General features: G+C 73.0%; 53 protein-coding genes (2 of these 53 cut by a window edge). 40 read left to right on the top strand and 13 right to left on the bottom strand.

Going from position 1 to position 56,977, the window contains the following annotated elements; genetic code table 11:
* Together AB0472_RS02065 and hemW are read left to right on the top strand one after the other, a co-directional pair.
* Positions 1–271 carry the final stretch of a SpoIIE family protein phosphatase gene (locus AB0472_RS02065; protein WP_366352528.1) on the top strand. Its footprint begins 1,784 nt before the window's first position, so the window shows 271 of its 2,055 coding nt (coding positions 1,785–2,055); the start codon falls outside the window, past its left edge; it ends in the stop codon at positions 269–271.
* Between the two features lie 274 nt (positions 272–545).
* Entirely contained in the window at positions 546–1,778 is a 1,233-nt protein-coding gene (gene hemW / locus AB0472_RS02060) for a radical SAM family heme chaperone HemW (RefSeq protein WP_366352526.1), read from the top strand.
* Between the two features lie 28 nt (positions 1,779–1,806).
* Here hemW and AB0472_RS02055 read toward each other — a convergent pair whose 3' ends face one another.
* Both AB0472_RS02055 and AB0472_RS02050 read right to left on the bottom strand, forming a co-directional pair.
* Positions 1,807–2,622: a DUF3097 domain-containing protein gene (locus tag AB0472_RS02055; protein WP_366352524.1), complete on the bottom strand. Its 816-nt coding sequence runs from the start codon at positions 2,620–2,622 to the stop codon at positions 1,807–1,809.
* Positions 2,623–2,656: 34 nt separating this feature from the next.
* Positions 2,657–3,379 (bottom strand): MBL fold metallo-hydrolase, encoded by a 723-nt coding sequence (locus tag AB0472_RS02050; RefSeq protein WP_366352522.1) that lies wholly within the window; start codon positions 3,377–3,379, stop codon positions 2,657–2,659.
* A gap of 172 nt (positions 3,380–3,551) precedes the next feature.
* Here AB0472_RS02050 and hrcA point away from each other — a divergent pair, with 172 nt between their 5' ends.
* From hrcA to AB0472_RS02000, 10 genes are all read left to right on the top strand, one after another.
* Complete coding sequence (gene hrcA / locus AB0472_RS02045; protein WP_366352520.1) at positions 3,552–4,568, top strand: heat-inducible transcriptional repressor HrcA; 1,017 nt, start codon at positions 3,552–3,554, stop codon at positions 4,566–4,568.
* Positions 4,569–5,705 (top strand): molecular chaperone DnaJ, encoded by a 1,137-nt coding sequence (gene dnaJ, locus AB0472_RS02040; protein WP_366352519.1) that lies wholly within the window; start codon positions 4,569–4,571, stop codon positions 5,703–5,705.
* Between the two features lie 222 nt (positions 5,706–5,927).
* A complete protein-coding gene (locus AB0472_RS02035; protein WP_366352517.1) occupies positions 5,928–7,052 on the top strand; it encodes a nitronate monooxygenase in 1,125 nt (374 codons plus the stop codon).
* A complete protein-coding gene (locus tag AB0472_RS02030) occupies positions 7,049–7,798 on the top strand; it encodes a 16S rRNA (uracil(1498)-N(3))-methyltransferase (protein WP_366352516.1) in 750 nt (249 codons plus the stop codon). The genes AB0472_RS02035 and AB0472_RS02030 overlap by 4 nt, the downstream gene beginning before the upstream one ends.
* 32 nt (positions 7,799–7,830) lie before the next feature.
* Entirely contained in the window at positions 7,831–8,223 is a 393-nt protein-coding gene (locus tag AB0472_RS02025) for a VOC family protein (RefSeq protein WP_366352514.1), read from the top strand.
* A 93-nt stretch (positions 8,224–8,316) separates the two neighbouring features.
* Positions 8,317–8,880: a hypothetical protein gene (locus AB0472_RS02020; protein WP_366352512.1), complete on the top strand. Its 564-nt coding sequence runs from the start codon at positions 8,317–8,319 to the stop codon at positions 8,878–8,880.
* Between the two features lie 46 nt (positions 8,881–8,926).
* Entirely contained in the window at positions 8,927–12,151 is a 3,225-nt protein-coding gene (locus AB0472_RS02015; RefSeq protein ID WP_366352510.1) for a S41 family peptidase, read from the top strand.
* A 91-nt stretch (positions 12,152–12,242) separates the two neighbouring features.
* A complete protein-coding gene (locus AB0472_RS02010) occupies positions 12,243–12,596 on the top strand; it encodes a histidine triad nucleotide-binding protein (protein WP_366352508.1) in 354 nt (117 codons plus the stop codon).
* A 6-nt stretch (positions 12,597–12,602) separates the two neighbouring features.
* Positions 12,603–13,517, top strand: coding sequence for a ribonuclease Z (locus AB0472_RS02005; protein WP_366352506.1), 915 nt, complete (start codon positions 12,603–12,605; stop codon positions 13,515–13,517).
* Positions 13,518–13,537: 20 nt separating this feature from the next.
* Positions 13,538–14,542 carry an adenosine deaminase gene (locus tag AB0472_RS02000; protein ID WP_366352504.1) on the top strand — a complete coding sequence of 335 codons (1,005 nt, stop codon included), beginning with the start codon at positions 13,538–13,540 and terminating at the stop codon, positions 14,540–14,542.
* On the opposite strand, the gene AB0472_RS01995 is transcribed toward AB0472_RS02000, so the two are convergent.
* Both AB0472_RS01995 and AB0472_RS01990 read right to left on the bottom strand, forming a co-directional pair.
* The gene (locus AB0472_RS01995) at positions 14,539–15,762 is read right to left on the bottom strand and encodes an MFS transporter (protein ID WP_366352502.1); all 1,224 of its coding nucleotides are present in this window, start codon (positions 15,760–15,762) and stop codon (positions 14,539–14,541) included. The genes AB0472_RS02000 and AB0472_RS01995 overlap by 4 nt on opposite strands.
* Positions 15,763–16,145: 383 nt before the next feature.
* Complete coding sequence (locus AB0472_RS01990; protein WP_366352500.1) at positions 16,146–16,922, bottom strand: IclR family transcriptional regulator; 777 nt, start codon at positions 16,920–16,922, stop codon at positions 16,146–16,148.
* Positions 16,923–17,029: 107 nt separating this feature from the next.
* On the opposite strand from AB0472_RS01990, the gene AB0472_RS01985 reads away from it, so the two are divergent.
* The 3 genes from AB0472_RS01985 to AB0472_RS01975 all read left to right on the top strand — a co-directional run bounded on the left by AB0472_RS01985 (position 17,030) and on the right by AB0472_RS01975 (position 20,537).
* Entirely contained in the window at positions 17,030–17,980 is a 951-nt protein-coding gene (locus tag AB0472_RS01985; protein WP_366352498.1) for a 5-dehydro-4-deoxyglucarate dehydratase, read from the top strand.
* Positions 17,977–19,266, top strand: a complete 1,290-nt coding sequence (locus tag AB0472_RS01980) for a glucarate dehydratase family protein (protein ID WP_366352496.1) — start codon at positions 17,977–17,979, stop codon at positions 19,264–19,266. The genes AB0472_RS01985 and AB0472_RS01980 overlap by 4 nt, the downstream gene beginning before the upstream one ends.
* A 191-nt stretch (positions 19,267–19,457) precedes the next feature.
* Positions 19,458–20,537: a PfkB family carbohydrate kinase gene (locus tag AB0472_RS01975; protein ID WP_366352708.1), complete on the top strand. Its 1,080-nt coding sequence runs from the start codon at positions 19,458–19,460 to the stop codon at positions 20,535–20,537.
* Positions 20,538–20,776: 239 nt separating this feature from the next.
* On the opposite strand, the gene AB0472_RS01970 is transcribed toward AB0472_RS01975, so the two are convergent.
* The gene (locus AB0472_RS01970) at positions 20,777–21,466 is read right to left on the bottom strand and encodes an FAD binding domain-containing protein (protein WP_366352494.1); all 690 of its coding nucleotides are present in this window, start codon (positions 21,464–21,466) and stop codon (positions 20,777–20,779) included.
* A gap of 250 nt (positions 21,467–21,716) precedes the next feature.
* Between AB0472_RS01970 and AB0472_RS01965 the strand changes: the two genes are divergently transcribed.
* The 8 genes from AB0472_RS01965 (at position 21,717) to AB0472_RS01930 (ending at position 28,988) form a co-directional block, all read left to right on the top strand.
* Positions 21,717–22,784: a PhoH family protein gene (locus AB0472_RS01965; RefSeq protein ID WP_366352492.1), complete on the top strand. Its 1,068-nt coding sequence runs from the start codon at positions 21,717–21,719 to the stop codon at positions 22,782–22,784.
* A 14-nt stretch (positions 22,785–22,798) separates the two neighbouring features.
* On the top strand, positions 22,799–23,296 hold the full coding sequence (ybeY, locus tag AB0472_RS01960; RefSeq protein ID WP_351954969.1) for an rRNA maturation RNase YbeY: 498 nt from the start codon (positions 22,799–22,801) through the stop codon (positions 23,294–23,296).
* Between the two features lie 19 nt (positions 23,297–23,315).
* On the top strand, positions 23,316–24,617 hold the full coding sequence (locus AB0472_RS01955; RefSeq protein ID WP_366352489.1) for a hemolysin family protein: 1,302 nt from the start codon (positions 23,316–23,318) through the stop codon (positions 24,615–24,617).
* Positions 24,614–24,973: an MmcQ/YjbR family DNA-binding protein gene (locus AB0472_RS01950; protein WP_366352487.1), complete on the top strand. Its 360-nt coding sequence runs from the start codon at positions 24,614–24,616 to the stop codon at positions 24,971–24,973. The genes AB0472_RS01955 and AB0472_RS01950 overlap by 4 nt, the downstream gene beginning before the upstream one ends.
* Positions 24,974–25,089: 116 nt before the next feature.
* Positions 25,090–25,440, top strand: coding sequence for a cytidine deaminase (locus AB0472_RS01945; protein ID WP_366352485.1), 351 nt, complete (start codon positions 25,090–25,092; stop codon positions 25,438–25,440).
* 427 nt (positions 25,441–25,867) lie between these two features.
* Complete coding sequence (locus AB0472_RS01940; RefSeq protein ID WP_366352706.1) at positions 25,868–26,341, top strand: hypothetical protein; 474 nt, start codon at positions 25,868–25,870, stop codon at positions 26,339–26,341.
* A gap of 153 nt (positions 26,342–26,494) precedes the next feature.
* Positions 26,495–27,829, top strand: coding sequence for a beta-xylosidase (locus AB0472_RS01935; protein WP_366352483.1), 1,335 nt, complete (start codon positions 26,495–26,497; stop codon positions 27,827–27,829).
* A gap of 94 nt (positions 27,830–27,923) precedes the next feature.
* Positions 27,924–28,988, top strand: coding sequence for a DUF916 domain-containing protein (locus tag AB0472_RS01930; RefSeq protein ID WP_366352481.1), 1,065 nt, complete (start codon positions 27,924–27,926; stop codon positions 28,986–28,988).
* On the opposite strand, the gene AB0472_RS01925 is transcribed toward AB0472_RS01930, so the two are convergent.
* Together AB0472_RS01925 and AB0472_RS01920 are read right to left on the bottom strand one after the other, a co-directional pair.
* Complete coding sequence (locus AB0472_RS01925; RefSeq protein WP_351490554.1) at positions 28,882–29,220, bottom strand: P-II family nitrogen regulator; 339 nt, start codon at positions 29,218–29,220, stop codon at positions 28,882–28,884. The genes AB0472_RS01930 and AB0472_RS01925 overlap by 107 nt on opposite strands.
* Complete coding sequence (locus AB0472_RS01920) at positions 29,217–30,527, bottom strand: ammonium transporter (RefSeq protein WP_366352479.1); 1,311 nt, start codon at positions 30,525–30,527, stop codon at positions 29,217–29,219. Before AB0472_RS01920 ends, AB0472_RS01925 begins: the two co-directional genes overlap by 4 nt.
* 143 nt (positions 30,528–30,670) lie before the next feature.
* Here AB0472_RS01920 and era point away from each other — a divergent pair, with 143 nt between their 5' ends.
* Together era and AB0472_RS01910 are read left to right on the top strand one after the other, a co-directional pair.
* Positions 30,671–31,639: a GTPase Era gene (era, locus tag AB0472_RS01915; protein WP_366352477.1), complete on the top strand. Its 969-nt coding sequence runs from the start codon at positions 30,671–30,673 to the stop codon at positions 31,637–31,639.
* A gap of 159 nt (positions 31,640–31,798) precedes the next feature.
* A complete protein-coding gene (locus tag AB0472_RS01910) occupies positions 31,799–32,305 on the top strand; it encodes a hypothetical protein (RefSeq protein ID WP_366352704.1) in 507 nt (168 codons plus the stop codon).
* Between the two features lie 18 nt (positions 32,306–32,323).
* On the opposite strand, the gene AB0472_RS01905 is transcribed toward AB0472_RS01910, so the two are convergent.
* Entirely contained in the window at positions 32,324–33,172 is an 849-nt protein-coding gene (locus AB0472_RS01905) for a helix-turn-helix transcriptional regulator (RefSeq protein ID WP_366352475.1), read from the bottom strand.
* Between the two features lie 122 nt (positions 33,173–33,294).
* Between AB0472_RS01905 and AB0472_RS01900 the strand changes: the two genes are divergently transcribed.
* Positions 33,295–34,152: an NAD(P)-dependent oxidoreductase gene (locus AB0472_RS01900; RefSeq protein ID WP_366352473.1), complete on the top strand. Its 858-nt coding sequence runs from the start codon at positions 33,295–33,297 to the stop codon at positions 34,150–34,152.
* Between the two features lie 103 nt (positions 34,153–34,255).
* Here the strand turns inward: AB0472_RS01900 and AB0472_RS01895 are convergent, their stop codons facing one another.
* From AB0472_RS01895 to AB0472_RS01880, 4 genes are all read right to left on the bottom strand, one after another.
* Entirely contained in the window at positions 34,256–35,512 is a 1,257-nt protein-coding gene (locus AB0472_RS01895) for an MFS transporter (RefSeq protein ID WP_366352471.1), read from the bottom strand.
* Positions 35,509–36,867, bottom strand: a complete 1,359-nt coding sequence (locus tag AB0472_RS01890) for a GH1 family beta-glucosidase (RefSeq protein WP_366352469.1) — start codon at positions 36,865–36,867, stop codon at positions 35,509–35,511. Before AB0472_RS01890 ends, AB0472_RS01895 begins: the two co-directional genes overlap by 4 nt.
* 71 nt (positions 36,868–36,938) lie before the next feature.
* Complete coding sequence (locus AB0472_RS01885; RefSeq protein WP_366352467.1) at positions 36,939–37,205, bottom strand: protealysin inhibitor emfourin; 267 nt, start codon at positions 37,203–37,205, stop codon at positions 36,939–36,941.
* 52 nt (positions 37,206–37,257) lie between these two features.
* Positions 37,258–38,343 carry a M4 family metallopeptidase gene (locus tag AB0472_RS01880; RefSeq protein WP_366352465.1) on the bottom strand — a complete coding sequence of 362 codons (1,086 nt, stop codon included), beginning with the start codon at positions 38,341–38,343 and terminating at the stop codon, positions 37,258–37,260.
* A gap of 321 nt (positions 38,344–38,664) precedes the next feature.
* Between AB0472_RS01880 and leuA the strand changes: the two genes are divergently transcribed.
* From leuA to AB0472_RS01850, 6 genes are all read left to right on the top strand, one after another.
* The gene (leuA, locus tag AB0472_RS01875) at positions 38,665–40,386 is read left to right on the top strand and encodes a 2-isopropylmalate synthase (protein WP_366352463.1); all 1,722 of its coding nucleotides are present in this window, start codon (positions 38,665–38,667) and stop codon (positions 40,384–40,386) included.
* Between the two features lie 185 nt (positions 40,387–40,571).
* A complete protein-coding gene (locus AB0472_RS01870) occupies positions 40,572–41,267 on the top strand; it encodes a TerB family tellurite resistance protein (protein ID WP_366352461.1) in 696 nt (231 codons plus the stop codon).
* A 298-nt stretch (positions 41,268–41,565) separates the two neighbouring features.
* Entirely contained in the window at positions 41,566–45,525 is a 3,960-nt protein-coding gene (locus AB0472_RS01865; RefSeq protein ID WP_366352459.1) for a tetratricopeptide repeat protein, read from the top strand.
* A 92-nt stretch (positions 45,526–45,617) separates the two neighbouring features.
* Positions 45,618–46,796, top strand: coding sequence for a sialidase family protein (locus AB0472_RS01860; protein ID WP_366352702.1), 1,179 nt, complete (start codon positions 45,618–45,620; stop codon positions 46,794–46,796).
* A 71-nt stretch (positions 46,797–46,867) separates the two neighbouring features.
* Positions 46,868–47,401 (top strand): SigE family RNA polymerase sigma factor, encoded by a 534-nt coding sequence (locus tag AB0472_RS01855; protein ID WP_351954952.1) that lies wholly within the window; start codon positions 46,868–46,870, stop codon positions 47,399–47,401.
* Positions 47,398–48,426: a hypothetical protein gene (locus tag AB0472_RS01850; RefSeq protein WP_366352458.1), complete on the top strand. Its 1,029-nt coding sequence runs from the start codon at positions 47,398–47,400 to the stop codon at positions 48,424–48,426. The genes AB0472_RS01855 and AB0472_RS01850 overlap by 4 nt, the downstream gene beginning before the upstream one ends.
* 7 nt (positions 48,427–48,433) lie before the next feature.
* On the opposite strand, the gene AB0472_RS01845 is transcribed toward AB0472_RS01850, so the two are convergent.
* Positions 48,434–49,042, bottom strand: coding sequence for a TetR/AcrR family transcriptional regulator C-terminal ligand-binding domain-containing protein (locus AB0472_RS01845; RefSeq protein WP_366352456.1), 609 nt, complete (start codon positions 49,040–49,042; stop codon positions 48,434–48,436).
* Between the two features lie 350 nt (positions 49,043–49,392).
* Between AB0472_RS01845 and AB0472_RS01840 the strand changes: the two genes are divergently transcribed.
* The 8 genes from AB0472_RS01840 to recO form a co-directional block, all read left to right on the top strand.
* Positions 49,393–50,997, top strand: a complete 1,605-nt coding sequence (locus AB0472_RS01840) for an ABC transporter substrate-binding protein (protein WP_366352455.1) — start codon at positions 49,393–49,395, stop codon at positions 50,995–50,997.
* A gap of 4 nt (positions 50,998–51,001) precedes the next feature.
* Positions 51,002–51,961: an ABC transporter permease gene (locus AB0472_RS01835; RefSeq protein WP_366352454.1), complete on the top strand. Its 960-nt coding sequence runs from the start codon at positions 51,002–51,004 to the stop codon at positions 51,959–51,961.
* On the top strand, positions 51,958–53,976 hold the full coding sequence (locus AB0472_RS01830) for a dipeptide/oligopeptide/nickel ABC transporter permease/ATP-binding protein (RefSeq protein ID WP_366352452.1): 2,019 nt from the start codon (positions 51,958–51,960) through the stop codon (positions 53,974–53,976). The genes AB0472_RS01835 and AB0472_RS01830 overlap by 4 nt, the downstream gene beginning before the upstream one ends.
* Entirely contained in the window at positions 53,973–54,980 is a 1,008-nt protein-coding gene (locus AB0472_RS01825; RefSeq protein WP_366352450.1) for an ABC transporter ATP-binding protein, read from the top strand. Before AB0472_RS01830 ends, AB0472_RS01825 begins: the two co-directional genes overlap by 4 nt.
* Positions 54,980–55,906: a dihydrodipicolinate synthase family protein gene (locus AB0472_RS01820; RefSeq protein WP_366352449.1), complete on the top strand. Its 927-nt coding sequence runs from the start codon at positions 54,980–54,982 to the stop codon at positions 55,904–55,906. Before AB0472_RS01825 ends, AB0472_RS01820 begins: the two co-directional genes overlap by 1 nt.
* 125 nt (positions 55,907–56,031) lie before the next feature.
* Positions 56,032–56,247 carry a hypothetical protein gene (locus AB0472_RS01815; RefSeq protein ID WP_366352447.1) on the top strand — a complete coding sequence of 72 codons (216 nt, stop codon included), beginning with the start codon at positions 56,032–56,034 and terminating at the stop codon, positions 56,245–56,247.
* 49 nt (positions 56,248–56,296) lie between these two features.
* Positions 56,297–56,446, top strand: a complete 150-nt coding sequence (locus AB0472_RS01810) for a hypothetical protein (RefSeq protein WP_366352724.1) — start codon at positions 56,297–56,299, stop codon at positions 56,444–56,446.
* Positions 56,443–56,977: the 5' portion of a DNA repair protein RecO gene (gene recO / locus AB0472_RS01805; protein ID WP_366352445.1), read on the top strand. 215 nt of this gene lie beyond the right edge of the window; 535 of the gene's 750 nt are visible here — the first part of the coding sequence; the start codon lies at positions 56,443–56,445; the stop codon falls past the right edge of the window. The genes AB0472_RS01810 and recO overlap by 4 nt, the downstream gene beginning before the upstream one ends.

The raw sequence follows: 56,977 nt of genomic DNA, 5'->3' as shown, positions 1-56,977 counted from the left end.
CCTGCTCGGGGTCGTCGAGGACGAGACGTACACCAGCGAGACCATCGAGCTGGCGCCCGGCGACAGCCTGCTGTGCGTGACCGACGGGGTCACCGAGCGGCGTTCCGGCAGCCGCCAGTTCGACGACGGCGACGGGCTCGCGCGGGCGCTGGCCGGCTGCGCGGGGCTGAACGCCGACCTGATCGCCGAACGCATCAGACGGCTCGTCCACGAGTTCGGCGGCGGACAGCCGGAGGACGACCTGGCGCTGCTGGTCCTCCAGGCGGAGTGACCGAGGCCGTACCGGAAAGCCCTGCAGGTACGCCGTACCGGAGAGCCGTACACGAACGCTGCACAGGTACGCCGTACAGGAGAGCCGTACACGAACGCTGCACAGGTACGCCGTACCGGAAAGCCGTACACGAACGCTGCACAGGAACGCCGTACACGAACGCCGTACACGAACGCTGCACAGGAACGCCGTACAGGTACGCAGTACGGGAAATCCGTACGGGAAATCAGTACGGGAAATCCGTACGCGACGTCGGTACGGGACAATGGGGGACATGCCTTCCGCACTCCCCGACGGCGAGCCCGTCCCCGACGACGGCGCGCTCCCCGCGGCCGCGCTCGCCGGTGCCGCCGCCCGCCCCCTCGGGTTCTACCTGCACGTCCCCTACTGCGCGACCCGCTGCGGGTACTGCGACTTCAACACCTACACGGCGACCGAGCTGCGCGGCACCGGCGGTGTGCTGGCCTCCCGCGACAACTACGCGGACACCTTGACCGACGAAGTCAGGCTGGCCAGGAAGGTGCTCGGCGACGATCCGCGCGAGGTGCGGACCGTGTTCGTCGGGGGCGGTACGCCGACGCTGCTGGCCGCCGCCGATCTCGTACGGATGCTGGGCGCGATCCGTGACGAGTTCGGGCTGGCCGCGGACGCGGAGGTCACGACCGAGGCGAACCCGGAGTCCGTCGACCCGGCCTACCTGGCGGCCCTGCGCGAGGGCGGCTTCAACCGGATCTCGTTCGGCATGCAGAGCGCACGGCAGCACGTGCTGCGGGTCCTGGACCGCACCCACACCCCCGGGCGGCCCGAGGCGTGCGTCGCGGAGGCCCGCGCGGCCGGCTTCGAGCACGTCAACCTCGACCTGATCTACGGCACCCCGGGCGAGTCCGACGACGACTGGCGGGCCTCCCTGGACGCGGCGATCGGCGCCGGGCCCGACCACGTGTCGGCGTACGCGCTGATCGTCGAGGAGGGCACCCAGCTGGCCCGCCGGATCCGGCGGGGCGAGGTCCCGCCGACCGACGACGACGTGCACGCCGACCGGTACCTGATCGCCGACTCGGTGCTGGCGGGGGCGGGCTTCGACTGGTACGAGGTGTCCAACTGGGCCACCTCGGAGGCGGGCCGCTGCCTGCACAACGAGCTGTACTGGCGGGGCGCCGACTGGTGGGGCGCGGGGCCGGGGGCGCACTCGCACGTGGGCGGGGTGCGTTGGTGGAACGTCAAGCACCCGGGCGCGTACGCGGCGGCGCTGGCGTCGGGGCGGTCGCCGGGGGCCGGGCGGGAGGTCCTCTCGGACGAGGACCGGCGGGTGGAGCGGATCCTGCTGGAGCTGCGGCTGCGGGAGGGGGTGCCGCTGGCGCTGCTGAAGGAGGAGGGGCTGGCGGCCTCACGGCGGGCGCTGGACGAGGGGCTGCTGGAGGCCGGTCCGTACGACGGGGGGCGGGCCGTGCTGACGTTGCGGGGGCGGTTGCTGGCGGACGCGGTGGTCAGGGACCTGGTGGACTGACCGCCCGGGAGAGCGGGCTACGGGAAGGTCAGGCCCCAGCGCCACCCGTGACGAAGTCGATCAGTTCCTCCACCCGCCCCAGCAGCTCCGGCTCCAGGTCCTTGTAGGAGCCCACGCGCGCGAGGATCGCCTGCCAGACGGCGCCCGTGTTGTCGGTGGGCCAGCCCAGGGCGCGGCAGACGCCCGTCTTCCAGTCCTGGCCGTGCGGGACGCGGGGCCAGGCGTCGATGCCCAGGGACGACGGTTTCACCGCCTCCCAGATGTCGATGTAGGGGTGGCCGACGACCAGGGCGTGGTCGCTGGTGACCGACCGGGCGATGCGCCACTCCTTGGTGCCGGGGAGCAGGTGGTCGACGAGGACGCCGAGACGGGCGTCCGGGCCGGGGGCGAACTCGGCGACGATGGCGGGGAGGTCGTCGACGCCCTCCAGGTACTCCACGACCACGCCCTCGATGCGCAGGTCGTCGCCCCAGACCTTCTCGACCAGCTCCGCGTCGTGGCGGCCCTCCACGTAGATGCGGCCGGCCCGGGCGACACGCGCGCGTGCGCCGGGGACGGCGACGGAGCCGGAGGCGGTGCGGGAGGGACGTGCGGGTCCCCCGGACGTGGGGCGTACGAGGGTGACGACCCGGCCCTCCAGGAGGAAGCCGCGCGGCTCCAGCGGGAAGACGCGGTGCTTGCCGAAGCGGTCCTCCAGGGTGACCGTGCCCGCCTCGCAGCGGATCACCGCGCCGCAGAAACCCGTACCCGGCTCCTCGACCACCAGACCGGGTTCGGCGGCCACCTCGGGCACCGGCTTCGGCTTCTTCCACGGCGGTGTCAGGTCGGCGGAGTACTGGCGCATTCGGATGACGATAGGAGAAGCCGGACCGGCGCGCCTACGACACGCCGAAACGGGCCGCCAGGGCGTCGCGCTGGGCGCGCACGAACGCGGCGTCCACCACCGCTCCGTGACCGGGCACGTACCGGGCGCGGTCGCCGCCCAGGGCGAGGAGGCGGTCCAGGGCGTCGGGCCACCGCGACGGGACCGCGTCGGGACCGGCCTGCGGATCGCCGGACTCCTCGACCAGGTCGCCGCAGAACACCACCTCCGGGTCGCCGGGGACCAGGACGGCGAGGTCGTGGGCGGTGTGCCCGGGGCCCACGTTCGCCAGCAGGGCCTGGCGGCCGTCGCCCAGGTCGAGGGTCCACTCGCCGCAGACCAGCCGGCGCGGCAGGGGAAGGGCGTCGGCCGCCTCCTCGGCCTCCGCGGCCGGCAGGCCGTTGCGGATCGCGTCCAGGCGGAGCTCCTCGCGGCCGTGTCCGAGGACGGTCTCGGTGCCCGCCGCCGCGTACAGGGCCGCGCCCGCGAAGGCGGCCGCGCCGAGGACGTGGTCGAAGTGCGGATGGGTGAGCGCGAGATGGGTCACACGGCGGTCGGCCAGCGCCTGCGCCTCCGTACGCAACCGTGCGCCCTCCGCCAGGCTCGACCCGGCGTCCACCATCAGGGCCGTGCCCGCGCCCAGGACCAGACCCGCCGTGCAGTCCCAGCCCGGCAGCCGGCATCGGCCGACGCCTTCGGCCACCCGCTCCCAGCCCAGCTCTTCCCAAGTCACCGTCATGCCGCGACGCTAGCCGTAGAACGCCATGGGTCCTGACCGGCCTTGCCCAGTCGGTGCCCCACGGCCGTACACTGGGCCGGGGATGCTGGCACTCGCGTTCGCAGAGTGCCAGACGAAAGGCCCGAAGGGACCGAAAGGCCGCGGGGACGACTTTCTGGAGGTGTGGCGCCGGATGCTGAGTGAACGCAGGCTTCAGGTGCTGCGCGCCATCGTCCAGGACTATGTCGGCACCGAGGAACCGGTCGGGTCGAAGGCACTGACCGAACGGCACAACCTCGGGGTCTCCCCGGCGACCGTGCGCAACGACATGGCCGCCCTGGAGGACGAGGGGTTCATCGCCCAGCCGCACACCAGCGCGGGGCGGATCCCCACCGACAAGGGGTACCGGCTGTTCGTCGACAAGCTGGCCGGCGTCAAGCCGATGAGCGCGCCCGAGCGGCGGGCCATCCAGAACTTCCTCGACGGCGCCGTCGACCTCGACGACGTGGTGGCGCGGACCGTGCGGCTGCTGGCCCAGCTGACCCGGCAGGTGGCGGTCGTGCAGTACCCGTCGCTGACCCGGTCGACCGTGCGGCACGTGGAGCTGCTCGCCCTCGCGCCGGCCCGGCTGATGCTGGTGCTGATCACCGACACCGGACGGGTCGAGCAGCGGATGGTCGACTGCCCGGCGCCCTTCGGGGAAACGTCTCTGGCGGACCTGCGGGCGCGGCTGAACAGCCGGGTCGCGGGACGCCGGTTCTCGGACGTGCCCCGGCTGGTGGAGGACCTGCCGGAAGCCTTCGAGGCCGAGGACCGCGGCACGGTCTCGGCGGTGCTCTCCACCCTGCTGGAGACGCTCGTCGAGGAGAACGAGGAGCGGCTGATGATCGGCGGCACCGCCAATCTCACCCGCTTCGGACATGACTTTCCCCTCATGATCCGGCCCGTCCTGGAGGCGCTTGAGGAGCATGTCGTGCTCCTCAAGCTCATGGGCGAGGCGGGGGATTCGGGCATGACCGTACGCATCGGTCACGAGAACGCCTACGAGGGACTCAACTCCACGTCCGTGGTGTCGGTCGGTTACGGTTCGGGCGGCGAGGCACTCGCCAAACTCGGCGTGGTCGGACCGACCCGCATGGATTACCCGGGAACGATGGGAGCGGTACGAGCGGTGGCACGGTACGTCGGACAGATCCTGGCGGAGTCGTAAGTGGCCACGGACTACTACGCCGTTCTCGGCGTGCGCCGCGACGCGTCGCAGGAAGAGATCAAGAAGGCCTTCCGTCGGCTCGCGCGCGAGCTGCACCCGGACGTCAACCCGGACCCGAAGACCCAGGAGCGGTTCAAGGAGATCAACGCCGCCTACGAGGTGCTCTCCGACCCGCAGAAGAAGCAGGTCTACGACCTCGGCGGGGATCCGCTCTCGCAGAGCGGCGGCGCGGGCGCGGGCGGCTTCGGAGCCGGTGGGTTCGGGAACTTCTCGGACATCATGGACGCGTTCTTCGGTACGGCGTCCCAGCGCGGGCCGCGCTCGCGTACCCGGCGCGGCCAGGACGCGATGATCCGGATCGAGGTCGAGCTCGACGAGGCGGCCTTCGGTACGACCAAGGACATCCAGGTCGACACGGCGATCGTCTGCAACACCTGCAACGGTGAGGGCGCGGCGCCGGGCACCTCCGCCCAGACGTGTGACATGTGCCGGGGCCGCGGTGAGGTCTCGCAGGTGACGCGGTCCTTCCTCGGCCAGGTCATGACCTCGCGGCCGTGCCCGCAGTGCCAGGGCTTCGGCACGGTCGTGCCGACGCCGTGCCCCGAGTGCGCCGGCGACGGCCGGGTGCGGTCGCGGCGGACGCTGACCGTGAAGATCCCGGCCGGTGTCGACAACGGCACGCGGATCCAGCTCGCCGGTGAGGGCGAGGTCGGGCCGGGCGGCGGTCCGGCCGGTGACCTGTACGTCGAGATCCACGAGCTGCCGCACTCCACGTTCCAGCGGCGTGGGGACGACCTGCACTGCACGGTGACGATCCCGATGACGGCGGCGTCGCTCGGCACGAAGGTGCCGTTGGAGACGCTGGACGGCCTGGAGGAGGTCGACATCCGGCCGGGCACCCAGTCCGGGCAGTCGATCCCGCTGCACACGCGCGGTGTCACGCACCTGCGCGGCGGCGGCCGCGGCGACCTGATCGTGCACGTCGAGGTCACGACCCCGACCAAGCTCGACCCCGAGCAGGAGCGGCTGCTGCGGGAGCTGGCGAAGCTGCGTGGGGAGGAGCGGCCGCAGGGGCAGTTCCAGCCCGGTCAGCAAGGGCTGTTCAGCCGGCTCAAGGACGCGTTCAACGGGCGGTGACGGGGTGCCGTGAAGGGGCTCCGGCCCTTCGACCCCGCCAGGGGGCTGCGTCCGGCTCCGCCCCCTGGACCGCCGGGACCCGTGTCCCTCCACCACCCGGCTCGGCCTGCTGAAACGCGCCGCGGCCCGTCCGGCTCGCCCCGCCGGGACGTGCGGTTTCCGGCATGTGCCAAAGGGGCGGCCCGATTCGGTCTTGTTCGGAGGACGTGACAACATGCCGTCATGTCCTCCGCACTGACCGATCTCTTCCCTCTTCCGATCGTGCAGGCCCCCATGGCAGGAGGGGTCTCCGTCCCGCAGCTCGCCGCCGCCGTGTCCGATGCGGGCGGGCTGGGGTTCCTCGCCGCCGGGTACAAGACCGCCGACGGGATGTACCAGGAGATCAAGCAGCTGCGGGGGCTGACCGGCCGTCCCTTCGGTGTGAACGTGTTCATGCCCCAGACCGACCACCCCGGTGCGGGTACCGGCTCCACCGGAGCGGCCAACGCGGCGCCCCCTTCCGGGGCCGTGGAGGTCTACGCGCACCAGCTGGCCGGTGAGGCCGCCTGGTACGAGACCGAGCTCGGCGACCCGGACAGTGGCCGGGACGACGGGTACGAGGCCAAGCTGGCCGTGCTGCTGGACAACCCGGTGGCCGCCGTCTCCTTCCACTTCGGTGTGCCGGCGCCGGAGGTGCTGGACTCCCTGCGGCGGGCCGGGACGCTCACGCTGGTCACCGCCACGACCGTCGAGGAGGCCCTCGCCGTCGAGCGGGCCGGGGCCGACGCGGTGATCGCCCAGGGCGTGGAGGCCGGCGGCCACCAGGGCACCCACCGGGACGTGCCGGAGAACGACGGGTCCGGGATCGGGCTGCTGTCGCTGGTCGCCCAGGTGCGCGAGACCGTCCGGATCCCGGTCGTCGCCGCGGGCGGGATCATGCGCGGCGGCCAGATCGCGGCCGTGCTGGCGGCCGGTGCGAGCGCCGCGCAGCTGGGGACCGCCTTCCTCGCCACCCCGGAGTCCGGCGCCGCCGCCCTGCACAAGCAGGCGCTCACCGACCCGCTCTTCACGCGGACCGCGCTGACCCGGGCGTTCTCCGGGCGGCCCGCCCGCGGCCTGGTCAACCGGTTCATGCGCGAGCACGGCCCGTACGCGCCCGCCGCCTACCCGGAGATCCACCACCTCACCTCCCCGCTGCGCAAGGCCGCCGCCCGTTCCGGGGACGCGCAGGGCATGGCCCTGTGGGCCGGACAGGGCCACCGGATGGCCCGCGAGCTGCCCGCCGGACAGCTGGTGGAGACCCTCGCGGAGGAACTCGCCGCCGCGTCGACAGCGTTGTCGGCCAAGGGAGCGGGGGACGGGCGATGACCGCGCCCGTCTTCGTCGTCGAGCACCTCCCCGCGGACGGCGCCGCACAGTACGTCCTCGACGGGCCCGAGGGCCGGCACGCGGTCTCCGTGAAGCGGCTGCAGCCCGGCGAGGAGGTCGTCCTCACCGACGGCGCCGGCCGCTACGCGGTCTGCGACGTGGTCGCCGCCGAGGGCAAGGACCGGCTGGTCGTCCGCATGCCGTCGGTCTCCGAGGAGCCGGCGCCGTCGCCCCGCATCACCGTCGTCCAGGCCCTGCCCAAGGGCGACCGGGGCGAGGTCGCCGTGGAGACCATGACCGAGGTCGGCGTCGACCGGATCGTGCCCTGGCAGGCCGCCCGCTGCATCACCCAGTGGAAGGGCGAGCGGGGCCTCAGGTCGCTGGCGAAGTGGCGGGGCACCGCCCGCGAGGCGGGCAAGCAGTCCCGCCGGGTGCGGTTCCCCGAGGTCGCCGACGCGGCGACGACCAAGCAGGTCGCGGCCCTGCTGGCCGAGGCCGACCTCGCCGCCGTCCTGCACTCCGACTTCGAGCACGGCAGTGAGCCGCTCGCGGCGGCCGAACTGCCCGCCGGGGGCGAGATCGTGCTGGTCGTCGGGCCCGAAGGCGGCGTCGCCCGGGACGAGATCGCGCTGTTCGAGGAGGCGGGCGCGAAGGCGTACACCCTGGGGCCCACCGTGATGCGCACGTCGACCGCCGGGACGGCGGCCGCGGCCCTGCTGCTCGGTCGCACCGGCCGGTGGTCCTGAACCGACCGCACCACACCCTTGGGGGGACAGCCGTGGAACTCGCCCAAGTCCGGCTCCTGGTCACCGACTTCGCCGCCTGCTACCGCTTCTACGCCGAGGTGCTCGGCCTGAGGCCGCAGTCGGGGGCGAGCGAGGGGCCGTACGAGAAGTTCAGCCCGCACGCCGGATCGGCGGGGATCGCCCTGCAGGACCGGGCGATGATGGCCGCGATACTCGGCGAACTGGGGGACGCGGCGACCGGGCACCGCTCGCTGGTGGTGCTGCGCGTCGACGACCTGGACGGCTACTGCGAGCAGATCACCGCACGGGGCGCGGTCCTCGTGCACGGACCCGAGCCGATGACCGAGCGCATGCGGGTGGCCCACCTCAAGGACCCCGAGGGGAACCTGGTGGAACTCCAGGAGTGGCTGCTGCTGCGGACCTGAGGGGCGGCGCACCGGCACGGGTGACCCCTCCGAACACGTGAGTGGCCGTAAGCCCCCTACCGCCACCGGCAGGACGGTGGCAGGCTGCCCTCCATGGGGGCATTGAGGCTGATTTGGGGCCGGCCGCGCGGGACCAGGGCGGCGGCAGCGGCGGTGCTCGCGGTGATCGTCGTGGGTGGTGCGGCGGCCTGCCGGCCGAGCGACCTGAACACCGCGACGGTCGCCTACACCACCGACCGGACCGCCACCGCCGAGCTGAAACGCCAGCACGTCGACGTCGACTGGCTCACCTGCACCGGCAACTACGGGTCGTCGGCGAGGAGCACGACGGGCACGAAGACGCCGTCGGCGACCGCGACCACCGTCGTCTCCGTCGACTGCCGGGGCCGGACCAGGGACGGCCGGGACATCACCGTCACCGGCCGGGTCACCAAGGCCGTCAGCGGCGCCTGCGTGCGCGGGAACCTCGTCGCCAAGGTCGGCGGCAAGGAGTGGTTCCGGGTGAACGGCCTCGGCGACTGCGACGCCACGCCCGGGCCGGCGTACAGCACCTACCGGCCGCCCACCTACGGGCAGCGGCCCGGCCCCACCGTGACCGTCACGAAGACGATCTGGTGCCAGGGCGACCCCAAGTGCTGGCCGGTGCAGGGAAAGTGATCGAAATCGGCCACCGGGAACACACCGCGGTGCATAGGCTGAGCGAGTGACTCAGGGTGCAGCGACAGGACCGCGGTCCTACCTCCGATTTCCCCATGTCCACGGCGACCTGGTCGCCTTCACCGCCGAGGACGACGTGTGGCTCGCGCCCCTGGACGGCGGCCGGGCCTGGCGGGCCAGCGCCGACAACGTCCCCGTGACGCTGCCCCGCATCTCGCCCGACGGCACCACGGTCGCCTGGACGTCCACCCGCGACGGCGCCCCCGAGATCCACCTCGCCCCCGTCGACGGCGGCTCGTCCACCCGCCTGACGTACTGGGGGAGTTCCCGCACCCAGGTACGCGGCTGGACCGCCGACGGACAGGTCCTCGCCGTCTCCACGCACGGCCAGGCCAGCCTCCGGCGCAGCTGGGCCCACACCGTCCCGCTCGACGGCGGCCCGTCCACCGTCCTGCCCTACGGCCCGGTCGGCCATGTCGCCCTCGGCCCGCACACCGTGCTGCTGTCCGCGCCGATGGGGCGGGAGGCGGCGTGGTGGAAGCGGTACCGGGGCGGTACGGCGGGCAAGCTGTGGATCGACCGGGACGCCCAGGGCGGCGAGGGCGCCGGCGAGTTCGTACGGCTGCACGCGGAGCTGGACGGGAACCTGGAGTACCCCGAATGGGTCGGCGACCGGATCGCGTTCCTCTCCGACCACGAGGGCACCGGGGCCCTGTACTCCTCCCTCGCCGACGGCTCCGACCTGCGCCGGCACACCCCCCTCGACGGCTTCTACGCCCGGCACGCGGCGAGCGACGGCACCCGGGTCGTGTACGCCTCGGCCGGTGAACTCTGGCTCCTCGACGACCTGGAGGGCGCCGAGCCGCGCCGCCTGGACATCCGGCTCGGCGGGTCCCGGACCGACCGGCAGCCCTACCCGGTCAACGCGGCCCGCTGGTTCAGCTCCGCCTCGCCCGACCACACCGCACGCGGCAGCGCCGTCCTGGTGCGCGGCGGCGTGCACTGGGTGACCCACCGCTCCGGCCCGGCCCGCGCCCTCGCCGCGCAGCCCGGGGTGCGGGCCCGGCTGCCCGTCACCTTCCGCGCGGACGCCGAGGAATGGGTGGTGTGGGTGACGGACGCCGAGGGCGACGACGCCCTGGAGTTCGCCCCCGCCACCGGGCTCGTGCCCGGCGCCACCCCGCGCCGGATCGCCGCCGGGCAGCTCGGCCGGGTCCTCGACCTCGCCGTCGCCCCCGACGGCGGCCGGGTCGCCGTCGCCGCCCACGACGGCCGGCTGCTCCTCGTCGAACGCGAGACGGGCGAGGTCCGCGAGGTCGACCGCAGCGAGGACGGCGACGTCTCGGGCCTCGCCTTCTCGCCCGACTCCGGCTGGCTCGCCTGGTCCCACCCCGGCACCGGCGGCCTCTGCCAGCTCCGCATCGCGCACACCACCGACCTCACCGTCACCGAGGCGACCCCGCTGCGGTTCCGGGACTACGACCCCGCGTTCACCCGCGACGGCAAGCACCTCGCGTTCCTCTCCACCCGCTCCTTCGACCCGGTCTACGACGAGCACGTCTTCGACCTGGCCTTCGTGGTCGGCGACCGCCCGCACCTGATCACCCTGGCGGCCACCACCCCCTCGCCGTTCGGCCCGCAGCGGCACGGCCGCCCCTTCGAGACCCCCGACAAGGACGAGACCCCGGACGCCGAGGGCACCCCCGCCACCCGCATCGACCTGGAGGGACTCGCCGACCGGATCGTGCCCTTCCCCGTCGAGGCCGGCCGCTACTCCACGCTGCGCGCCGCCAAGGACGGCGTCCTCTGGCTGCGCCACCCGGTCCGGGGCGTCCTCGGCGCCTCCCGCGCCCACCCCGAGGACCCGGCGCCCAAGACCGAGCTGGAACGCTACGACCTCGCCCAGCGGCGCATCGAGTACCTCGCCTCCGACGCCGACCACTTCGAGGTCAGCGGCGACGGCAAACGCGTCCTGCTCTGGGCCGACGGCAAGCTCAAGGTCGTACCCAGCGACCGGCGCGCGTCCAACGACGACGACAGCGACACCAACATCACCGTCGACCTGTCCCGGGTCCGGCAGAGCGTCGACCCGGCCGCAGAGTGGCGGCAGATGTTCGACGAGACCGGCCGCATCATGCGCGACCAGTTCTGGCGTCCCGACCTCGGCGGCGTCGACTGGAACGGCGTCCTGGACCGCTACCGCCCGCTCGTCGACCGGGTCGCCACCCACGACGACCTCGTCGACCTGCTCTGGGAGGTCCAGGGCGAGCTCGGCACCTCGCACGCCTACGTCACCCCGCGCGGCGGCCACGGCGGCGGCGCCCGGCAGGGCCTGCTCGGCGCCGACATCTCCCGGCACGCCGACGGCAGCTGGCGCATCGACCGGATCCTGCCCGCCGAGACCTCCGACCCCGGCGCCCGCTCCCCGCTCGCCGCACCCGGCGCCGCGGTCCGCCCCGGCGACGCGATCGTGGCCGTCGCCGGCCGCCCCGTCGACCCGGTCACCGGCCCCGGCCCGCTCCTGGTCGGCACGGCCGGCAAGGCGGTCGAGCTGACCGTGTCCCCGGCGGGCGGCGGCGAGCTGCGCCACCCGGTCGTCGTCCCGGTCGGCGACGAGGAGCCGCTGCGCTACCACGCGTGGGTCGCCGACCGCCGCGCCCACGTCCACGAACTGTCCGGCGGCCGCCTCGGCTACCTCCACGTCCCCGACATGCAGGCGCCCGGCTGGGCGCAGATCCACCGCGACCTGAACGTGGAGATGGCCCGCGAGGGCATCGTCGTCGACGTCCGCGAGAACCGCGGCGGGCACACCTCCCAGCTCGTGGTGGAGAAGCTGGCCCGGCGGATCGTCGGCTGGGACCTGCCGCGCGGCATGCGGCCGTTCAGCTACCCGAGGGACGCGCCCCGGGGACCGGTCGTGGTCGTCGCCAACGAGTTCTCCGGCTCGGACGGCGACATCGTCAACGCGGCCATCAAGGCGCTGGGCATCGGCCCGGTGGTCGGCACCCGCACCTGGGGCGGCGTGATCGGCATCGACAGCCGCTACCGCCTGGTCGACGACACGCTGGTCACCCAGCCGAAGTACGCGTTCTGGCTGGAGGGCTACGGCTGGGGCGTCGAGAACCACGGCGTCGACCCGGACGTGGAGGTCGTCCAGACCCCGCAGGACTGGGGAGCCGGCCGGGATCCCCAGCTGGACGAGGCCGTCCGGCTCGCACTGGAGGCACTGGAGACCAGCCCCGCGAAGACGCCGCCGGTGCTGCCGACCTGACGGGCGCGGGGAACCGGCGGGCAGCCCCCACCGGCCCGCGGCCGAACCGACTACGATGCCCCCGAAGCTGATCACCTGGCGAGGAGAAAACATGGCGGGGGAACCCCGGGACGACTGCCTGTTCTGCAAGATCGTCGCAGGCCACGTCCCCGCGACGATCGTCCGGGAGACGGACACCACCGTCGCCTTCCGGGACATCAACCCCCAGGCGCCCACCCACGTCCTGGTGATCCCCAAGGTCCACTACCGGAACGCGGCCGAACTCGCCGCAGGCGAACCCGTGATCGCCGCCGACATACTGCGTGAGGCGCAGGCCGTCGCCGACGAGGACAAGCTGGAGAGCTACCGCATCGTCTTCAACACCGGCAGCGGCGCCGGCCAGACCGTCTGGCACGCCCACGCCCACGTCCTCGGCGGCCGCGGCCTGCAGTGGCCGCCCGGATGACCCGCCATGTCCGTACGTGAACTGGTGGTGCTCGGCACCGCCAGTCAGGTCCCCACCCGGCACCGCAACCACAACGGCTACCTGCTGCGCTGGGACGGCGAGGGCATCCTCTTCGACCCCGGCGAGGGCACCCAGCGGCAGATGCTGCGGGCCGGCGTCGCCGCCCACGACCTGAACCGGATCTGCGTCACCCACTTCCACGGCGACCACTGCCTCGGCCTCGCCGGCGTCATCCAGCGCATCAACCTCGACCAGGTCCCGCACCCCGTCACCGCCCACTACCCGGGGTCCGGGCAGCGCTTCTTCGACCGGCTCCGGTACGCCACCGCCTACCGCGAGACCGTCGGCATCACCGAGGCCCCGGTCGACGCGGACGGCGACCTCGCGGCCACCCCCGCCTACACGCTGGAGGCCCGCAGGCTCTCGCACCCCGTCGAGTCGTACGGCTACCGGCTCACCGAGCCCGACGGCCGCCGCATGCTGCCCGAACGGCTCGCCGCGCACGGCATCACCGGCCCCGACGTCGGACGGATCCAGCGCGAGGGCGTCCTCGGGGACGTCTCGCTCGACGAGGTCAGCGAGGTGCGCCGCGGCCAGCGGTTCGCGTTCGTCATGGACACCCGCCTCTGCGAGGGCGTGCACGCCCTCGCAGAGGGCTGCGACCTGCTCGTCATCGAGTCGACGTTCCTCGACGAGGACGCCCGGCTCGCCGCGGACCACGGCCACCTGACCGCGGGACAGGCGGCAGCCGTCGCACGCGACGCGGGCGTACGGCACCTGGTGCTGACCCACTTCAGCCAGCGCTACCCCGAACCGGAGAACCCCGAGAGCTTCGAACGGCAGGCGCGGGCCGCCGGCTACGAGGGCGAGCTGACCGTCGCCCACGACCTGCTCCGAGTGCCGCTCCCGAAGCGCAGGTGAAACGGCCGTACGATGCTCGGATGCCCCTCCCCAAAGCAGAACTGCACCTCCACATCGAAGGCACCCTGGAGCCCGAGCTGGCGTTCCTGCTGGCCGCGCGCAACGGCCTCGAACTGCCCTACGCGGACACCGAAGCGCTCCGCAAGGCCTACCAGTTCGAGGACCTGCAGTCCTTCCTGAACCTCTACTACGAGCTCATGACCGTCCTGCGCACCGAGCAGGACTTCGACGACCTCGCCGACTCCTACCTCTCACGGGCCGCCGCGCAGGGCGTGCGGCACGCCGAGATCTTCTTCGACCCGCAGGCGCACCTCGCGCGGGGCGTGGACATGGGGACGGTCGTCGAGGGCCTGTGGCGGGCGCTCGGCCGCAGCGTCGACAGCCACGGGATCTCCACCCGCCTCATCATGTGCTTCCTGCGCGACGAGTCGGCCGAGTCGGCGATGGCCACCCTGGAGGCGGCCAAGCCCTACCTCGACCGGATCACCGGCATCGGGCTCGACTCCGCCGAGGTCGGGCATCCGCCGGCCAAGTTCCGCGAGGTGTACGAGGCGGCGGCCGGGCTGGGGCTGCGGCGGGTGGCCCACGCGGGTGAGGAGGGGCCGCCGGAGTACATCACCGAGGCGCTGGACGTGCTCGGTGTCGAGCGCGTCGACCACGGGCTGCGCTGCATGGAGGACCCGGCGCTGGTGGAGCGTCTGGTGCGGGAGCGGATCCCGCTGACGCTGTGCCCGCTGTCCAACGTCCGGCTGCGCGCGGTCGACGTGCTCGCCGACCACCCGCTTCCGGCCATGATCGACGCCGGGCTGCTGTGCACGGTCAACTCCGACGACCCGGCCTACTTCGGCGGTTACGTCGCCGACAACTACCACGCCGTGCGCGACGCCCTGGGCCTGTCCAGGGAGCAGATGCGGGAACTGGCCCGCAACTCCTTCCGTGCCTCCTTCCTCGACGACGACGAGGAGCTGCGGGCGCGGTACCTGGCGGAGGTGGAGGCGTTCGAGTTCGGCCCGGCCCACGGCTAGGCCGCGACGTCCAGCCGTACCGGCGTTCCGTCGGTGAGCGCCGGGCCGGTCGCGACGGTGGTGGTCCTGCGCCGCAGCGCCACCGCCGTCAGCGGCACCGCGACGGCCAGCAGCCCCACCGCGAGGACCGTCCCCATCGCCGGGAAACCGGCCCGCGCCGCCAGCAGGCTGCCGGTCATCGGGCCGACGGCCGTCCCCAGCGACGACGCCGACCCGACCAGCACCGCCCAGCGGCCCCGCGGGTCGAGGGCGGCGGCCAGCCCGATGACGTACGACAGGACGACCGGGTAGAGCAGGTTCCAAGCGATCTCGCCGGTCGCGAACGTCGTCAGGTCGGTCGCGGACGCGCTGAGCGCGATACAGCCCGCGATCAGCACGGTGCCCAGGCCGATCGGCAGCGCCCGGCCGAGCCGCGGGCCGAGGGCGCCCGCGCCGACGACGCCGAGCAGGCCGGTGCCGAGCGCGACCGCGAACACCGCGCCGACGGTGGCCTCGCCGAGGTGCGCCTGCGTCAGGCCGATCCGGCCGCTGACCCCCCACAGCGAGTTCTGCGCGGCCGACCAGCACGGCATCGCGGCGGCCAGCAGCAGGCCCGAACGCAGGTGGGGGAGCCGGGGCCCGGCGGCGGCGCGGGGCAGGGCCGGGGTGGTACGGGAGGACAGCCGGGCGGTGAACGGCCAGACCGCGAGCGCCGTGAGCGCCAGCGCGGCGAGGGGCTGCGCGTGGCCGGGGCCGAGCTGCGGGACCGTCAGGTAGACGGCGCCGGCGAGGGCGGAGACGCCGAGCAGGCCGAGGGTGGTGGCGCGGTGCGGGTCCATGCCCCGCGCTCGGACGCCCTCGCGCGGGGGGACCCCCATCGCGGCGATGCCGGTGGCGGCGACCGCGGTGACCGTGCCGGAGCCGAAGCCGCCGACGACCGCGCCGGCGACGACCGCGGGGACGGCGGTGGTCAGGGCGGCGCCGCCGTAGCCGAGGACGGCGAGGACGAGTCCGAGGCGGGCGAGCGGGCGGGGGCCGATGCGGTCGACCCGGGCCGCGAGGAGGAAGCCGGCCGTCGCCGAACTCAGCAGCAGGGCACTGCCGACGGCCCCTGCCTGCGTGGCGGAGAGGGGGAGCCCCGAAGCGAGCCGGCCGACGGTGGTCGGGAGGAGGTAGGGGGCGAGGTACCCGGCCGTGAAAAGGGCGACGAGGGGCCAGGGGGTGGTGCGGGGGGCGGACACGGGCGTTCCCAGGGCATGCGAAAGGAGCGGCTCGAGAAGGGGGTTGGGCGCAGGCCGTCGAGGGACAGGAACGCGCGGGGAATTTGTATCAAGTGCGGAGGGGGAGCAGAAGGGTGGGGGGTGTGATGTGGGGCACGGTGAGGTTTCGGGTGCGGGGGATGGGGTAGCCGCGCCGAGCGCCGCCAGGGGGGGGTCGGTGGAGCGGCGGGTGCAGGTGAGTGGGGCTGGTCGCGCAGTTCCCCGCGCCCCTGTCGGGGCGCTGCCCAGCCGTTTCTCGCAAACCGGAGCGCCGGCTGCGGCGCCCCCTGAGGGGTGCCGGGGGAGGAACTGCGCGATCAGCCCCACGCGCCCGCATCCGGCGACGAACCGGTCCCCCCGGCCTGTCAGCGCCAGCTGACCGTGCCGCCCGTGGTCGCGGATTCGATGCGTGTGCGGGTTTCCCGCATCACCGTGACGATCTCCGCCTCGTGCTCCGGCGTCAGGCGCGCCACCGGTACCGAGCAGCTGATCGCGTCCTGTGCCGGGGTGTCGTAGCGCAGGGCGAAGCCGAAGCCGGTGATGCCGAGGACGCCTTCCTCGCGGTCGACCGAGTAGCCGCGGGCGCGGACCTCGGTCAGGTCGGCGGAGAGCGCCTCCGGGGTGGTGCGGGTGTGGGGGGTGAGGGCCTGGTAGGGGCCCGGGGGAAGGGCGGCGTCCGGGCGTTCCGCCAGCAGTGCCTTGCCGAGCGCACCCGCGTGGGCGGGGAGGCGGCGGCCCACCCTGCTGATCGTGCGCAGGTACTCGTGGGACTCCCGGGTCGCCAGGTACGCCACGTCCGGTCCGTCCAGGCGGGCCAGGTGAATCGTCTCGCCGAGCGCCTCGGAGGCCTCGTCGAGGTAGGGGCGCACGAGACGGACGCGCGGGTCGGAGTCCAGGTAGCTGGTGCCGGTCAGCAGGGTGCGGATGCCGATGCCGTAGAGGGAGCCGGTGGTGTCGGTGCGCACCCAGCCGCGGGTGATCAGCGTCTGGAGGAGGGCGTACATCGAGCTGCGCGGGACGCCGAGGCCGTCCGCCAGTTCCTGGAGGCGGGCCGGGCGGTCGCCGCGGGCGGCGAGGAGCTCCAGCAGCTCCACGGTGCGCGCCGCGGACTTCACCTCGCGGACTCCTGCTGTCTCGGACATGTGCAGATCGTATGGGGGGCGGGGGAGGGGTGCGCCGTTGACGGGGGGCGTTCGCATATCTAGTCTCGGTCTTCATACGTGGATTACGTCTACATGGGGAGACGGAGATGGGTGCGGTGGCCGGACGGCCGGAACAGGTGGCGCGGAGGCTGCGGGCCGGGATGGCGGGCGGGGTGCTGTCGTTCCCGCTCACCTCGTTCCGCGCCGACGGGTCCCTCGACGTGGACGGGTTCCGGGCGTACGTGGCCGGTCGGCTGGCCGCCGGGCCCGGTGCCCTCTTCCCGGCCTGCGGGACCGGGGAGTTCTTCTCGCTGGACGAGGAGGAGTACCGGCAGGTCGTGACGGTGGCGGTCGAGGAGGCCGGCGGGCGGGTGCCGGTGGTCGCCGGGGTGGGGTACGGGTGGGCGCAGGCCGCCCGGTTCGCGCGTGTCGCGGAGGAGGCCGGGGCGGACGCCCTGCTCGTGCTGCCGCACTACCTCGTCGCCGCCCCGCAGGACGGGCTGGTCGCGCAGGTCGAGGCCATCGCGGGCCGGACCGGGCTCCCGCTCGTCGTCTACCAGCGCGGCCAGGTCGCCTACACCGCCGCCTCGTTGGCACGGATCGCCGGCCTCCCCGGCGTGATCGGCCTCAAGGACGGGCACAGCGACCTCGACCGGCTCCAGCGGCTCACCCTCGCCGCCCCCGACGGCTTCCTCTTCTTCAACGGCGCCGCCACCGCCGAGATCCAGGCCCGCGCCTACGCGGCGGTCGGCGTCCCCGCGTACTCCTCCGCCGTGCACGCCTTCGCCCCGGAGATCGCCGACGCCTTCTTCGCCGCCCTCGGGAGCGGTGACCAGGGCACCGTCGACAAGCTGCTGCGCGACTTCTACGTGCCGTTCGTCGAACTGCGCGACCGGGTGCCCGGATACGCGGTGTCGCTGGTGAAGGCGGCGGCCCGGCTGCGCGGCCTGCCCGTGGGCCCCGTACGCGCCCCGCTCACCGACCCGTCCGCCGCGGACCTGGCCGATCTCGGGGCGCTGCTCGACACCGGCCTCGGCCTCGTGGGAGCGTCCCGGTGAACCTCACCGTCACCGACGTCCGCCTCACGCCGGTCCTCGTCGCCGACCCGCCGCTGCTGAACACGCAGGGCGTGCACCAGCCGTACACGCCCCGGCTGATCGTGGAGGTGGAGACCGCGGACGGGGTGGTCGGCGTCGGGGAGACCTACGGGGACACCAAGTACCTGGAGCTGGCCCGGCCGTTCGCGGCGAAGCTGCTCGGGCGGCAGGCCGGTGACCTGAACGGGCTGTCCGCGGTCGCCGACGAGGTCGCCGTGGACGCGGCCCGGGTGGCCGGCCAGGTCGACGTCGGCGGGCTGCGGGGCGTGCAGAGCGCCGAGAAGCTGCGGCTGTCCGTCGTCTCCGGGTTCGAGGTCGCCTGCCTGGACGCCCTCGGCAAGGCGCTCGGGCTGCCGGTGCACGCACTGCTCGGCGGGAAGGTGCGCGACGCGGTCGAGTTCAGCGCCTACCTCTTCTACAAGCGGGGCGCCCACCCGCGGGGGGTGCCCGCGGAACCCGACGACTGGGGAGCCGCGCTCGACCCGGCCGGGGTGGTGGCCCAGGCCCGCCGCTTCACCGAGCGGTACGGGTTCACCTCCTTCAAGCTCAAGGGCGGGGTCTTCCCGCCCGAGGAGGAGATCGCGGCCGTGCGCGCGCTGGCCGAGGCGTTCCCCGGGCATCCGCTGCGGCTGGACCCCAACGGCGCCTGGTCGGTGGCGACCTCGCTGGAGGTCGCGAGGGAACTCGGCGACGTCCTCGAATACCTGGAGGACCCCGCGCTCGGCACCCCGGCGATGGCGGAGGTGGCCGCGGGCACGGACGTGCCGCTCGCGACCAACATGTGCGTGACGACCTTCGGCGAGATCAGGGAGGCGTTCGTGCGGGGCGCGGTCCAGGTCGTCCTCTGCGACCACCACTACTGGGGCGGCCTGCGCAACACCCGGGAACTGGCCGCCGTCTGCCGGACCTTCGGCGTCGGCGTCTCCATGCACTCCAACACCCACCTCGGCATCAGCCTCGCCGCGATGACCCACGTGGCCGCGACCGTCCCGGACCTCCACCACGCCTGCGACTCCCACTACCCCTGGCAGTCCGAGGACGTCCTCACCGAACGCCTCACCTTCCACGGCGGCCGGATCACCGTCCCCGACGCCCCCGGACTGGGCGTCGAACTGGACCGGGAGCAGCTGCGACGGCTGCACCGGCGCTGGCTGGACGACGACGGCACGCTCCGCGACCGCGACGACGCGGCGGCGATGCGGGCCGCCGAGCCGGGCTGGACGGCCCCGGCCGTGCCCCGCTGGTAGCGCCGCCCGATCGGGCGTCCGTACGGCGAGGGCGGCCGCCGCTCCCGTGACATGGTGCACACTGGCCGGATCCGCACCACGTCAGGGAGCACACCGTGACCGCGTCCAACGCGTTCGCCGGAGAGGAACCGGAGTACCTCGACGACGACAGAGGAGCCACCGCACCGCACTGCGCCGCGCAGGTCGACCCGCTGGCCGCCCTGCGCACGCCCGACGATCCGCCCTGGGACGTCTATCTCACCGGCACCGTCTTCCTCGACATCGTCTTCACCGGCCTCGACAGCGCGCCGGTGCGCGGCACCGAGTCCTGGGCCCGCGGCATGGGCTCCAGCCCCGGCGGCGTCGCCAACATGGCCACCGCCCTCGCCCGCCTCGGCCTGAGGACCTCCCTGGCGGCCGCCTTCGGCGACGACCACTACGGCGAGTACTGCTGGGACGCGCTCGCCCAGGGCGAGGGCATCGACCTCTCCCCGTCCCGGACCGTGCCCGGCTGGCACTCGCCGGTCACCGTCTCCATGGCCTACGAGGGGGAGCGGACCATGGTCTCGCACGGGCACGAGCCGCCCGCGGACCTGCTGTTCCGCCAGCAGAACGCGCCCGGCCACCCGGCCCGCGCACGCGCCGCCGTCGCCTCCCTCACGCCCGGCAAACGCAACCCCTGGATCGCCAGGGCGGCCGCCGAGGGCACCAGGATCTTCGCCGACGTCGGCTGGGACGACACCGGTGCGTGGGACCTGGCCGGGCTGGCCGACCTCGAACACTGCGAGGCGTTCCTGCCGAACGCGGAGGAGGCGCGGCGGTACACCGGCGCGGACTGCCCGCGGGCCGCCGCGCACGCCCTCACCGAGTACGTGCCGCTCGCCGTCGTCACCCTCGGGTCGGAGGGCGCCTACGCCGTCGACGGGCGTACCGGCGAGTCCGCGGAGGTCCCGGCGATCGCCGTGGAGGCCCTCGACCCGACCGGCGCGGGGGACGTCTTCGTCGCCGGCTTCGTCACCGGCACCCTCGCCGACTGGCCGCTCGCCGACCGCCTCGCCTTCGCCGGCCTCACGGCGGCCCTGTCCGTCCAGGAGTTCGGCGGCTCGCTGTCCGCTCCCGGATGGTCGGAGATCGGGGCGTGGTGGCGCAAGGTGCAGTCCGTGGCGGGACAGGATCCGGCCGCCCTGCGCCGGTACGCGTTCCTGGAGGGCCTGGTACCGGAGGAGGACCAGGTGAGGCCGTGGCCCCTGCGGAGGGCCGTGCCGACGATCGGGTTCGGGCGGGCGGGATAGGGGCCGGGCCGGGGGTGGGAACGCTTACCGGCGCTGACCGGCTGCCGCTGCGCCCACCCGTGCCGCCCTGCGGCACGCCTGCCCGCAGCCGAGTAGCCGGGACGCTGCCTGCGGCTATGCAGGATGCGGCTGGGCAGCGCCCCGTCAGGGGCCTGGGGGCACCCCCGGCCGAAGGCCGGGGGGTGGAACTGCGCGAGCCACACCCCCACCGACCCGCACCCGACGACGAGACCCCCGGCCTAATCTCCCCGCACCCCGGCAACCTGCCGGCGCACCAGCGACCGCCCCGCCTCCGACACCCCGGACAACGCCCCGGCGAACAGCTCCTCCACCCCGCCCCCGTCGGCCCCCACCGCCCCGCTGCTCACCGCGTACCCCTCCCGCACCGCGACCCGCAGCACACCCTCCGTGTCCACCGCCGCCGCCACGATGGTCGGGACCTCGCCGCCCGCCGGGTCCGCCACCTTCGTGTACGCCCCCTTCACCGGCTCCCGCCAGCGCAGCGAGAGCAGCACCGGCGACTTGGCCTGCACCTCGGCGAGGTCCACCTCGTCCACCCCGTCCGCCGTGAGCACCTCCGCCCACGCGCCCAGCACCAGCGCCGCCGGCAGCAGGTCCCGCAGGGTGGACCCGGCGATGTTCCCGCCGACCGTCGCCGCCCGGCGCACCGCCCCCGTCCCCACGCCCTTCGCGGCCTGCCGCAGCACCTCCGGAACCCGGTCGTCCACCTGGTGCAGCAGCACCGCGCCCCCGAGGACCCCGTTCCCCATCGCGGTCGCCTCCGGTACCTTCCGCAGGGACACCGCCTGTTCCGGGAAGCCGTCCCGCTGCCACGCGGCCCAGACCAGGGTCGCTCCGCCGACGGGTATCGCCCCCTCGGCCAGACAGTCACGGGCCTCGGACACCGACGTGGGCAGTCGCAGCAGCACGGCACCTGCTTTCTGTGCGGACAGGTGGCGTGGAGCGGACGCGGCCCCCCGACCACGTAATGGCAGTGTCGGCCCGATCCTGCCCCGGCGTGCGGGAGCGCATGCAGGGCTCACGGCCGCACCGGGGGCGCCTCTCGCTGTGAAAAGGCCTACGGCGTTGTCAGCCCCGCGTCGTACGCTTGATAACGCGAGGCCGCCCTCAGCTACGCGGCCGTGACGAGGAGGAACCGCAGGCCTTAAGCGCCGGCCCATGACTCAGACACCCACAGCTCACACTGCCGCGCAGCAGCAGGCCAGAGCTCAGTTCGAGGTTCCCGCCCAGCACCCCATGGTCACCGTGCTGGGATCCGGCGACTCCCTGCTGCGCGTGATCGAGAAGGCCTTCCCGGCGGCCGACATCCACGTCCGGGGCAACGAAGTCAGCGCGGTCGGCGATGCTCGTGAAGTCGCCCTCATACAGCGCCTGTTCGACGAGATGATGCTGGTGCTCCGCACCGGGCAGCCGATGACGGAGGACGCAGTGGAACGCTCGATCGCCATGCTGCGGGCGAGCGAGAACGGGGAGGGCCCGGAGGAGACCCCGGCCCAGGTTCTGACACAGAACATCCTGTCCTCGCGCGGCCGCACCATCCGCCCCAAGACCCTCAACCAGAAGCGGTACGTCGACGCGATCGACAAGCACACGATCGTCTTCGGCATCGGGCCTGCGGGCACCGGCAAGACCTACCTGGCCATGGCCAAGGCGGTGCAGGCCCTGCAGTCCAAGCAGGTCAACCGCATCATCCTGACCCGGCCGGCGGTCGAGGCGGGCGAGCGGCTCGGCTTCCTGCCGGGCACGCTCTACGAGAAGATCGACCCGTACCTGCGCCCGCTGTACGACGCGCTGCACGACATGCTCGACCCCGACTCGATCCCGCGCCTGATGGCGGCCGGGACCATCGAGGTCGCGCCGCTGGCGTACATGCGCGGCCGCACGCTCAACGACGCCTTCATCATCCTCGACGAGGCCCAGAACACCTCGCCCGAGCAGATGAAGATGTTCCTCACCCGGCTCGGCTTCGAGTCGAAGATCGTGATCACCGGTGACGTGACGCAGGTCGACCTGCCCAACGGCACCAAGTCCGGTCTGCGCCAGGTGCAGGACATCCTGGACGGCGTGGACGACGTGCACTTCTCCAGGCTGACGTCCCACGATGTCGTACGGCACAAGCTGGTGGGCCGTATCGTCGACGCGTACGAGAAGTACGACAGCACGCACGGCACCGAGAACGGCACGCACAAGGGCGGCCGTCCGAAGTCCGCGCACAAGGGGAAGTAGACAAGCACAGCGCCATGTCGATCGACGTCAACAACGAGTCCGGAACCGAGGTCGACGAGCAGGCGATCCTCGACATCGCCCGCTACGCGCTCGCACGGATGCGCATCCACCCGCTCTCCGAGCTCTCGGTGATCGTCGTGGACGCCGACGCCATGGAGCAGCTGCACATCCAGTGGATGGACCTGCCGGGTCCGACGGATGTCATGTCGTTCCCGATGGACGAGCTGCGGCCGCCGTCGAAGGACGAGGACGAGCCGCCGCAGGGGCTGCTCGGCGACATCGTGCTCTGCCCGGAGGTGGCCGCCAAGCAGGGGGCCGAGGCCGAGACCCAGCACTCCATGGACGAGGAGCTCCAGCTGCTCACCGTCCATGGCGTGCTGCACCTGCTCGGCTACGACCACGAGGAGCCCGACGAGAAGGCCGAGATGTTCGGCCTGCAGGCGGCCATCGTGGACGGCTGGCGCGGGGAGCGGGGCCTGACCGGGCCCTCGCCGGCGCCGACGGTCTCGTAGGCGGGCGGGTCGTCGCCGTATGAGTCCGCAGATCGTCCTCGGCGCGGTCGCGCTGGTCGTCGTAGCCTGGCTGGCCGCCTGTGCCGAGGCCGGTATCGCCCGCGTCTCCAGCTTCCGGGCCGAGGAGGCGGTGAAGTCCGGGCGGCGCGGCAGCGCCAGGCTCGCCGAACTCGCCGCCGACCCCACCCGCTACCTCAACGTGGCGCTGCTGGTCCGCGTCGCCTGCGAGATGGCGGCCGCGGCCATGGTCACCTACGAGTGCCTCCAGGAGATCCCCACCACCTGGCAGGCGCTGCTCGCCGCGATCGGCGTGATGGTGCTCGTGTCGTACGTCGCCGTCGGCGTCTCCCCGCGCACCATCGGCCGCCAGCACCCGCTGAACACGGCGACGGCCGCCGCGTACGTGCTGCTGCCGCTCGCCCGGATCATGGGCCCGATCCCGTATCTCCTCATCCTCATCGGCAACGCGCTCACCCCCGGCAAGGGCTTCCGGCGCGGCCCGTTCGCCTCCGAGGCCGAACTGCGGGCGCTGGTCGACCTCGCCGAGAAGGAGTCGCTGATCGAGGACGACGAGCGCCGCATGGTGCACTCGGTCTTCGAACTCGGCGACACCCTCGTGCGGGAGGTCATGGTCCCGCGCACCGACCTCGTCGTCATCGAGCGGTACAAGACCATCCGTCAGGCCCTGACCCTCGCCCTGCGCTCGGGTTTCTCGCGCATTCCGGTCACCGGGGAGAGCGAGGACGACATCGTCGGCATCGTGTATCTCAAGGACCTGGTCCGCAAGACGCACATCAGCCGGGACGCCGAGTCCGACCTGGTCTCCACCGCGATGCGGCCCGCGTTCTTCGTGCCCGACACCAAGAACGCCGGCGACCTGCTGCGCGAGATGCAGAAGGAACGCAACCACGTCGCCGTCGTCATCGACGAGTACGGCGGCACGGCCGGGATCGTCACCATCGAGGACATCCTGGAGGAGATCGTCGGCGAGATCACCGACGAGTACGACCGTGAGCTCCCGCCGGTCACCGGCCTCGGCGACGACCGCTACCGGGTCACCGCCCGCCTCGACATCACCGACCTCGGCGAGCTGTACGGCCTCGAGGAGTACGACGACGAGGACGTGGAGACCGTCGGCGGCCTGCTCGCGAAGGCCCTCGGCAGGGTGCCCATCGCCGGTGCCTCCGCCCAGGTCGAGCTCCCCGACGGCCGCAGGCTCGCCCTCACCGCCGAGTCGGCCGCCGGCCGCCGCAACAAGATCGTGACGGTACTGGTGGAGCCGGTGCCGGCGCCCGACACCGCGGAGGACGACGCCGAGTGACCCCGGACCGGCTCCGTGCCTTCTGCCTCTCCTTCAACGCGGCCGAGGAGGACTTCCCGTTCAACCCGGACACCTCGGTCTTCAAGGTGCTCGGCCGGATGTTCGCGCTGAGCCGGCTGGACGCCGAACCCCTCACGGTCAACCTCAAGTGCGACCCCGACGACGCGGTACGGCTGCGCACCGACCACGAGGGGCTGATCGCGCCGGGCTACCACATGAACAAGCGGCACTGGAACACCGTGACCGTGGACGGTGATCTTCCCGAGCGACTCGTGGAAGAGCTGATCGAGGACTCGTACGACCTCGTCGTCGCCGGACTGCCGAGGGCGGAACGGCTGCGGCTGGACCGGCCCTGAACGCGGGTGCCCGCGGCCGGGGCGGTACGGAGTCAGACCGTCCGGCACCTCGGCTGACTCCGTCCGGCGGCGGGGGAGGAACGGGGGCCGGCCGGGGTTGTTCGTATGCTCGGGGCATGACCGACAGCAACGCGCTTGGCGCCGAGGACCGCAAGATCGTCACCCTGGCCCGCTCGGCCCGGGCCCGCAACGGGGTGGCCGAGGGGGCGGCCGTGCGCGACACCACGGGCCGTACGTATGTGGCGGGGACCGTGGAGCTGGCCTCGCTGAAGCTGAGCGCGCTGCGGACGGCGGTGGCGATGGCGGTGGCGTCGGGGGCGGAGTCGCTGGAGGCGGCGGCGGTGGTCTCGGGGGCCGAGGGGGTTTCGGCGGAGGACCTGGCGGCGGTACGGGATCTTGGGGGGCCGGGGACGCCGGTGCTGCTCGCGGGGGCGGACGGGGAAGTGCGGCTCACTGTCCCGGCCTGACCCTTCGCCCGCCCCCCGACTCGCCCCGCTGAGAAGCGAGCCCTTCTCTGACTCCGTCGGGGGAGGGGCGAGCTGTGTTGACTCCGGGCCCGGGCGCGAGTGGGCGGGTGCGGCGCCGTCGTGGTTGCCCGCGCAGTTCCCCGCGCGCCTTCGGGGGCGCCCGTGCCGGTCCCACCTCAAGGGGCGCGGGGAACTGCGCGGCCGGCCGCATGCTGCCCGCAGTCGGCCACAGACCTGAGCCACCCCCTCGCCGCCTCCCCCTTGCGCAGTCGGCCAGATTTCAACCTTGTCGGTGTCTGTAGCTCGCGTATCAATGGGACCGTAAGTTCCGACGGACCGTCAGATTCGGCCCCGCGGTGTGTCCGCACCCACCCGGACCGGGGTCGCCATCCCACATGGCATTCCCACGTAACGGGAAGGGAGACCGATCCCCATGAAACGCATAGCCACCGGTGCGGCACTCGCGGCGGGGGCCCTCGCCGCCACGGCGCTGGCCTTCGCACCCACGGCCGCCGCCGTCACCCCGACCACCGCCACCGTCACCGCCAGCTGCGGCATCTTCGGCGGCGGCAGTGCGACCCTCACCGCGACCCAGAGCGGTACCAACGCCACCCTCACCCTCACCTCCAGCGCGATCACCACCCCGCTCGCGCTGTCGGCGAACTCCATCTCCTCCACGCTGACCATGGCCAACTCCACCGGCGCCAGCCGGGTCTTCAGCGGCACCGTGAACCCGGCCATGGCCGCCGGCTCCGCGGTCACCGTCGGCCCGCTCCCCGGCACCGTGGCCTCCGGCGACAGCCTGGACTTCCACGGCGGCTCGCTGAAGATGGTCATCTTCGGCATCACCGTCACCTGTACGTCCAGCGCCGCCCAGTCCCCCGGCCCGTTCGTCTTCTAGCCGGGTGACGGGTTCGTTCCGGATGCCGCAGAAGCTGATGAACCGTCAGGTTTCTGCGGCATCTCCATTGACTTCTCACGCGGCCTCCACATCAATGGCCCCCTGTCGGCGCAGAGGAGCCGCTGCGCCCGCAACCCTCAGGAGGGGGCTTCCATGGGTTCACCCCCAAGATCACGAAGATCCCGACGGTGGCGCTGGATCTCACTGTTCGGGGCGACCGCGCTCGCGGTCACGGCCGGCGGCGCACTGGCCTGTCCGGCCGGTGCCGCCGGGACGAACGTCGACTTCGCCACGCACTGCATCCCGCCCGCGGTCGCGGGCCTCCCGCCGATCGACGGCACCACCACCGCCGCGGTCTCGGTGGACAACACCAGCCCGAAGGTCGGCGACACGGTCACCGTGACCTACACCGTGGTCACGCCCGCCGCCAACAACCCCACCGCCCTCGCCCTGCCGGCCGACATCATGACGCCGACGGGGAAGGTGACGCTCGGCGGCGCGCAGACCGGGGACGTGACGGTCACCGGGCCGAAGAAGAACGATCCGGTACCCGGGTACGGGACCTTCCCGTCGTTCTCCATGACGGGCACGTTCACCGTCACCTCGCCGGGCGCCATCACGCTCTCGCCCGGCGACTACAACATCCACACCAGCTACATCCTGGAGCTGGACACCCCGTGCACGGTCACCAACCCGCCCGCCCCGGTGTCGGAGACCGTCACGGCGACCTCGACCACCCCGGTCAACAACCGTGCCATCAGCCTGGACAAGGCCTCCGGCAACCCCGGTGACAGCGTGACCGTCAGCGGGCAGAACTTCACGCCGGGGGCGACCGTGACCCTGGCCGGACGGTCCGGGAGCAGCCAGACCGCCGACACGGCCACGGCCACCGCGGGCTCCGACGGCTCCTTCAGCGCGCCCCTCGTCGTCAACGACAAGACGACGACCGGGATCGTGGCGTACGAGGGGAGCGCGTGGAGCGCCGACACGGGGGCGGGACCCGCCGCCTACGTCGTCAACGACACCACGCCGGTGCCGCCCGGCAGTCAGAAGCTGACCACCACCGTCAAGGCGGGGACCCTGTCCATGTCCCAGGCCGGGGACTCCGTCGCGCTCTCGGCGGTCGACTTCGGGCAGGGCGGGGCGTCCACGGGCAGCCTGCAGACCGTCACCGTCAAGGACTTCCGTGGCGGGCCGGCCGGCTGGTCGCTCACCGGCAAGGTCACCGACTTCACCGGTCCCGGCGCCAAGATCGACGCCGGGAAGCTGAGCTGGACGCCGGCCTGCGCGACCAAGGCGGGCAGCCCCAGCACCTGTGCGGCCGGTTCCGCGGGCACCGTCGGCAGCTCCGGGGCGACCCTCGCGTCGACCCCGGACGGCACGCTCACCGGCGGTGAGTTCACGGTCGACGCCGGACTCTCCCTCGACGTACCGGCGTTCACCCCTCCGGGGTCGTACTCCGGAGTCCTGACCCTGACGCTCACCTGAGCCGACTCGGTCAACTCCCTGGTGGCGGCCGGGCTTTCATGTCATGAGAGACCCGGTCGCCACCCGTCCCGCTTCCGACCGGGGGTCCGCACCCATGCGTCGCGTCAAGCCGTATGTCCTCCTCCTGAGCCTGATCCTCGGCATCCTGTGCACGGCGGGTCCCGCGCGCGCCGCCGACAACGGAAGCTGGTCCGTCTACCCGGTCGCCTCGAAGATCGCGGCGCGGCCGTACTTCTACCTCTCCCTCGACCCCGGGCAGACGATCACCGACAAGGTGGCCGTCGCCAACAAGACCGGTGCGCCGCTGACCTTCCGGCTGTACGCGGCCGACGCGTACAACACCGCGCGGGACGGCGGCTTCGCCGTCCGGACGGTCAAGGAGCGGATGCGGGGGGTCGGGGCCTGGGCCGAGCTCGGCAGGGCGCGGGTCACCGTCCCCGCGCACAGGACGGTCACCGTGCCGTTCACCCTGCACGTGCCGAAGGGCGCCGAGCCCGGTGACCATCCCGGGGCGATCGTCGCGCTGGACGAGAAGGTCGACCCGGGCTCCGGGTCCCTGGCGCTCGGCGTGCGGCGGGCCGTCGGTGCCCGGGTCTACCTGCGGGTGAGCGGTCCCGCGCTTGCGGCCCTCACCGTCGAGAACGTGCACATCAGCCACCACCAGCCGCTCGTGCCCGGCCTCGGCGCCAGCACGGCGACCATCTCCTACACCCTGCACAACACCGGGAACGTCACCCTGGACCCGAAGGTGCGGCTGCGTGCCGAGGGCCTGTTCGGCCGGACGCTGCTCAGCCGCGACCTCACCGGGATCCCCTCCGAACTGCTGCCGGGGGAGCGGGTCGCGCTCACCGCGCGCTGGCGGGACGCGCCCCAACTCGACTGGGGGAAGGTGACGCTGACGGCCAGCGCGACCGGCACCCGGGAGTCCGCGAGCGCCTCGTTCCTCGCGCTGCCGTGGCTGGTGCTGGCGGTGGTGTTCGCCGCCGGGGCGGCGGGCGGTGCGCTGTTCGCCCGGACGCGCCGCAGGGGCCGGCGGCCGTTCGCCCGGTGGTTCAGAGGGCGTCGGGGCCGCGTTCGCCCGTCCGCACCCGTACGACCGTCTCGACCGGCAGCGCCCACACCTTCCCGTCCCCGATCTTCCCCGTCTGCGCGGCCTTGACGATCGCCTCGATCGCGGGCTCCGCGTCGGCGTCCTCGACGACGACCTCGATCCGGGCCTTGGGGACCAGGTCGACGCGGTACTCGGCGCCCCGGTAGACCTCGGTGTGGCCGTGCTGCCTGCCGTACCCGCTGGCCTCGGTCACGGTCAGGCCGTGCACGCCGAGCTCCTGGAGCGCGGTCTTCACCGCGTCGAGGCGGTAGGGCTTCACGATCGCGGTGATGAGCTTCATGGATTGCTCTTGACCTTCTGGGCGGTGGGGAGGACGGAGTGGGCGACCGGGGCGCCGTGGCCCAGGACCCCGTGATCGTAAGCGGTCTCGGCGTGCACCGTAAGGTCCAGGCCGGTGTGCTCGTGCTCCTCGGCCGCCCGGAAGCCCATCGCCTTGTCGAGCAGCTTGCCGATGCCGTAGGTCACGGCGAACGCGTACGCCGCGACGGCCACGACCGCCACCGCCTGCTTTCCGAGCTGGGCGGGTCCGCCGCCGTAGAAGAGGCCCTCGGCGGAACCGGTCATGGCCTTCTCGGCGAACAGGCCGATCAGCAGGGTGCCGATGATTCCGCCGACCAGGTGAACGCCGACGACGTCGAGGGAGTCGTCGTAGTCCAGCCTGAACTTCCAGCCCACCGCGTACGAGCAGACCACGCCCGCGGCGAGGCCGACGACGAGGGCGCCGAGCAGGGAGACCGAGCCGCAGGACGGGGTGATGGCGACCAGGCCGGCGACGGCGCCGGAGGCCGCGCCGAGGGTGGTGGGGTGGCCGTCGCGCTTCTGCTCGACGAAGAGCCAGCCCAGCAGGCCGGTGCAGCCGGCGGCGAGGGTGTTCAGGAAGACGGCGGCGGCCAGGCCGTTGGCGCCCATCGCCGAGCCCGCGTTGAAACCGAACCAGCCGAACCAGAGCAGACCGGCGCCCAGGATCACCATCGGCAGGTTGTGCGGCCGCATCGCGTCCTTCTTGAAGCCGAGCCGCGGGCCGAGGACCAGGCACAGGGCGAGACCGGAGGCGCCTGAGGTGATCTCGACGGGCAGGCCGCCGGCGAAGTCGAGGGCGCCGAGGTGGTGCGCGATCCAGCCACCCGGGCCCCACACCCAGTGCGCGACCGGAACGTATACGAGCAGCGCCCAGACGGGCACGAAGACCAGCCACGCCCCGAATTTCGCCCGGTCCGCGATCGCCCCGCTGATCAGCGCGGCCGTGATGATCGCGAAGGTGAGCTGGAAGGTGGCGAAGAGGAGGGTGGGGACGCTGCCCTGGACGCTGTCCGGGCCGAGGCCGCTCATGCCCGCGTGCGCCAGGCCGCCGAGCAGCCCGGCCCCGAGGTCGTCGCCGAAGGCGAGCGAGTAGCCGCCCGCCAGCCACACCACCGTCACCAGGGCGATCGACACGAAGCTCATCATCAGCATGTTGAGGACGCTCTTCGTGCGGACCATGCCGCCGTAGAACAGGGCCAGCCCCGGGGTCATCAGCAGGACCAGGGCGGTGGCGGCGAGCAGCCAGGCGGTGTCACCGGTGTCGGCGTGCGCGGTGGCGAGGAACACGGGCGTCTCCAACGTCGGTCGGGGCTCGTCAGAGGGTCACCGGTCCCCGTTTCCGGTTGCCTACGGCGGTGTTTCCGTGACGTTTCGTTGCGTCGGGGTTACCGAAATCTCACGGTGCGGCGGCGCCTCGACGATCAGGGAGAATGGGGGCCATGAGCGTTCGCAGCCAGTCAGCCGAGCCGTCGGAATCGCCGGAGGCCGCCCACCGGGCGGGCTTCGCCTGTTTCGTGGGCCGCCCCAACGCGGGCAAGTCCACCCTCACGAACGCTCTGGTCGGGCAGAAGGTGGCGATCACCGCGAACCAGCCGCAGACCACGCGGCACACGGTACGCGGCATCGTGCACCGGGACGACGCCCAGCTGATCCTGGTCGACACCCCCGGCCTGCACAAACCGCGCACCCTGCTCGGCGAGCGCCTCAACGACGTCGTCCGTACCACCTGGGCCGAGGTGGACGTGATCGGTTTCTGTCTCCCGGCGAACGAGAAGATCGGTCCGGGTGACCGTTTCATCGCCAAGGAGCTGGCCGGGATCCGCAAGACCCCGAAGGTCGCGATCGTCACCAAGACCGACCTGGTCGACTCCAAGACCCTCGCCGAGCAGCTGATCGCCATCGACCAGCTCGGCAAGGAGCTGGGTTTCGAGTGGGCCGAGATCGTGCCGGTCTCGGCGGTCGGCGACAAGCAGGTGAACCTGCTGGCCGACCTCCTCGTCCCGCTCCTGCCCGAGGGCCCGGCGCTCTACCCCGAGGGCGACCTCACCGACGAGCCCGAACAGGTCATGATCGCCGAGCTGATCCGCGAGGCGGCCCTGGAGGGCGTCCGCGACGAGCTGCCGCACTCCATCGCCGTCGTCGTCGAGGAGATGCTCCCGCGCGAGGACCGCCCCGCCGACAAGCCCCTCCTGGACATCCACGCCAACCTTTTCATCGAGCGCACCAGCCAGAAGGGCATCATCATCGGCCCCAAGGGCAAGCGCCTCAAGGAGGTCGGCATCAAGAGCCGCAAGCAGATCGAGGCGCTCCTCGGCACGCCGGTCTTCCTGGACCTGCACGTGAAGGTGGCGAAGGACTGGCAGCGGGACCCGAAGCAGCTGCGGCGGCTGGGGTTCTGAGGAGAGCGGTGCCGGGAGTGATCCCCGTGCCGCGACGGACCGCCCCCCGCGTACAACCTTCCGGACCGCCACCGGTCTGAACAGGTACACACCTGCGCGAACTACCGGGGGGTAGTCATGCGACGCATACGCCGCATAGGTACTGCAGTGGCCGCGATGATGCTGGCGGGCGGTGGCCTGCTGGCCGGCACGGTTCCGGCGGTGGCCGCGCCGACGGCCGCGGACTGTGCCGTGACCTGGGGAAGCCTCGACAAGAGTGGTGACGCCGCCGCCTCCAGGCGGCTGACCGACGTGCGGGCCGGACAGCACGAGTGCTACGACCGGCTGGTCTTCGACGCCCAGGGCACGTCGGCCGACCCGGTCGGCTACCACGTCCACTACGTCGACGTCCTGCACCAGGACCCGTCCGACGTCGTCGTACCGATCAAGGGCGGCGCCGTTCTGGAGATCTCGCTGTTCTCCCCGCGCTACGACCCGGCGACCGGACAGCCCTACCCGGCGCTGCCGTCCGTCGACGTCACCGGGTACCGGACCTTCCGGGAGTTCAAGGTCACGGGCGGCTCCGAGGGGTACACCCAGGCGGGTCTGGGCGTCCGTGCCCGGCTGCCGTTCCGGGTCTTCCAGACGGGCGGCCATCTCGTGGTGGACGTGGCGCACACCTGGTGAGCTCCTGCGGCCGGCCGCTCAGGAGGGGCTCGGGGTCATGTCCTGCAGACCCACCACCCGCAGCAGCTGCAGGCGTTCGTAGGACTCCGTGCCCGGACGGGCCGTGTGGACGACGAGGTGCTGGTGGGTGTCGGTGTTGACGAGGACCTCGCAGTCCAGTTCCAGGAGGCCGACGGCCGGATGGAGGAAGCGCTTCGTCGTCGCGCGGCGCACCGCCACCTCGTGTTCGGCCCACAGGCGCGCGAACTCCTCGCTGCCGGCGAGGAGTTCGGCGACGAGGGCGGCCGGGACCGGGTCGGCGGGGCGGGCCGCGGCCACCGCCCGGAGGTTGGCCACGTGTTCCCGGGCCCGGGCCGGGCGGTCCTCCGGCGGGAAGAGGCCGTGGGCCGACGGATCCAGGAAGTAGCGGCGGAGCATGTTGCGTTCGCGCGGCGGGCGGGCCAGCACGTCGCCGCTCAGCGCCCGGGACAGGGCGTTCTGGGCCAGGACCTCGCCGCAGTCGGTCGCCACCAGCGCCGGGGTGTCGTGCAGCCGGTCCAGGACCAGCAGCAGCCCGGGGCCGACGTGGGTGCCGGTCGCCTCCCGGCGCGGGGGTCCCTCGCCGGCCAGGTGGAACAGGTGGTCGCGTTCGTCGTCCGTCAGGCGCAGCGCGCGGGCCAGCGCCGTCAGCATCTGGCGGGACGGGTGCGGGCCCCGGGACTGTTCGAGGCGCGTGTAGTAGTCGGCGGACATGCCGGCCAGCGACGCCACCTCCTCGCGCCGCAGCCCCGGCGTGCGCCGCCGGGCACCGGGGGGCAGGCCCACGTCGGAGGGGTCCAGGCGGCTGCGGGCGTGCCGCAGGAAGTCGGCCAGTTCGGGGCGGTCCATGCCTCCAGGGTGGCCGCGGACGCCCGGGTTATCCAGGGACTGCCGGTCCCCTGATCCGGAGGTCTCTCCCGGTGGCGGAGGTCCGGGGCGAGGGTGAGGGGACCACAGCGAAGGAGAAGGTCATGATCACTCTTGTCACCGGTACGACCGGGCAGGTCGGGCGGCGGTTCGTGCCGCGGCTGATCCAGCAGGCGCAGGCCGGTGAGCGGGTACGGGTCCTGGTGCGGGACGCGGCCCGTGGGGAGCCGTTCGCGGAGCTCGGCGCCGAGGTCGTCGTCGGCGACCTGCGGGACGAGGAGGCGCTCGGCGGGGCCGTCGCCGGGGTGGACGCCGTCGTGAACGTCGCCGCCGCCTTCCGCGGGGTGCCCGACGAGGAGGCCTGGGCCGTCAACCGGGACGCGGCCGTGGCGCTGGGGCGGGCCGCGCTGAGCGCGGGTGTACGACGGTTCGTGCAGGTCAGCACCGGGAACGTGTACGGATCCGGGCGCGGCCGCCCGCTCACCGAGGACGACGAGAGCCGGCCCGGCGGCGAGATGTGGGGCGCCTACCCCGAGTCCAAGGCGGCCGCCGAGCGGGAGCTGCTCGCCCTGGCGGGCGGCATGGAGGTACGGATCGGGCGGCTGCCGTTCGTCTACGGCGAAGGGGACCCGCACATCGCGAACGCGATGCCCTGGGCCGCGCGCTGGGCCCCCGCGCAGCGGCTCCAGATGGCTCACCACGCGGACGTCGGACAGGGGCTGATGCGGCTCCTGTACGCCCCAGCCGTGAACGGCCCGGTCTACAACATCGCCGACGACGCGCCCGTCACGACCGTGGAGCTGTACCGGCTGGCCGGGGTCGAGCCGCCCGAGGAGCTGTCCACCCGTAGCGACCGCGACCCGTGGTACGGGATCATGTCGAACCGGAAGATCCGCCGGGATCTCGGCTTCCGGCCGATCTACCCGAGCGCCTGGACGGCCTGGGACGCCGGGGCGCTGTAGGCCGCGATGAGCCGTCGGCCGGCTGCGGCGCCGTCGTGGCTGGTCGCGCAGTTCCTCCCCGCCAGCCTTCGGCCGGGGGACCCCCAGCGCCCCTTGCGGGGCGCTAGTCGACCCCTCTGATCCGCACCACCAGCCACGCGCCCGCCAGGCCGATCACCGCCGCCACCAGGTACAGCACCCGGTAGCCGCCCAGGTAGGTGACGATCGGGGCGGCGAGGGCGGGGGCGGCGACCTGGGGGAGGGCGTTGGCGACGTTGATGACGCCGAGGTCCTTGCCGCGGTCGAGGGCCTTCGGCAGGACGTCGGTCATCAGCGCGAAGTCCACGGAGGTGAACACCCCGAAGCCGACGCCCAGCACCGCAGCGGCCACGATCGCCCCGGGCCAGGTCTGCCACACCGCCAGCAGGGTCGTCGCCACCGCCATCAGCATCCCCGACCAGATCACGAACGGCTTGCGGCGGCCCACCCGGTCCGACCAGACCCCGCCGACCACGACCGTCGCCATCAGCGTCACCCCGTTGACGGCGGTCAGGACCAGCACGCCCTGGTCGGGGTCGGCGTGGTGGAGGCGGTCGCGGAGGTAGTAGAGCAGGTAGAGCAGCACCAGCGCGTTGCTGAGGTTGATCAGGAAGCGGGTCAGCCAGGCCCAGCCCAGGTCCGGGTGGCGGCGCGGGCTCAGCCAGAAACCGGCGAGGAAGCCCCGCCAGGACCAGGGCGGCCGGTCCTGCGGCGCCAGCCGCAGGTCCGGGTGGCGCAGCACGTACGGCAGCACGCCCAGCGCCGTGAACACCGCGCACGCCACATAGCCCGCCCCCACGCCCCCGGCGGCCGTCGCGAGCCCGGTGCCGCCGACCACGCCGAGGATCTGCGCGGCCCCCAGCCAGCCGCCCACCGAGCCCCGCTGCAGCCGCGGCACCCGGTCCGGGACCGCCGCCGTGACCGCCGCGAACGCCGCGTTCAGGGTGAGCTGGACCAGGCACCAGCCCAGCACCATCGTCCCCATGCCGCCCGCGCCCGCGAGCAGCAGCAGGGACAGCGCCCCGCCCGCCGTACCGGCGACGATCCACGGGGTACGGCGGCCCCAGCGGGACGTCGTACGGTCCGACAGCGCGCCGAAGACCGGGTTCGCGGCCAGCGACACCACCGCGCCGGCTCCGGTCACCCACGCCAGCATCGTCTCCTTCGACATCCCGGAGCCGGGCGCGAAGTCCTTGGCCTGGGAGGCGAGCAGGATCTGCAGCGGGCCGTACCAGCCCACCCAGATCGCCCCGTTGGCGAGCGACAGCGCCGACGTCCAGCCCCGGCCGACCCGTTCGACCGGCTCCGCCAGGGCGGCCGAGGGTTCCCGGAGCGTCGTCATCTCTGGGCCCGCAGGAGATCCCGGTACCAGGCGTACGACGACTTCGGCGTCCGCTTCTGCGTGGCGTAGTCGACGTGGACCAGGCCGAAGCGGCGCGCGTACCCCTCGGCCCACTCGAAGTTGTCGAGGAGCGACCAGACGAAGTAGCCGCGCACGTCGACGCCGGCCTCGACCGCCCGGTGCAGGGCCCGGACGTGGCCGTCGAGGTAGGTGATGCGGTCCTGGTCGTCGACGCCCTCGTAGGAGCAGCCGTTCTCGGTGATGACGACCGGCGGGAGGCGGTCGCCGTAGCGGTCGCGGAAGCCGGTGAGGAGTTCGGTGAGGCCCTCGGGGACGACCGGCCAGCCGAAGTCCGTCACCGGGACGTCCTCGATGTCCTGGACGGAGAAGGGGAGTTCGGCGGGGAGGGTGAGCCCGCCGAACTCGATCTCGGTGCCCTGCGGGGCGCCGACCTTGGTCGGGGCGTAGTAGTTGATCCCGTACCAGTCGAGCGGTTCGGCGATCACCTTCAGGTCGGCGGCGACGTCGCCGGGCATCAGGTCGCCCATGCCGTCCGGGTACTCGCCGAGCAGGACCGGGTCGGCGAACAGGCGGTTGAGGAGCAGGTCGTAGAAGGCGGCCGCCTCCAGGTCCGGCTGTTCCCGCGAGGCCGGCCAGGTCGGGCCGTGCGAGTTGGCGATGCCGATGTCGGCGGCGCCGGCCGCGCGCAGCGCCCGTACCGCCAGGCCGTGTGCGAGGAGCTGGTGGTGGGCGACCGGGAGGGCGTCGAACATCAGCTGCCTGCCGGGGGCGTGGGCGCCCAGGGCGTAGCCGAACAGGGTCTGCTCGGCGGGCTCGTTGAGGGTGATCCACTTGGTGACCCGGTCGCCGAGCCGGTCGGCGACGGTCGAGACGTGGTCGGCGAAGCGCGCCGCCGTGTCGCGGTCCAGCCAGCCGCCCCCCGCGGCGGAGCCGCTGCCGGACGGAGCCTGCAGCGCCGCCGGCAGGTCCCAGTGGAACAGGGTCGGGACCGGGCGGATCCCCGCCGCGCACAGCTCGTCCACCAGGCGGTCGTAGAAGTCCAGGCCGCCCGCCGAGCGCACCCGCGGCCAGGAGATCGAGAAGCGGTAGGCGTCCACGCCGAGGCCGGCCAGGAGCGCCACGTCCTCGCGGTGGCGGTGGTAGTGGTCGCAGGCCACGGCCGCCGTGGAGCCGTCCTTGATCCGGCCCGGCTCCGCCTCGAACACGTCCCACACGGACGGCTCCCGCAGGTCGGCCGCGCCCTCGATCTGATGGGCCGAGGTCGAGACGCCCCAGAGGAAGCCGTCGGGGAACCGGGGGACGGGGGGCATCGGATGGACCGCGTCTGTCGCCATGGCCGGGATCATCCTTACCCCCGGTAACGTAAGTCAACGCCCGGGCGTGAACTACCCGTTACGGGGTCCGGTCACGCCCCTTCCTTCAACACCCGTGAGATCAGTTCGCGTTGTTCGTCCGACAGTCGCGGGTCGGCCGCGTACACCGTCCGTCCGTCCACCGTGATCTCGTACGCGAACCCGTCCGGCACGCCGGGCGGCGGGGCGCCCCGGCCGGCCGCCAGCGCGCGCTCGGCCAGGGCCTGCCACTCGGGGGCGTCGGGCCGGCCCGAGGTGTCCACCTCGGCCCGGCGCTCGATGCCCGCGAACCCGCCCGTGCGCCTCACCTGAATACGCATGGGTCCCTGTGTAGTACGGAACCGGGCGGTGTGCACCCCCGCCCCCGCACCGTCAGGAGGCCTGCACCCCCACCTGGGCCCAGGCCTTGAGGGCGGCCTCGCTCTCCTCGCCCGCCTGGTAGCGCGCCCTGGCCGCGGCGACCGTGAGCTTCGCGAAGTCGACGAACGTGGCGTCCGTCCGCAGTTCGCCGCCGGTGAGGACGTCGTACCAGATCTGCCCGGCCCGCTCCCAGGCGTTGCCGCCGAGGGCGGTGGCGAGCAGGTAGAAGGCGTGGTTGGGGATGCCGGAGTTGATGTGTACGCCGCCGTTGTCCCGGCTGGTCCGCACGTAGTGCTGCATGGTGGCCGGCTGCGGGTCCTTGCCGAGGCGCGGGTCGTCGTACGCCGTGCCCGGGGCCTTCATCGAGCGCAGCGCCACGCCGTGCACGCCGGGGGCGAGCAGGCCCTCGCCGATCAGCCAGTCGGCCTGGTCGGCGGTCTGGCCGAGGGAGTACTGCTTGATGAGGGAGCCGAAGACGTCGGAGACCGACTCGTTCAGGGCGCCGGACTGGCCGTAGTACTCCAGGTTGGCGGTGTACTGGGTGACGCCGTGCGTGAGCTCGTGGCCGATGACGTCGACGGAGGTGGTGAAGTCGACGAAGATCTCGCCGTCGCCGTCCCCGAACACCATCTGGTCGCCGTTCCAGAAGGCGTTGTCGTAGTTGACGTCGTAGTGGACGCTCGCGTTCAGCAGCAGCCCGTTGCCGTCGATGGAGTCCCGCTCGTACGCCTTCAGGTACAGGTCGAAGGTGGCGCCGAGGCCGGCGTAGGCGCGGTTGACGGTCGCGTCCTGGCCGGGCTCGCTCCCCTCCGCGCGGACCTCGGTGCCGGGCAGGTCGGTGCGGTGCCCGGCGTCGTAGATCGTGCGGTGGTGTGCCGCGGTCGTGGGCGCCGGGGTGGCCACGGCGGCGGTGGTGCGGACCGCGGTGACGCGGCGGCGGGTGCGCTGGGCCGAGTCGTGCTGGAGGGTGCGCAGCGCGGAGTCGGCGAGTGCCCGGTCCTCGTGCTGGGCGAGGTGGTCGAGGATATGCGGCGGCACGATCCCGCAGAAGACGGGCGTGCGGCGGATGACGGGCTCAAAGCCCCCGTTGGTCGTCATGCACCGCACCCTCGCACTGGGTTACTCGACTGTCACTACCCGCAACCATGATTGGTGAAATACCGTGACAATTGACCACCCTCCGTGAGCGGGAGTGGTATAGCGCACTTTCTGTCCCTTTTGTCCTTGCGGTCCCGCATACTGATACGGCCCCCCGCCTCCGAAGGGCCTCGGCTAGCATGCGGAGCATCATGCATTTCGGGCTGCTTCTTCTTAGCTGCCGCGGCGAGGGCCTGTAGTCCAGGTCGACTCCCTCCCCGCGGAGCTTCGCGTTGCGTCGTCGGCCGTCCTCACCGGACACCCACCAGGAGCCCCGCCATCATGGTCAACCGCCAGCAGCCCAGTTCCATGCCGGTCCACAAGTACGGCAAGTACGAGCAGGTCGACATTCCCGACCGCACCTGGCCCGGGAAGCGGATCACCGAAGCCCCCCGCTGGCTCTCCACCGACCTGCGCGACGGCAACCAGGCCCTGATCGACCCGATGTCGCCCGAGCGCAAGCGCCGGATGTTCGACCAGCTGGTCAAGATGGGCTACAAGGAGATCGAGGTCGGCTTCCCGGCCTCCGGCCAGACCGACTTCGACTTCGTGCGCTCGATCATCGAGGAAGAGGGCGCGATCCCGGACGACGTGACGATCTCCGTACTGACCCAGGCCCGTGAGGACCTGATCGAGCGGACCGTCGAGTCGCTGAAGGGCGCCAGGCGGGCCACCGTCCACCTGTACAACGCGACCGCCCCCGTCTTCCGCCGCGTGGTGTTCCGCGGCTCCAAGGACGACATCAGGCAGATCGCTGTCGACGGCACGCGGCTGGTGATGGAGTACGCCGAGAAGCTGCTGGGCCCGGAGACGGAATTCGGCTACCAGTACTCGCCGGAGATCTTCACCGACACCGAGCTGGACTTCGCACTGGAGGTCTGCGAGGCGGTGATGGACGTCTACCAGCCGGGTCCGGGCCGCGAGATCATCCTCAACCTGCCGGCCACCGTGGAGCGTTCCACGCCGTCCACGCACGCGGACCGCTTCGAGTGGATGCACCGCAACCTGTCCCGCCGTGAGCACGTGGTGCTCTCCGTACACCCGCACAACGACCGCGGCACCGCCGTCGCCGCCGCCGAGCTGGCGCTGATGGCCGGCGCCGACCGGGTCGAGGGCTGCCTGTTCGGGCAGGGCGAGCGCACCGGCAACGTCGACCTGGTCACCCTGGGCATGAACCTGTTCTCGCAGGGCGTCGACCCGCAGATCGACTTCTCCGACATCGACGAGATCCGCCGGGTGTGGGAGTACTGCAACCAGATGGAGGTCCACCCGCGCCACCCGTACGTGGGCGACCTGGTCTACACGTCCTTCTCCGGCTCCCACCAGGACGCCATCAAGAAGGGCTTCGACGCCATGGAGGCCGACGCGGCCGCGCAGGGCGTCACCGTCGACGACATCGAGTGGGCCGTGCCGTACCTGCCGATCGACCCGAAGGACGTCGGCCGCTCCTACGAGGCGGTCATCCGGGTCAACTCGCAGTCCGGCAAGGGCGGTATCGCCTACGTCCTGAAGAACGACCACAAGCTGGACCTGCCGCGCCGGATGCAGATCGAGTTCTCCAAGCTCATCCAGGCCAAGACGGACGCCGAGGGCGGCGAGGTCACCGGCGCCGACATCTGGGCGGTCTTCCAGGACGAGTACCTGCCGAACCCGCAGAACCCCTGGGGCCGCATCCAGGTGCGCACGGGCCAGTCGACGACGGACACCGACGGTGTGGACACCCTCACCGTCGAGGCCACCGTCGACGGCGAGGACACCGTGCTGACGGGCTCCGGCAACGGCCCGATCTCCGCGTTCTTCGACGCGCTGCAGAGCCTGGGCATCGACGTACGGCTCCTGGACTACCAGGAGCACACGATGAGCGAGGGTGCCTCCGCGCAGGCCGCCTCCTACATCGAATGCGCGATCGACGGCAAGATCCTGTGGGGTATCGGCATCGACGCGAACACGACGCGTGCGTCGCTGAAGGCGGTCGTCTCGGCCGTCAACCGCGCCACGCGATAACCCCTCTGACCGGCGGTTTCGGGGCCCTGATCAGCTCTCGTGGCGATCAGGGCCCCGTCGTTTCCCGGCCATCTCGATGTGCAGGTCACGGACTGGTCTCGTACGGGGTACTGACTCCGGCTCCTCCATGTGGCTAACATCACGCCAGCGGTGGCGATGTTGCCACGGCGTTACGGAGGTGCGACGTGCTGCCAGTACGGGGACGAGACGGCCGAACCGCCAGGCCTGCCCGCATTCTGGGCACCCGCACCGCCTGGACACCCGTCGGCGACGGGGAGTTCTTCTGCCCCGGCTGCGGCGGTGACCGCAACTACCAGCGGCTCACCGGCCGGCGCCGCTTCACCCTGCTCGGCGTGCCCGTGCTGCCGCGCGGCACCACCGGGCCGGTCGTGGAGTGCGCCGCCTGCCGCCACCACTACGGCACCGACGTCCTCGACCACCCCACCACCTCACGTTTCTCGGCGATGCTCCGCGACGCCGTGCACACCGTCGCCCTGGCCGTCCTGGCGGCCGGCGGCACCTGCGCCCGTGCGGCCCTGGAGGCGGCGGTCGGCGCCGTCCGCGCGGCCGGGTTCGAGGAGGCGACGGAGGACCAGCTGAGCGCGCTGGTCGAGGCCCTTGTCGCGGACACCGGGCGGGTCTTCGAGCAGCCGTACCGGGCGAGCCTGGCGATAGAGCTGCACGAGGCACTCGACCCGCTCGCCCCGCACCTCGCCCCCGCCGGACGGGAGGCGCTGCTCCTCCAGGGCGCCCGGATCGCGCTCGCCGACGGCCCCTACACCAACGCCGAACGCGAGGTCCTCGGCACGGTGGGCGCGGCCCTGACCATCTGCGCCGACGACGTGACCCGCCTCCTGGCAGCAGCGCGCACACCGTCGTGAGCCCGGGGGTCCGGCGCGCGTGCCGTCCCGGGCCGCGGACCCCCGGCGCCGGTCCTTCCCCGGTGACACCCGGCCGTAGGACCCTGCCCGCGCCGAGCGGGCGGGGGTATTTCCGGTACGCACGGGGTGTCTGCGGCACGCGGCCGGGGAATTCCGGTGCATGACGGGGGAGTTCGACATCCGCCGGAGAGACCCGGGGTTCGGCCGGGAGGAGTCCCGCCCGAACCGGCGTGCGCCGGGGAGGCGGTGACACGGCCGCGGGGAGCTTCGGTTCCCGGCGGTGGACAAGGGGGAGCGCATGAGGCCGGGCATGCGCTGGATGCTGGTGGTCGTGCTGAACGTGCTGGCGTTCGGGACGGTGTTCCTGCTCTGCTACGCGGTACGCGTCCCGCTGATGCCGGTCTCCGACGACAACCGGGTCGCGGTGGGGGTGGCCGCGGCGACCGTCGCCGCCACCGTGGGCGGCACCTGGGGCGCCTGGTGGGCGCCCCGCGCCGTCGTCGCCCCGGAACCCGGCGCGGTGCGCCTGGAGCTGCCGCACGCCTCCGTCACCGTCACGGCCCCCGTCCCGGCCGCCGAACCCGTCCGGGTCCGGGTCCGGATGGGCGACCTGCCGCGGGAACCGGTCGGCTTCCAGCCACGCCGCGAACTGCTCGCCGAACTCACCGGCGTCGCCGAACAGCACGAACTCACCGTGGTCCACGCGGTCACCGGCGCCCGGGGCGTCGGCAAGACCCAGCTGGCCGCCGCCTACGCACGGCGCCGGATCGAGGACGGATGGCCCGTCGTCGCATGGATCACCGCGGAGAACAGCGGACAGCTGACCTCGGGCCTGGCGGACCTCGCCGACCAGCTGGGGGTGCGCCGGTCCGGCGACGACACGGTGCGTGCCGCGCAGGCGGCCCTCGCCTGGATCCGCCGCAACCCGGAACACCGCTGCCTGCTGGTGCTGGACAACGCCACCGACCCCGACGAGGTGATCCGCTGGCTGCCCACCGCCGGGCACGCCCAGGTGGTGGTGACGGCCACCTCCCGGGCCTTCGAGTACCTGGCGGCCGCCCGGGTGGATGTCACGGTCTTCACCGAGGAGGAGGCGCTCGCCTTCCTCCGGGAGCGGGTCGGACCCGCCGACGACGGAGCGGCCGAGCTCGCCGCCGAACTGGGGCGGCTGCCGCTGGCCCTGGCCCAGGCCGCCCACGTCATCCGGTCCCGCGGCACCGGGTACCGGACCTATCTGGCGCGGCTGCGGGGCTATCCGCTGGACTCGGTGCTGGAGCGGGTGCCCGGCGAGCGCTATCCGCACCGGCTCGCCGAGGCCGTCCTGATCGCGCTGGACCAGGCCCAGCAGACGGGCCCGCCCGCCGCGGTACGGACCGTGCTGCAGATCCTGTCGGTGCTGTCACCCGCCGGCGTCCCCCGTGAACTGCTGGACGGGGCGGCCCGGGAGGCGGGCGTCGACGATCCCACCGCGGTGGCGGACGCCCTCGGCACCCTGTTCCAGGCCTCCCTCGCCACGGACACCGGCACGGACGCCCCCAGCCTGCACCGGCTGGTGCAGCGGGTGGTGCGCGAACGCGCGGGCGCGGGCCTCGAACCCCTCGTCTCCACGGTCGCCCGGTACCTGAAGGAGGTCCTCGTCCCTGTCGACGAGGCCTGGGAACGCAGGGAGTTCGCGAGCCAGCTCGTCGACCAGATCGACGCCCTCTGGTCCGTCCTGCGAAGCGTGCCCGTCGCGTGGCACCCGGACCTGTGGACCGACCTGGTGCTGCTGCGGCGCTGGGCGGCCGCCGGCCATCTCCGCCACGTCGGCGGCACCACGCGGGCGCTCGGACTGGCCGTCCGGACGCGCGCCGACTGCGAGGCGGTCCTGGGCGAGGCGGCGCCCGCGCTGCGGCACGCCCTGGAGCTGGAGGGCGACCTGTACGCGACCGCCCGCCGCAGCGAACAGGCGGCCGTGGCCTACCTCCGCCGGCTGGAACTCGCCGAGCGCCTGCTCGCCCCGGACGACCCCGACCTGGTCCAGGCCCGCCAGGACCTCGCCGGTGCCTATCTGGACAGCGGGCGCTACGAACTCGCCGTCCCGATGTTCGAGGAGCTGGAGCGGGAGGCGCGGCGCCGCCACGGCCCCGACCACGAGGAGACCCGGGAGGCCCTGGACGGCCTGGCGAACGCCTACACGACGGCCGGGCGGCGCCGCGAGGCGGTGGGGGTCGTCGAACGGCTGCGTGCGGACGTGCTCGGCAGCCCCCGCCCGTCGGCGGCCGGCCGGGACTCGCTGCCGGGTCTCGCGGACGCCTACCAGGCGGTCGACGAGGCGGAAGAGGGGGTGGCGGTACAGCGGCGGTACGTCGAGGAGTGCCGGCTGGCGTACGGGCCGGCCGCCCGGGAGACGCTGCTGGCCCGCGATCGCCTGGCCCGGCACTGCTCGGACGCGGAGCTCCACACCGAGGCAGCCGCCGTCGCCCAGGAGGCGGTGGCCGACGCCGAGGCCGGGTTCGGACCGCTCGCGGTCGAGACGTTCCTGGTCCGCGACACACTGGCCTACTGCCTCCAGACGGCCGACCGCGACCAGGAGGCCAACGACATCTTCCGGCGCCTGGTCGAGGACGAGACCACGGTGCACGGCGCCGAGCACACCCGCGTCCTGCGCGCCCGGCGCCAACTCGTCTGGTCCTTCGACATGTCGGTCCGGCACCGTGAGGCCTACGACGAGAACCGCGCCCTGGTCGAGGACCACGAACGGATCCTCGGCCCCGAGGATCCGGCCACCCTGGACGTCCGGCACAGCCACATCGCCCTGTGCATCCGCCACGGGCGTGGTGAGGAGGCCGTGGAGCGCGCCCGTGAACTCTGCCGGGACAACGAGCGGCTGTGCGGTCCGCGGGATCCGCAGACCTTCCAGGTGCGGCTCGCCCTCGCCGACGCCCTCGTCGCGGCGGCACGCCACTCGGAGGCGGAGGAACTGCTGCGCGACACGGTGCGGGAGTCGGAGCATGCCTTGAGCCCGGACCATCCCAAGGTGTTCTCCGCCCGGGCGCAGCTGGCCGATCTGCTGCTCAGGACGGGCAGCCTCCGGGAGGCGACGGAACTGCGGGAGCGGACCGTCGCCGAGTACGTCCGGCTGTACGGGGAGGACCATCCCAACGTCGTCTGGGCCCGGCTACGGCTGGCCGGTGCGCTGCAGCGGGGCGAGGAGTACGAGGCGATGCTGGCCCTTCACCGCCGGATCGTGGTGGACGTGGACCGGCGCTGGGGCGAGGACCACCCGAGCGCCCTGCTGGCCCGCCGCCAGTTGGCCTGGGCGTGTGACTGGGCCGGCCGCTACCACGAGCAACTCGCCCTGGCCGAAAGGAGCGTCGCCGACCACGACCGGCACTACGGAGCCGACTCGCTGCTCGCCGTGATCGTCCGCCGGGAGCTGGCCCGGGCGCTGCTGGGGGCCGGGCACCGGCGGGCGTCCCGGCGGCTCGCCCGGCAGCTGCACACCCGGCTGCGCGCGGAGATGGGCGACGAGCATCCGCTGACCATCGCCGCGCTGGAGGACGTGGCCGGCCATCTGCGTGCGGTGCAGCGGCGGCTGAAGGCCCTGCGGCTGCGCGGGCGGGCGCTGAGTGCGTGGGAGGCCCGGTCCGGGCCCTGGAGCTGGGACACCGTCCACGCCCGGTGCATGTACGGCTTCGCCTACGCGTCGGCAGGCCTGGTGTGGCGCAACGCCGCCGTGCAGAAGCGGCTCTTCGACGACCTGACGGCGCACTTCGGCCCGGAGCACGAGACGACGCTGACGTACGGGGACTGGTGGATCCACGCCCTGCGCACCACGGGCCGCTGGCGCCGGGCCCGGGAGACCGCACGGCGCCGGCTCGCCACCTACGAGGAGCGGTACGGCCCCGACCATCCCTGGACGCTGGAGGCCCGCCGTGTCGTCGCCTTCAACGACCGGCGGACCCTGCGGGTGCGCACCTCGCTGGCCGGGTACGCGGCCCTCGCCGAGGCCCGCGCGCGGGTCCAGGGCGCGGACCACCCGATGGCGGTGAAGGCCCGCTCCAACGTCGCCCGTGCCACCCTGTGGACCCTGCGCCCGCGCCGCGCGCTGGTGCTCTTCGGGTCCGTACTGACCGACCTCGTCGACCGGTACGGACCCGACAGCCGCCAGGTCGGGATCTTTCTGCGGTACTACATCCCGTTGTGCCTGTTCACCGGCGACCTGCGGCGGCTGCGCGCCGCCCTCCGCGTCCGGCGCCGGGCCCGTCACAGCTGACGGCATGCCAAACCTTCTGACCCGTTCGGGCGTTATGGACGTGCGGGGAAGTCGAGTGTGAGGACCATGGAAGCGTGAGTCATGTGTCTCCGGTGACCCGTGCGAGCCGGTTCTCGCTCGCCGCCGCTCTGGTGCTCGGGACGTTCACGGCCGGGCCGAGGACCTGGGCGGCGGCGGGGTGCGTGTCGTCCGTGCCGTACGTCTCCGGTGCGGGCGGCTACGCCCAGTTCCGCATTCCGGCCGTCGTCCGCAGCGGGCACGGCACCCTGCTCGCGTTCGCCGAGGGGCGGCACTCCACCACCGGGGACAGCGGCGACATCGACGTCGTGCTGAGACGCTCCACCGACGGCGGCTGCACCTGGGACCCGCTCCGGGTGGTGACCGCCGGCGACGGGGACACCCGTGGCAACCCGGCGCCGGTGGTGGACCCGCGGAGCGGCCGGGTCGTCCTGGTGACCTCGTACAACGACGGCTCGGTGAACGAGGACCAGATCATGCGCGGCCAGGTCACCGCGGCGCAGAGCCGCCGGGTGTACGTGCAGCACAGCAGCGACGACGGCCGTCACTTCACCCGCCCGCACGAGATCACCGCCCAGGTGAAGCATTCCGGCTGGCGCTGGTACGCCACCGGCCCCGGGCATGCCGTCGCGCTCACCCGGGGACCGCACCGCGGCCGCCTGGTCGTCGCCGCCGACCACTCCGCCGCCCCGCGCGCCGGCTCCGCCGACACCGGCCGGGAGGCCAGGTACTACGGCGGCCACGCGATCTACAGCGACGACGGCGGCCGCAGCTGGCACCTCGGCTTCGTCGACGACTCCTACACCGGACACGACAACGCCAACGAGACGACCGCCGCCCAACTCCCCGACGGAAGTCTGTACTTCAACGCCCGCGACCAGAACGGCTCCAGCCCCGGCAACCGCCTGGAGGCCTGGTCGAGCGACGGCGGCGAGAGCCTGGACGCCCCGTACACGGTGCAGCCGACCCTGTCCAGGGTCCCGGTCGTCGAGGGCTCCGTCCTCCAGCTCCCGGGCGGCGAGGGCCCGCTGCTCTTCTCCGCCCCCTCGGTCCCGACGGCCCGCCGGACCATGGCCCTGTGGACCAGCACGGACCAGGGCATCACCTTCGAGAAGTACCTCGCCCTGTCCGACCTGAAGGCCGCCTACTCGGACCTGGTCCAGGTGGACAAGGGCACGGTGGGGGTGCTGTACGAGACGGGCACCAGGACGGCGTACGACACGATCGAGTTCCGGCGGGTCGCGGCCCCCTGAGCGCAGCGGCCTTCGCCTGCCGGGCAACCGAATCCACGGATTGGGCGGTCTGGAGGGCGAGGGGGTGGCTGATGCAGGCCGAACTTGAGGCCCAGTTCCAGGAATTCGTCAGAGCACGGTGGTCGCAGCTCGTCCGGACCGCCTATCTGCTCACCGGTGACCCGCACCACGCGGAGGACCTGACGCAGACCGCGCTGGCGAAGGCCTACCGGTCCTGGCGGCGCGTCTCCCGGACCGACCATCCGGAGGCGTACGTCCGCCGCATGCTGGTCAGCTGCAACAGCGATCGGTTCCGCAAGCGCCGGGTCGCCGAGTCGCTGACCGACGCACCGCCGGAGCGCGCGGGGTATGACGACGCCGTCTCCCGGGCCGACGAGCGCGGCACGCTGCTCGCGGCCCTGGCCGGGCTGCCGCCGAGGCAGCGCGCGGTGGTGGTGCTGCGGTACTGGGAGGACCTGTCCGAGGGGGAGGTCGCCGAGGTGCTCGGCTGCTCGCCGGGCACGGTCAAGAGCCAGGCGTCCAAGGGCCTGGCGAAGTTGCGTACGGTTCCGGGGCTCGCGCAGGCCATGAGCCACGCGGCGCCCGTGCAGGGAGGCAGCAGGTGAGCGGTCAGAGGCAGGGCGGGGCGCCCGAGCCGGAGTTCGAGGCCCGGGTGCGGGCGCTGCTGGCGGGGGACGCGTCCCTGGTCCGGCCGTCGCCGGTGCCGTACCCGGAGATCCGGCGCCGGGGCGTGCTGGAGCGGCGGCGGCGGCGCCTCGCCGTGGGCGGGGCGGCGCTGGCGGCGCTGGCGGCGGTGCCGGTCGGGGCGTACGCGCTGGGCGGCGGCACCACGACGAGCCCGGCCGGCCCCAGCCCCACGGTAGTGGCCAGCGAGCGCCCGGCCCCGACGAGCCCCACGGGCCCGGCCGGTCCGACGGGTCCGGCCACCGCGTCCGCCGCGGCGCCGTCCGGGACCCCCTCGGCCCCCGTGACGGCCTCGTCACCGTCCACGGCCCCGACCGCCCCGGCGCCCCCGGCCTCCGCGCCGCAGCAGCTGCTGGACGGGATCACCTTCGACCAGGCCGCCGAGGGGCTCGGCAAGTGCCTCGACTACAACAAGGCGCACCGCCTCCCCAAGGACCCGACCTACACCGACCTGGGCAGGCCGGCCGACTACCGGATCGTCCTGGCGATGCGCAGCACCGGTGACTCCAACGCCCCCGGCGACGGCTACTTCGTGGTCGCGGTACGGGAGAAGCCGGTGCCGGCCCGGCTCATCTGCACCGTCAAGGACGGCGCGGCCTCCGGTCTGAACACCAGCATCGGGGACCCCTTCGGCGACGCGCGGACGCCCGTGGTCCCGGACCTCAACAGCGGCAAGCTGTACCAGCAGACGATCCTCGACAAGGGCGCCTGGAAGCTCCCGTTCCGCTGGGGGATCATCGGCGGCTACCGCCCCTCGGTGGCCACGATGACGGTCTCCTACGGCGGCGACGCGGGCGAGGTGGTCCTCGACCACGGCTGGTTCGTCGCCACCGGCACCCTGCACAAGCAGGTCACCGTGGCCCCGCACCTGAAGGGCTACGACGCGGCGGGCAAGCTCGTCTACGACTCCGACCACGACGCGTCGTACGAGAAGACGCTGCCGTAGCGGCGGGTCAGCCGGTGCCGACGCCGCGCAGCAGGTTGGCGACCAGCTGTTCCGCGAACTCCTCGGTGAGGGGCTCGTCGGGCAGCAGCAGGCGATGGTAGCAGGCCCCCCAGAGCTGGTCGACCAGGACCCGGGGGTCGACGTCGGCGCGCAGCTGGCCGCGGTCCTGGGCACGCCGCATCGTCGCCACGGCCAGTTCGCGGCGCGGCTGCGTGTAGCGCCGGCTCAGGGCGGCGGCGAGGTCGGGGTCGGTCTGCGCCTGGCCGATGAGCCCGCCGATGATCCGCCCGGCGGGCGTCTTGGTGAGCAGCCGGACGAACGCGCGGACCTGGGACGTCAGGTCGGTCCCGATGTCGCCGGTGTCGGGGAAGGCCAGGGCGGACTCGACGGCGTGGAAGTAGCCGTCGAGCGCGAGCGTGCCGCGCGAGGACCACCACTTGTGCAGGGTCGTCTTGCTGACCCCGGCCTCCTGGGCGACCCGCTCGAAGGTGAAGGCCGCCAGGCCGTCGCGCAGGAGCAGTGCGCCCGCGGCGGCGAGCACGTCGGCCCGCACCTCGTCCGCGGGCCGCCGCCCGCGCCCGCGCCGCACCGGCGTCCCTTGCGTCCGCTGCTCCATGCGCTGCCTCCTGAACCGTGCTCCCGCCTATATGGACTCAGCGTACATTAAGTGTCGCACGGGTCACCGGGGCCGCGGTGCGCCGTCTGCCGGTCGCCGTCCGTCGTCTGTCGGCCGGGGGCGGCGCGGTGGATTCCAGGGGGGCGTCGGTCGCCCGGCCGGAGGCTCCCGTCGGGGGGTGACTCCCGCGCGTCCGCGGCGCCGTGGACCCCGCCCAGGCGGCACCATTGGTCCCACCTCTGACGGTTTACGCCATTCGCGCGCCTTGCCTTGACCGTCCCCGAACCCTTTCTTATGGTCGCGCTAACACCGGACGTCCGACGTCTCCTTTCCCCCACGCTGGAGGCACCGTGCGCGACGAGGCGACCCACGGCCGCAGGACGTTCCTGAAGCACGCCGGGGCCCTGGGCGCGGCCGCGTCGCTGACGACCCTGACGGCCTGCGGCCCCAGGTCCACGATCGACCTCGGCGGCAGCGGCTCGGACCGCACCCTCACCGCGGTGATCGGCTACGGCAACGACGGCAGCTGGGACCCCACCCAGACCGCGTCCGCGTTCGCGATGGCCGCCAACAACCACATCTACGAGGGCCTGGCCGACACCGACCCGATCACCCGCGCCCCCTACCCGGCGCTGGCGACCCGGCTGCCCGCCGATGCGAACGCCACCACCTGGCGGTTCACCCTGCGCTCCGGGGCCACCTTCCACGACGGGAGACCGGTCACCGCCGACGACGTGGTCTTCGTCTTCGACCGGATCCTCGACCCCGGCACCCAGACCCTCGCCCAGGGCTTCTTCGCGAGCTGGCTGAAGGAGGCCCGCAAGGTCGACACCCGGACCGTCGACCTGGTGCTGAGGTTCCCCTTCCCGGACGGCCTCGCCCGCCTCACCCTCGCCAAGATCATGCCGGCGCACGTGTTCTCCCGGCCGGGCGCCTGGGACGACGCGATCAAGGGACTGGCGGTCGGCTCCGGACCGTACCGGCAGACCGGGCACCATCCGAAGTCGAACACCACCTTCGCCGCGTACGACGGCTACAACGGTCCCCGCAGGCCCGCCTTCCGGAAGATGAACTGGCTGGCGATCGTCGACGCCGCCTCCCGCGTGGCGCGGATCTCCGGCACCGGCGCCGGCGCCCAGGTTTCCGACAACATCCCCTACGCCAACATCCCCCGCCTCGAACAGGGAGGACTGTCGGTCGGCGGCGGCGCCGGGATGAACAACGCCTTCCTGATGTTCAACACCCGGCACAGACCCTTCGACGACGTCCGGGTCCGCCAGGCCCTGCACTACGCCATCGACAAGGCGAAGATCGTCGAGGTCGCCCTCAAGGGTCACGGAAGACCCGCGAGTTCGTTCCTGAACGAGACCAACCCCGCCTACCGCCGGGCGAAGACGGTCTACGACCACGACCCCGACCGGGCGAAGGCGCTCCTGAGGGCCGCCGGAGTCGACGGCCTCCGCGTGAACATCCTCGCGGCCGACGTGAGCTGGCTCGTCGACTGCCTGCCCACCATCAAGTCGTCCTGGGACGCGATCGGCGTCGCCACCACCCTGTCCCCGCAGGAGACCACGGCCGTGTTCACCAAGATGGACCAGAAACAGGACTACCAGGTCGTCGCCGCCGTCTCGAACCCCAACCAGTTCGGCCTCGACGCCGACCTGATCATGCACTACAACTACGGCCCCCGGAACCTGTGGATGGGCTACGCCCGCTGGGCCGACAACGCCGTCGCCAAGCAGCTCTTCCGGGACATGGACGCGGCCACCCGCGAACCGGACCCGGACAAGAAGAAGACGATGATCCAGGACTACCTCGACGTCGTCGCCGAACAGGCCGTCCTCTACCCGGTCGTCCACAACGAGCTGATCACCGCCTGGGACCCGCGCAGACTCACCGGCATAAGGGCACAGCCCTACCCGGGCATCAACGTCCTCACCGCCAAGTGGGCCTGACCGCATGACCGCCGTCCTGCGCATCCTGGCCCGCCGCACCGCCCTGCTGGTGCCCCTGCTGCTCGGCATCGCCCTGTTCGTGTTCCTGGTGATGCGGTTCTCCGACGTCGACCCGGCGTCCGCGTTCTTCCAGGGCGCCAACCCCACCCCGCAGCAGCTCCACGACTTCCGCGCCCGCAACGGTCTCCTCGACCCCCTCCCGCTGCGCTACGTCCACTTCGTCGGCGGCCTGCTCCACGGCGACCTCGGCACCAGCGCCCTCACCCGCACCCCGGTCCTCGACCAGGTCCTCACCGCCCTGCCGCTCACCCTCCAGCTGACCTTCCTGGGCCTCGGCATCGCCGTCGTCCTGGCCCTCGCCGGCGGCGTCACCGCGGCCATCCACCGCGACCGCTGGCCCGACCAGGCCATCCGCGTCCTCTCCCTGGTCGGCGTCGCCGCCCCCGCCTTCTGGCTGGCGTTGCTGATGATCCAGTACCTGGCCGTCGACCGCGGCTGGTTCCCGGCCGGCGGCTACATCAACCCCGAGGACTCCGTCACCGGCTGGCTGCGGACCATGGCCCTGCCCGCCCTCGCGCTCTCCCTGCCGGTGGCCGCCCAGCTCACCCGGATCGTGCGCACCTCGGTGGTCGAGGAACTCGACAAGGACTACGTCCGCACCGCGATCGGCAACGGCCTGCCACCCCACGTCGTGGTCGGCCGCAACGTCCTGCGCAACGCCCTGGTCAACCCCCTGACCGTGCTCGGCCTGCGGGTCGGCTACCTGCTCGGCGGCGCCGTCGTCATCGAGACCGTCTTCGCCCTGCCCGGCATGGGCAGGCTGATGATCGACGCCGTCCAGAACGGCGACCCCGCCGTCGTCCAGGGCGTCGTCCTCACCACCGCGACCGGCTTCGTCGTCGTCAACCTCGTCATCGACATCCTCTACCTGCTGGTCAACCCGCGCCTGAGGGAGGCCACATGACGACGTTCACCCGCGCGGCCCGCGCCACCGCCCTCGCCCGCCCCGGCGTACGGCTGCGCAGGCTGTCACCGTCGTCCAGGGCGGCCCTCGCCTTCCTGACCGTGATCGTCCTGGTCGCGGTGTTCGCCCCCCTCCTCGCCCCCGACGACCCGCTCGCCCAGCAGGCCCCCGCCGACGGCACCGGCCACCCCTCCGCCGGCCACTGGATGGGCCAGGACAGCCTCGGCCGCGACATCCTCAGCCGGCTGATGTACGGCGCCCGATGGTCCCTCGCCATCGGCCTCGGCGCGACCGGCCTCGCCCTGGTCGCCGGAGCCCTGCTCGGCGCCCTCGCGGCCACCTCCCGCAAGGCCGTCGACGAGACCCTGATGCGCTGCCTGGACGTGGTGATGGCCTTCCCCGGCATCGCCCTGGCCGCCGTCCTCGTGGCCGTCTTCGGTGGCGGCATCACGGTCCTGATCTGCGCGATCGCCTTCCTGTTCACCCCGCCGGTGGCCCGGGTCGTGCGCGCCAACGTCCTCGACCAGTACGGCGAGGACTACGTCACCGCGGAACGCGTCATCGGCGCCCGCACCCCGCACATCGTCGTCCGCCACGTGGCGGTCAACTGCCTCGCCCCCGTCCTCGTCTTCTGCACCGTCCAGATCGCCGAGGCCATCGTCTTCGAGGCGTCCCTGTCCTTCATCGGCGCGGGCGTCCGGCCCCCCGACCCCTCCTGGGGCAGCGTCATCGCCGACGGCAAGAACATGGTCCTGACCGGCGGCTGGTGGGCCACCCTCTTCCCCGGCCTGCTCATCCTCCTCACCGTCCTCTCCCTCAACATCCTCTCCGAGGGCGTCTCGGACGCGTGGGCGTCACCGGCGGGGAAGGAGACGGAGCCGGCCCCGGATCCGGTCGCGGCGCCCGAGCCGGTGGAGGCCCTGGAGTTGCCCTCACTGGCCGAGGCCGCCGAACGGCTACGGGCCCGTGCCCGTCCCCTGCCCTCCCATGAGGGACCACCCGTGCTGTCCGTGGAGAACCTCGCGATCGGCTTCCCGGACCGCCACCGGGGTGTGAACATCGTCAACGGCATCAGCTTCGACATCCACCCGGGTGAAGTCCTGGGCCTGGTAGGGGAATCGGGCTGCGGAAAGTCCCTGACGGCCCTGACCGTCATGGGCCTGCAACCGAGGACGGCACGGGTGACGGGCGAGATCCTCTTCAACGCCGTCGGCCGAAGCGCCCCTTCAGGGGCGCGGGGAACTGCGCGACCGGTCACAACGCACCCGCGGCCGCCGGTGGACCTGACCACCCCCCACCGCCACCTCCTCGGCCACGAGATCGCGATGGTTTACCAGGACGCCCTGTCCTCCCTGAACCCTTCCATGACGGTCAGCGCACAGCTCAGACAGCTGGTGAGACGCGGGGGCCACCACACGCCTGCCGAGTTGCTCTCCCTCGTCGGCCTCGACCCCACCCGCACCCTGCGGAGCTACCCCCACGAACTCTCCGGTGGCCAGCGCCAACGCGTCCTCATCGCGATGGCCCTCTCCCGCGACCCCCGCCTGATCATCGCCGACGAACCCACCACCGCCCTCGACGTCACCGTCCAGGCCCAGGTGATGGAACTCCTCCTCCGCCTCCGCGCGGAACTCGGCTTCGCGCTGATCCTCGTCTCGCACGACCTCGCCCTGGTCGCGGACGTCACCGACCGGGTGGTGGTGATGTACGGCGGCCAGATCGTCGAGACCGGCGTCACCGCCGAACTGGTCGGCGCCCCCACCCACCACTACACGCGCGGCCTGCTCGGCAGCGTGCTGTCGCTGGAGGCGGGGGCCGAGCGGCTCACCCAGATCAGGGGCGTCGTCCCGTCGCCCGCCGACTTCCCCGCGGGATGCCGCTTCAGCGACCGCTGCCCCGCGGCGAGCGAGATCTGCCGTACGACACCACCCGGCCTCACCGGCACCCCCACCCACGCCGCGGCCTGCCACCACCCGGCCGTCGACCTGGCGGCGAGCGCGGAGGCGGTGACATGAGCGCGGTACGGCTGACCGGCGTCGACGTGGTCCACCGGGCCCGTGGCGGGGGCCTGTTCGGCCGGGACCGGGTGTACGCGCTGACCGGCGCCGACCTCACCGTGGCGGCCGGCGAGACCGTCGGCGTGGTCGGCGAGTCGGGGTGCGGGAAGTCGACGCTGGCGAAGGTGCTGGTCGGCATCCAGCGGCCGACGGCCGGCACGGTCACCTTCCACGGCCGAAACCTGTGGACGATGCCGCCGGGCGAACGCCGGACCACGGTCGGCGCGAGCACCGGCATGGTCTTCCAGGACCCGTCGACGGCCCTCAACCGCCGCCTGTCCGTACGCCGTGTCCTGCGCGACCCGCTGGACGTCCACGAGCGCGGCACGAAGGCCGAACGGGAGGACAGGGTCCGGGAGCTGATGAGCCTCGTGGGCCTGCCCCGGGCGCTCGCCGAGGCGCTGCCCGGCCAGCTCTCCGGCGGCCAGCGGCAGCGCGTCGCGATCGCCCGCGCCCTCGCCCTGGACCCCGACCTGGTGGTGGCGGACGAACCGACCAGCGCGCTGGACGTCTCGGTCCGCGCCCAGATCCTCAACCTCCTGCTGGACCTGCGCGAACGCCTCGGCCTGGCCATGGTCTTCGTCTCGCACGACATCCAGACGGTACGGCGGATGAGCGACCGGGTGATCACCATGTACCTGGGCCGGATCGTCGAGGACACCCCGGCCGCAGACGTCACCGGCCATGCCCGGCACCCGTACACCCGGGCCCTGTTCTCGGCCACCCCGGGCCTGCTGAACCCGATCGACCCCATCCCGCTCACGGGGCCGGTGCCGTCGGCGGCCAGGCCGCCGTCCGGATGCCCGTTCCGCACCCGCTGCTGGCGCGCGGACGACGCGTGTGCCGTCCGCATGCCTGACTTCACGGCCGCGTCACGGCCCGGTCACCGCTACCGCTGCCACCACCCCGTGGATCCTGAGGAGGAGGACCAGCCGAGCCACAGCCTGCCCAGGGAGCCCTGATGACGCTGCCCACCCCGCTCACCGGTGTCGTACCGCCCGTCTGCACGCCCCTGACACCGGACCGCGAGGTGGACGTCGCCTCCCTGCGCAGGCTCGTCGACCATCTGACGGCGGCCGGGGTGGACGGCCTGTTCGTGCTGGGGTCGACGTCGGAGGCGGCGTACCTGACGGACCGGCAGCGCAGGCTGGTCACCGAGGCGGTGGCTGGCCACGTGGCGGGCCGGCTCCCGGTCCTGGCGGGCGTGATCGACATGACGACCCCCCGGGTCCTGGACCACGTCGCGGCCGTCACCGCGGCCGGCGCGGACGCCGTCGTCGTCACCGCCCCCTTCTACACCCGCACCCACCCCGCCGAGATCGCCCGCCACTTCCGCCTGGTCGCCGAGCGGTCCCCGGTCCCGGTCGTCGCCTACGACATCCCGGTCGCCGTCCACACCGAACTCCCCGCCGACCTGGTCCTCGGCCTCGCCGCCGACGGGGTGCTGGCCGGGCTGAAGGACTCCAGCGGCGACCTGGCGGGCTTCCGCGAGGTCGTCACCGGCAGCAGGGGCCTGACCGGGTTCAGCGCGCTGACGGGGTCCGAGCTGACCGTCGACTCGGCCCTCGCACTGGGCGCCGACGGGGCGGTCCCGGGGCTCGCCAACGTCGACCCGGACGGCTACGTGCGCCTCCACCGCCTCTGCCGCGCGGGCGACTGGGACCGGGCCCGGGCCGAGCAGGAGCGGTTGTGCGGCCTCTTCCGGATGACCGGCGCGGGGGACCCGGCCCGGATGGGCGGCAGCTCGGCGGGGCTGGGGGCGTTCAAGGCGGCGCTGCACCTGCGCGGGGTGATCGACTGCCCCGCCACCGCCGAGCCGCAGGTGCCGCTGTCACGGGAGGAGACCGAGTGCGTGGCGAAGTACCTGGCGGGCGCGGGCCTGATGTAGCGGCCGCCCGGCACTGCCTGTCGTCGTCCCGGACAGACTCCGGCCGAGTCTAGGCACGCAGCGCCACACCGGTGATGCGAAGCGTGAAATTCCCAGGGGCGGGGGAGCCAGGTGAGGTGAACGCGATGAACCTCCCCATCGGCTCCTGTGCCGTCGACGTCCGTACCGGACGGCTGGGCATCGTCATGGGCCACGAGGGCCCCTACGTGCAGTTGCGGCCGTACGGGGGAGGCCGGGAGTGGGACGCGCCCCCCGACGCCGTACGCGTCGCCACCCAGGCCGAACGGTTCACCGCGGCCACCGCCCACGCCAACGCCCGCAGCCGCGGCGAGGCCTCCTGAACGCCGCTTCCCCCGGCGTCCCCTTCCGGCGGCAGGGCAGAATGGGTCCATGAGCCTGTTCCGCGACGACGGCATCGTCCTGCGCACCCAGAAGCTGGGCGAGGCGGACCGGACCGTGCTGCGGCCACACGGGGGACACGGTGTCCGACGGCGGCTGCGCCGCGGGCCGCACCCCCGGCCGCGGGTCGGTGCGCCATGAGTCTCTTCCGGGACGACGGCGTTGTCCTGCGCACCCAGAAGCTCGGCGAGGCGGACCGCATCATCACCCTGCTCACCCGCGGGCACGGCCGGGTGCGGGCGGTGGCTCGTGGGGTGCGGCGGACGAAGTCGAAGTTCGGGGCCCGGCTCGAACCCTTCTCCCACGTCGACGTGCAGTTCTTCGCCCGGGGGAGCGAGCTGGTGGGGCGCGGGCTGCCGCTGTGCACGCAGAGCGAGACCATCGCGCCGTACGGCGGCGGGATCGTCACCGACTACGCGCGGTACACCGCCGGGACGGCCATGCTGGAGACCGCCGAGCGCTTCACCGACCACGAGGGCGAGCCGGCCGTGCAGCAGTACCTGCTGCTCGTGGGGGGCCTGCGGACCCTCGCCCGTGGGGAGCACGCGCCCCATCTCGTCCTCGACGCCTTCCTGCTGCGCTCCCTCGCCGTCAACGGCTACGCGCCCAGCTTCGAGGCCTGTGCCAAGTGCGGCATGCCCGGCCCGAACCGCTTCTTCTCGGTCGGCTCCG

The organism is Streptomyces sp. NPDC086777 (assembly GCF_040702065.1).
In the GTDB taxonomy this organism is placed as follows: Bacteria; Actinomycetota; Actinomycetes; order Streptomycetales; family Streptomycetaceae; genus Streptomyces.
This window is presented reverse-complemented; position numbering and strand designations above follow the sequence as displayed.

Bases quoted from the DNA above. Each gene is read 5' to 3' on its own strand.
- AB0472_RS01990 (WP_366352500.1), bottom strand. From the start codon at position 16,922: ATGTCCGAGACAGCAGGAGTCCGCGAGGTGAAGTCCGCGGCGCGCACC.
- hrcA (WP_366352520.1), top strand. From the start codon at position 3,552: ATGCTGAGTGAACGCAGGCTTCAGGTGCTGCGCGCCATCGTCCAGGAC.
- AB0472_RS01885 (WP_366352467.1), bottom strand. From the start codon at position 37,205: ATGCGTATTCAGGTGAGGCGCACGGGCGGGTTCGCGGGCATCGAGCGC.
- AB0472_RS01865 (WP_366352459.1), top strand. From the start codon at position 41,566: ATGAGGCCGGGCATGCGCTGGATGCTGGTGGTCGTGCTGAACGTGCTG.
- AB0472_RS01830 (WP_366352452.1), top strand. From the start codon at position 51,958: ATGACGACGTTCACCCGCGCGGCCCGCGCCACCGCCCTCGCCCGCCCC.
- AB0472_RS01930 (WP_366352481.1), top strand. From the start codon at position 27,924: ATGCGTCGCGTCAAGCCGTATGTCCTCCTCCTGAGCCTGATCCTCGGC.
- AB0472_RS01815 (WP_366352447.1), top strand. From the start codon at position 56,032: ATGAACCTCCCCATCGGCTCCTGTGCCGTCGACGTCCGTACCGGACGG.
- leuA (WP_366352463.1), top strand. From the start codon at position 38,665: ATGGTCAACCGCCAGCAGCCCAGTTCCATGCCGGTCCACAAGTACGGC.
- AB0472_RS02005 (WP_366352506.1), top strand. From the start codon at position 12,603: ATGTCCGTACGTGAACTGGTGGTGCTCGGCACCGCCAGTCAGGTCCCC.
- hemW (WP_366352526.1), top strand. From the start codon at position 546: ATGCCTTCCGCACTCCCCGACGGCGAGCCCGTCCCCGACGACGGCGCG.
- AB0472_RS01845 (WP_366352456.1), bottom strand. From the start codon at position 49,042: ATGGAGCAGCGGACGCAAGGGACGCCGGTGCGGCGCGGGCGCGGGCGG.
- AB0472_RS01910 (WP_366352704.1), top strand. From the start codon at position 31,799: ATGCTGGCGGGCGGTGGCCTGCTGGCCGGCACGGTTCCGGCGGTGGCC.
- AB0472_RS01820 (WP_366352449.1), top strand. From the start codon at position 54,980: ATGACGCTGCCCACCCCGCTCACCGGTGTCGTACCGCCCGTCTGCACG.
- AB0472_RS02000 (WP_366352504.1), top strand. From the start codon at position 13,538: ATGCCCCTCCCCAAAGCAGAACTGCACCTCCACATCGAAGGCACCCTG.
- AB0472_RS01985 (WP_366352498.1), top strand. From the start codon at position 17,030: ATGGGTGCGGTGGCCGGACGGCCGGAACAGGTGGCGCGGAGGCTGCGG.
- AB0472_RS02010 (WP_366352508.1), top strand. From the start codon at position 12,243: ATGGCGGGGGAACCCCGGGACGACTGCCTGTTCTGCAAGATCGTCGCA.
- AB0472_RS01905 (WP_366352475.1), bottom strand. From the start codon at position 33,172: ATGGACCGCCCCGAACTGGCCGACTTCCTGCGGCACGCCCGCAGCCGC.
- AB0472_RS02035 (WP_366352517.1), top strand. From the start codon at position 5,928: ATGTCCTCCGCACTGACCGATCTCTTCCCTCTTCCGATCGTGCAGGCC.
- AB0472_RS02055 (WP_366352524.1), bottom strand. From the start codon at position 2,622: ATGCGCCAGTACTCCGCCGACCTGACACCGCCGTGGAAGAAGCCGAAG.
- AB0472_RS01965 (WP_366352492.1), top strand. From the start codon at position 21,717: ATGACTCAGACACCCACAGCTCACACTGCCGCGCAGCAGCAGGCCAGA.
- AB0472_RS01880 (WP_366352465.1), bottom strand. From the start codon at position 38,343: ATGACGACCAACGGGGGCTTTGAGCCCGTCATCCGCCGCACGCCCGTC.
- AB0472_RS01955 (WP_366352489.1), top strand. From the start codon at position 23,316: ATGAGTCCGCAGATCGTCCTCGGCGCGGTCGCGCTGGTCGTCGTAGCC.
- AB0472_RS01895 (WP_366352471.1), bottom strand. From the start codon at position 35,512: ATGACGACGCTCCGGGAACCCTCGGCCGCCCTGGCGGAGCCGGTCGAA.
- AB0472_RS01855 (WP_351954952.1), top strand. From the start codon at position 46,868: ATGCAGGCCGAACTTGAGGCCCAGTTCCAGGAATTCGTCAGAGCACGG.
- AB0472_RS01825 (WP_366352450.1), top strand. From the start codon at position 53,973: ATGAGCGCGGTACGGCTGACCGGCGTCGACGTGGTCCACCGGGCCCGT.
- ybeY (WP_351954969.1), top strand. From the start codon at position 22,799: ATGTCGATCGACGTCAACAACGAGTCCGGAACCGAGGTCGACGAGCAG.
- AB0472_RS01900 (WP_366352473.1), top strand. From the start codon at position 33,295: ATGATCACTCTTGTCACCGGTACGACCGGGCAGGTCGGGCGGCGGTTC.
- AB0472_RS01945 (WP_366352485.1), top strand. From the start codon at position 25,090: ATGACCGACAGCAACGCGCTTGGCGCCGAGGACCGCAAGATCGTCACC.
- AB0472_RS02030 (WP_366352516.1), top strand. From the start codon at position 7,049: ATGACCGCGCCCGTCTTCGTCGTCGAGCACCTCCCCGCGGACGGCGCC.
- AB0472_RS01810 (WP_366352724.1), top strand. From the start codon at position 56,297: ATGAGCCTGTTCCGCGACGACGGCATCGTCCTGCGCACCCAGAAGCTG.
- era (WP_366352477.1), top strand. From the start codon at position 30,671: ATGGGGGCCATGAGCGTTCGCAGCCAGTCAGCCGAGCCGTCGGAATCG.
- AB0472_RS01935 (WP_366352483.1), top strand. From the start codon at position 26,495: ATGGGTTCACCCCCAAGATCACGAAGATCCCGACGGTGGCGCTGGATC.
- AB0472_RS01925 (WP_351490554.1), bottom strand. From the start codon at position 29,220: ATGAAGCTCATCACCGCGATCGTGAAGCCCTACCGCCTCGACGCGGTG.
- AB0472_RS02050 (WP_366352522.1), bottom strand. From the start codon at position 3,379: ATGACGGTGACTTGGGAAGAGCTGGGCTGGGAGCGGGTGGCCGAAGGC.
- AB0472_RS01890 (WP_366352469.1), bottom strand. From the start codon at position 36,867: ATGGCGACAGACGCGGTCCATCCGATGCCCCCCGTCCCCCGGTTCCCC.
- AB0472_RS01835 (WP_366352454.1), top strand. From the start codon at position 51,002: ATGACCGCCGTCCTGCGCATCCTGGCCCGCCGCACCGCCCTGCTGGTG.
- AB0472_RS02020 (WP_366352512.1), top strand. From the start codon at position 8,317: ATGGGGGCATTGAGGCTGATTTGGGGCCGGCCGCGCGGGACCAGGGCG.